Raw genomic sequence first — 54825 nt, forward strand, 5'->3', positions numbered from 1 at the left:
GATGGCGGCGTTGCGGTCCAGCACCCGGTGCATGAATTCGACGCCGCCCGGGCTGCGGGCGATCTCGCCGGTATTGGCCCGCATCAGCACCGTGCTGACCGCGCTGGTGCCGAGATGCACCAGCTTCTCCCACATCCGCTGGCGGATGTCGGGGACGGCGGTGGCGACCATGCCCTCGGCGCGTGCGGCGAGCTCGGCGAAGGCCCGGACCCGCGGGCTCATGCTGCCGTCCAGCTCGCCGAAGGTCAGCCAGCGCCAGTCGTTGAGCTGCCTGACCACGCCGTCGGCGCCCATCGTCGCCTGGATCTTGGCCAGGCCCCCAAGCACCGCTGCCTCGCCGAAGGCCGCCTGCAGGGTGGCGATGTGCGACAGGCCGTTCAGCACCGGCAGGATGGCGGTGCCGGCATCGACCGCCGGGCGGATGGTGGCGATGGCATCGGCCAGGTCGTAGGCCTTGCAGGTCAGCAGGATCAGGTCCCAGCCGGGCCCGGCCTCGGTCGCCGCGACGGTGCGGGCCGGCAGCCGCGCGGCGCCGAAGGGGCTCTCGATGACCAGCCCGTCCTGCGCCAGCTGCGCCTGGCGGCGCGGCCGCACCAGATAGGCGACCTCCGCCCCCGCCTGCTGCAGCCGCCCGCCGAAATAGCCGCCGAGCGCGCCGGCGCCGAGGACCAGGATGCGCATTCTTGTCTTCTCCCTTTTCGGCCGCGAGCCTGCCCTATCGCCAGCGGCGATGCATCCACAACCACTGGCCGGGATGCTCGCGCACCCAGCCCTCGACGATGCGGTTCATCAGCGCGGTCGCCGCCGCCACGTCGATGCGGCCCTTCGGGTCGCGCGGCAATTCCACCGCCTCGGTCAGTTCCAGCCGGAAGCCGCCATCGGCCTCGCGGATGGCGCGGGCGCCATGTACCGGGCAGTCGAAGCGGCGGGCGAGGTGGGCGACCAGCGGGTTGGAGAAAGCAGGCCGACCCAGGAAGGGCACCTGTGGGCCGCGGCCGAAGCGCTGGTCGATCAGCATGCCCACATGCAGGCCCTGATCGAGTGCCTCCATCATGCGGATCGGCGCCTCGATCCCGGCCGGGATCAGCCGGCCCATGCTCTCGGTCCGCAGCGCCACGATGTCGCGCGCCACATGCGGGTTGTTCGGCGTGCGATACAGCACCGCGGCCGGCAGCCCATGCCTGGCGGCCGCGATCGCCGGCAGCTCCCAATTCGCCAGGTGCGCGGCGAAGAACAGCGCGGGCTTGCCGTCGTCGCGCAGCGCCATGAAGCGGTCGATCACCTCGGGCGCGATGCGGATGCGGCCCTGCCGCGGCGCCTCGGGGTCGAAATCCCACAGCCGATCGAGATGCACGTATTCCGACGCGGTGCGCCCGAGGTTGTCCCAGGCGTCGCGGGCGATCCGCGCATGCTCGGCGGCCGGCATTTCGGGGAAGGCGTGGCGGATGTTGTCCAGCGTGGTCCGCTGCACCGGCAACAGCGGGCCGATGCCGCGGGCAAGGAGCGCCCCCAGCGCGGCCGCCCGGTCCGGTCCCAGCAGCCGCACCAGCGCGAAGAGCCCACGCACCACCCCTGCGACGGCGCGATCCGCCGCCCGCCGCAGCAGGGCCCGCATGGCTAGAGGGTGACGACCAGCTTGCCGAAGACCTGCCGGCTTTCCAGCCGCTGCAGCGCCGCGGCGAAGCCTTCCAGCGGCGTCACCGTATCCAGCACCGGTGTCAGCCCGCCGGCCATCTTCGCCAGCCCGTCGGCGATGTTGCGCATCGATGCGCCGAAGCTGCCGAAGATGTGGAGCTGGCGCTGGAAGATCATCATCAGGTTGGTCTCGGCCGAGACGCCCGAGGTGCTGCCGCAGGTCACCAGCCGCCCGCCCATCCGCAGCGACAGCAGGCTGCCGGCCCAGGTGGTGGCGCCGACATGCTCGAACACCACGTCGACGCCGCGCTTCTTCGTCACCTTGCGCGCCACGCTCTCGAAGCGGTCGTCGGTGTAGTTGACCACATGGTCGGCTCCGAGCGCCTTCGCCTGGGCGCATTTCTCGTCGGAGCCCGCGGTGGCGATGACCGTGCAACCCAGCGCCTTGGCCATCTTCACCGCGACGGTCCCGATCCCCGACCCCGCCGCCTGGATCAGGATGGTCTCGCCCGGCTGCAGCTTGGCGTTGTCGAACAGCATGTGCTCGACCGTGCTGAAGGTGATCGCGGCGCAGGCCGCGTCGTTGACCGAGACGCCGTCCGGCACCGGCACCAGCAGCCGCGCGCTCTGGTTCATGTATTCCTGGGCGAAGCCATCGACATGGAAGCCCTTCACCCCGGCGACGTTCTCGCAGAGGTTGTCGCGGCCTTCCCGGCAGGCCCGGCAATGGCCGCAGGTCAGCGCGCCGTAGGGCACGGCCAACTGGCCGATGCGCCAGCCGCTCACGCCCTCGCCGAGCGCCGCGACCTCGCCCACCGCCTCGGCGCCCACCGTCAGCGGCAGGGCCCGCTTGGCGAAGGCCATGCCGCGCCAGCCCCAGACGTCGATGTGGTTGAGCGCCACGGCGCGCATGCGCAGCCGCACCTCGCCGGGGCCGGGCGGCGGCGGCTCGGGGACGTCGACCAGGCGGGTGTCGCGGTCGCCGAAGAGCTGCAGGGCGCGCATCAGGGGTACTCGCTGGAAGAAGCAAGGAAGGCTGGGGAGAAGGCATTCTCCCCAGACCCCTCACCTATTTCTGGGAGTCGGCACCTGCCGCGCGGCAGGTGCCGACTCACGAAAAGCAAAGGTGGGGTCTGGGGAGGAAATGCCTTTTCCTCCCCAGCCTTGTTCTCGCTCACGGCGCCGCCCCGATCACCAGGCAGACATTCTGCCCGCCGAAGCCGAAGCTGTTCGACAGCACCCGCGCGACCTTCGCCGGCCGCGCCACGTTCGGCACCACGTCCAGGCCTAGCGTGGGGTCGGGCGTCTCGTGGTTGATGGTCGGCGGCAGCATCCCGTCGCGGATGGTCAGCAGGCTGAACACCGCCTCGATCGCCCCGGCAGCCGACAGCGTATGGCCGATCATGGATTTGTTCGACGAGATCGGCGGGCAAGCATCGCCGAATACGGCGCGCATCCCCAGTGTCTCCATCTTGTCGTTCTCCGGCGTGCCGGTGCCGTGGCCGTTGACGTAGTCGATGTCCCTGGGCTCCAGCCCGGCATCGGCGATCGCCGCCCGCATGGCGCCGATGATCGCCGCGCCATCCGGATTGGACCGGGTGCGGTGGAAGCTGTCCGCCCGTTCCCCGGCGCCGAGCAGCAGGCCGAGCACCGTGGCGCCGCGCGCCTCGGCGCTCTCGAGGCTCTCCAGCACCAGCGCCGCGGCGCCCTCGCTCATCACGAAGCCCTCGCGGGTCTTCTCGAAGGGGCGGGACGCCTTGGTCGGGTCGTCGTTGCGCGTCGACAGCGCCGAGAGCAGGGAGAAGCGGATCAGCGCCTCCGGCTGCACGCTGCCCTCGGCGCCGATGCAGAGCGCGGCGGCGCTCTCGCCGCGTTGGATCGCCTCGATGCCAAGCTGGATCGCCGAGGCGCCGGTGGCGCAGGCGGTGGTCAGCGAGACCGGCGCGCCCTCGGTGCCGAAGCGGTCGGCCAGCCTTTCGCCGACGCCGCCGAACAGCGCGCCCTCGAACAGGTCGACGCGGCCGGTGGCGGCATGGACCATCTCCGGGTAGCGAACGGTCTGGGCGCCGTTGCCGCTGCGGGCCAGTTCCAGCCGCTGCGGCCACTCGACCTCGACCGGCGGCATGCCGAGGAAGAGTGGCCCGGGGAAATGTCCATCGGTGCCGAGCCGGGCGGCGGCGATCGCCTCCGCGCCGGCCAGCGCACCCATGCTCTCGACCCGGCCGGGGGAGGTGAGGGGCGTGCCGCCGGCATCCTCGGCCAGGTCGACCTGTCCGGCGATGGTGGTGCGCAGGTGCTCGGTCGGGAAGCGGGTAATGCGCCGGATGCCCGAGCGCCCGGCCAGCAGCCCGGCCCAGCTCTCGGCGACGCCAATGCCGAGCGGCGTCACCAGGCCGATGCCGGTGACGGCCACGACGTGGCGGCCGAGATGGTCGCGTGTCCTGCTGTTCATGCGAAAGGCTCCGCCGGGGCGATGGGCTCCACCAGGGCCAGTGCCTCGCCGCGCCAGACGCCGAAGCCGGTGACCAGCGCCTGCGGCGCCGCGCCGGCGGCGACGGTCAGGGCGCCGAGCGCGATACCGGCCGGGAAGGCGGCTTCGATAGGGTGCCCGATCAGGTCGGCGGTCTGGTGCACAGGACCCTGGGCCGGGCCGGAATCGCGCAGCCCTGTCAGGAAGGCCGCCTCCCCGGCGGTCGGCTCCACGGCGCCGGTAGCACCCGAGATGACCGCATAGCCGGGCTTGAGCTCGAGCCTGCCGGCCAGCGACGCGGCGGTCGCCTCGGCGGTGTCGGCGCCGCGCCGCCGAGCGGCGCCGGTACGCACCGTGGTCAGCCGGGCGATGCCCGTGGCGCCGCGCGCCCGCGCGTGGCTCTCGGTCTCCAGCACCAGGAAGGCCGCGGCGGTGCCGGTGACCAGCCCGCCGCCGGCGGCTTGCCGCGCCGCGACCGGGGCCCAGCCCTCCCGCCAGAGCTGGCCCGAGGCGCCGTAGAGCAGCAGCATGTCCCAGCGCCCGGCGACATAGGCGCCGCCGACCAGCGCGATGCCACCACGGCCTTCGCCCAGCCGGGCGGCGGCGATCCGCACCGCATCGGCGGCGGCGCTCTCCTCGCCCATGAAGGTGCGGGAGGAGCCAGTGACGCCATGGACGATCGAGATGTTGCCGGCCAGCAGGTTGGAGAGCTGGGCGAGGAACAGCGTCGGCCGCAGGCCATTGGCCAGCCGCTCGTTCAGCAGCCGGGCGGCGTCCTCGGGCGGCAGCCGGGCGATCTCGGTGCAGACCGCCTCGTCGAGGCCCACGTCGCGCTCGCCGCCGCCGGCGGCGACGATCAGGTGCATGTCGCGCACCAGGCCGCGCGCGCCGGCATGGTCGATCGCCAGGCCCGCGGCATAGGTACCGAGCCGCTGCCAGGGTTCCATCTGCCGCTGGTCGCCCTTCTTCGGGATCTGCTTGTCCAGGTCCAGCGCCGGCATCGGGTGGATCGGGTAGGGCGCGAAGCTGGCGGAATCCACCACCGGCGCGGCGCCGGCCAGCGCGGCCCGGTGCAGCTCGGTGCCCTCGCCGAGCGAGGAGACCAGGCCGATGCCGGTAATCCAGATGGTCTCGGTCATGGTTGCGGCGGTCCACTCAAGGTCGGGCGGGCCGTGCCACGGCTATGGGCCATGCAGCCCTCCGCCGATCGGACCGCCTATTCCGATCCGCACGGCCTGGGCACGCATGGCGGCCTCGAGCTCCGGCGCGGGGAAGGGCAGGGTGCGGAAGACCAGCTCGGCATCGCAGATGCGCTTGCCGGCGACCGCGATGCTCGCCTTGGTCACCGCATAGCCGGAGCCGTCATGCTCCAGCTTCGCCGCGACCTCCAGCCGGGTCTCCGGCACGACGAAGCTGCGGAACTTGGCGTCCTTGACCGCCGACAGGAACGGCATGCGGGCGAAGCCGAAGCGGGCAAGCAGCATGTAGCCGCTGGCCTGCGCCATGGTCTCGACCAGCAGCACCCCGGGCACCAGCGGGTGGCCGGGAAAGTGCCCCTCGAAGACCGGGCTCTCGGCCGGGACGACCGCCTCGGCGGCGATGCTCTCGGGATCGACCGCCGTGACGCGGTCGATCATCTGGAAGTATTCAAGGCGCATGGCCCGCCGTTCAGGCTCCGGCCGTCTTGGCCGCCACCAACTCGTCGATGCGGGCCGCCAGGTTCTTCAGCACGAAGTACTGCTCGGCCGGGGCGGTGCCGGCATTGACTTCCTGGGTCCAGGCCTCGACCGGGACCTTGATGCCGAAAGCTTTGTCGATGGCGAAGACGATGTCGAGGAAGTCCAGGCTGTCGATGCCGAGATCATTGATCACATGGCTATCGGGCGTGATCTGCTCGCGGGGGACGTCGGACGTCTCCGCGATGATGTCGGCGATGCGGTCGAGCGCCGAAGCCATGGCGAATCTCCGGATGGTCTGTGAAGGAGGGGGTCTTTCGCGCGATCCGGCGCGCTTGTCCAGCGCCGGCACAAACGCCGGCGTGAACGGCCGCGTGCCGTGACCGGAGTCAGGTCTGGTGCCCCCGGGGAGATTCGAACTCCCACACCCTCTCGGGCGAGCGATTTTGAGTCGCCTGCGTCTACCGTTCCGCCACAGGGGCCGCCTGCGCCATCTAGCCCGTGACCCGGCGGCGGTCCAGCGTCAGGCTACTCCCCGGCATGGGTCTCGAAATCGGCTGGCGCCGTGATCTCGACCAGTTCCAGGTCGTCGGAATGCTCGATCTCCCGGTGGCGGACCCGTGGCGCCTGATAGACGCAGTCGCCGGGGCGCAGCATGACCTCGCCGACATCCTCGTACTCGAAGCGCACCCAGCCCTTCAGGATGAAGACCATCTGGAAGGTGACGTCGTGCCAGTGCCAGTGCGGCTGAGCATGCGTCCCCGGCACCGCACGGACGACATTGGCGCCGAAGGCGCCGCCCGAGGCGTCCTTCATCCCCAGGTCGCGATAGGCGAAGAAGGCGCGCAGCCCGGCGTCGAATTCGGCGCCTTCGGCATGGCGGACGGTGGTGCGGCCGCTGCCGGCCTGCCCAGGGGGATACAGCGGTGCGTCATCAGGCATAGTTCGGCTCCCTTTTTCGTGTGCGTTCTTCACGGATGCGTGTATTGTCTGCGCATGGCCGACGGATCGGACGGCCAGTTCGCCAGCTTGAAGGGATGCCGCGCATGCGGGAAGCCTCCCGACCGCAGGCGCGCGCCGAGCAGCGCGCCCTGACCGTCGCCGTCGTCTGGATGCTGCTGGTGCAGCTCGGCTGCGTCCTGCTTTGGGATGCCGGCTGGCTGTCCCGCCAGGCGGCGCTGATCCACTGGCTGATCGTCGGTGTGCTGCCGCCGGCCTTGGCTCTCTGGGGCATGCGCCAGCCCGACCCTGAGATCGTCCGCCGGCCGAACTGAGGCGGCCGTCGCGCGTTCCTCGCGCGCCCCGCGCCGTCGCGCCTTCCCGGCAAGCCTCGCGTCGTCGCGCCCTTTTGGGTGGCCTCGCGGCGTCGCGACGCAACTGTCACGACGCCACGGCCTTTCCCAGCCTAATGGCTGGATCTTTCTTCCTGCCGCCACCGCCAGGTGTGCCCGGGTTGGGCCCCATCGGTCGCGCGGCATTGCTCCTTGATTTCGATGGCACCCTGGTGGAGATCGCCGCCCGGCCCGATGCCGTGCGCGTGCCGCCAGAGCTGCCCGGTCTGCTGCGCCGCCTGGCGGGGGAGCTTTCCGGCGCGCTCGCCGTGGTCAGCGGCCGGCCGCTGCGCGACCTCGACGTCTTCCTGCCGGTGCCGATCGCCATGGCCGGCGACCACGGCGCCTCGCTGCGTCCCGATCCGGGCCAGCCGCCGCTGCGCCAGGACCTGCCGCATGCCCCCGCCGCATGGCGTGCCCGCGCCGCGCAGTTCCTCGCCGAGCATCCCGCGGCGCTGATCGAGGACAAGGAGCACGGCTTCGTCATCCATTACCGCCAGGCGCCCGAGCTCGGCCCGGCGGCCGAAGCGCTGCTCGCCTCCCTGGTCGCCGAGGATCCGGCGGCCTTCACCCTGCTGGAAGCCCGCATGGCCTGGGAGCTGCGCCCACGCGGCGCCTCCAAGGGCACCGCGGTGCAGGCGCTGATGTCGCGCCCGCCCTTCGCCGGCCGTGTCCCGGTCTTCATCGGCGACGACGTGACCGACGAGGAGGGGATGGAAGTGGCCCGCGGCTTCGGTGGCATGGGGCTGCGCCTGCAGGACGCCTTCGGCAGCCCCGCCGCGCTGCGCGACTGGCTGGCGCTCGCCGCCGCACCCCCCGGTCCCGCCGGCACCGACCCGTGAACCGCCTCGTCATCGTCGCCAACCGCGTTCCCAATCCCCGGGAACGCGGCGCCACGGCGGGCGGCCTGGCCGTTGCGCTGAAGGATGCCCTGGCGCGGCGGGAGGCGATGTGGTTCGGCTGGTCCGGCCAGATCGCCGAGCAGACCGCCACCGACCCCACCGAGTTCAAGGCCGGCCGGATCACCTACGCCACGCTCGACCTGGGGCGGGAGGACTACCGCCGCTTCTACCAGGGCTTCGCCAATGGCTCGCTCTGGCCGACGCTGCACTACCGGCTGGGCCTTTCGCAATTCTCGCGCGAGGACCATGCCGGCTACGGCCGGGTGAACGCCGCCTTCGCCACCGCCCTGGCGCCGCTGCTGCGCCCCGACGACAGCATCTGGGCGCACGACTTCCACCTGTTCCCCTTCGGCGCCGAGCTGCGCCGGCTGGGCTGCAAGCAGCGCATCGGCTTCTTCCTGCACGTGCCCTTCCCACCGGGCGGGCTGTTCTGCGCCCTGCCGCGGGCCGAGGAACTGCTCGCCGACCTGGCCGCCTACGACGTCATCGGGGTGCAGACCGAGGACGACGCCGCCAACCTGCGCGGCGCCCTGATCGCGGCCGGGCAGGCCGAGGCTGCCGCCCGGGTGCATGCCTTCCCGATCGGCATCGAGGCCGAGCCTTTCACCATCCTGGCCGAGAAGGCGCTGACCAAGCGGGAGACCGAGCGGTTCCGCACCTCCCTGGTCGACCGCGCGCTGATCATCGGCGTCGACCGGCTGGACTATACCAAGGGCCTGCCGCAGCGCTTCTGCGGCTACGGCCAGTTGCTGGCGCGGTTCAAGGGGCACCGGTCGAAGGTCACCTACCTGCAGGTCGCCCCGGTCTCCCGCGGCGACGTGGCGCAGTACCGGGCGCTGCGGCGCGAGCTCGACGAATGGGTCGGCCGCATCAACGGCGCCTATGCCGAGCCCGACTGGGCGCCGCTGCGCTACATGACCCGCGCGGTGGCGCGGCCGGTCCTGGCCGGCTTCATGCGCATGGCGCGCGTCGGGCTGGTGACGCCGTTGCGCGACGGGATGAACCTGGTGGCCAAGGAATACATCGCCGCGCAGAACCCGGACGACCCCGGCGTGCTGGTGCTGTCCCGCTTCGCCGGCGCCGTGGCGCAACTGCCGGGCGCCCTGCTGGTCAACCCGCTGGACCCCGACGAGATCGCCGAGGCGCTCGACCAGGCGCTGACCATGAACCGAGGCGAGCGCCGGTCGCGCTTCGAGGACTGCGCGGTGTCGGTGCGGCGGGACGGCGCGAAGGCCTGGTGCCGCGACTTCCTCGGCGTGCTCGAAGGCGCCAACGACGCCTGAGCGGCCCGGCCGCAACGGTCAGGGCCGGCCCGCCCCGCCGAGCCGCCGCGCCGCGGCCGGCCGGTGCACCCCGGGGGCCAGCACCCGGTCGATCGCCGCCGCCAGCTCATCCTGCCGGTAGGGCTTGGTCAGCCGCGGCAGGTCGGAAGGCGTGGCGCCGCTGGCCAGGTCGACCAAGCCGCTCGCCAGCACGACCGGCAGCCCGGGGCGAAGCCGCCGCGCCGCCAGCGCGACCTCGAGCCCGGTCATGCCCGGCATGGCGTAGTCGGTCAGCAGCAGGTCCACCGGCGTGCCCTGCGCCAGGATCGCCAGCGCCCTGGGGCCGCAATCCGCCTCCAGCACGCTGTGGCCCAGATCCTCCAGCATGTCGGCGGTGCTGCGGATGATCAGCGGGTCGTCGTCGACCAGCAGGATGTGCGACGGCGGCGCCACCGCCGCCGCCGATCCGGGCTGGGCGACGACCTCCGCGCCCGCGGCGGTGGCGGCGGCAGTGGCGGCCGGCAGCAGCAGCTCGGCGGTGGTGCCCTCGCCGGGCAGGCTGCGCAGCCGCAGGTCGCCGCCGAGCTGCCGCGCCACGCCATGCACCATCGACAGCCCGAGCCCGGTGCCCTGGCCGATCGGCTTGGTGGAGAAGAAGGGCTCCACCGCCCGGGCCAGGGTGGCGGCATCCATCCCGCTGCCGGTATCCGTGACCTGCAGCCGCAGGTAGCAGGTCGCGTCGCCCGGCAGGTCCGCCCCGGTCCCCGGCACCGCCGCATCGAGGCAGACGGTCAGCCGGCCGCCCTCCGGCATCGCGTCGCGCGCGTTGACCGCCAGGTTCAGCACGGCGAGTTCCAGCTGATTGGGGTCGGCCATGGCCCTGGGCAGGTCCGCCGCCACCTCGACCACCAGCTCGACCCGTGGCCCGAGCGAGCGGCGCAGCAGGTCGCCCATCCCGACCAGCAAGGCGGCCAAGTCCACCGGCTCGGGCCGCAGGTCCTGGCGGCGGGCGAAGGCCAGCAGCCGCTGGGTCAGCGCCGCGCCGCGCTGGGCGCCCTGGGTCGCGCCCTCGATCAGCCGCTGGATGCGGGCATCGTCGGCGGGCAGCCGCTTGCGCAGCAGCGCCAGGTTGCCGAGCACCGCCATCAGCAGGTTGTTGAAGTCGTGCGCCACGCCGCCGGTGAGCTGGCCGATCGCCTCCACCTTCTGCGACTGGCGCAGCTGCGCCTCGACCCGTTCGCGCTCGGCCATCTGCTCGGTCAGCCGTTCGTTGGCCTCGCGCAGCGCCCGGGTCCGCTCGGCGACGCGGTCCTCCAGCAGGGCGTTGGCGCGCTGCAGCGCCTCCTCGGCGCGGCGCACCTCCTCCAGCCGGGCGCGCGCCTCGTATTGCCGGCGGCGGCCGCGCAGCGCCGCGCGCACCACGCTGACCAGCGTGGTCGGGTGGAACGGGCGTTCGAGGAAGGACACGTTGCCGAGCACCCCCCAGAGCCGCACGGCGGCCGGGTTGCGTTCCGGCCCGCCGCCGCGGCCGGTGAGCAGCACGAACGGGAAATCGGACCAGGCCGGCTGCTGCGCCAGCAGCGCCGCGACCGGGCCGAGATCGGCGTCGCGGAAGGCTTCCTCGGCCACCACCGCGAGGCCGGCGCCCGCCTGCATCGCCGCGAGCAGCGCCGGCACGCCGCCGACCGGCGTCGCGCCGATTCCGGCTTCCTGCAGCAGCGCCGCGGCCAGGGGCGCGTCGCGGCCGCGCGGCGCCAGGACCAGGGCGCGTTCGGACAGCGAGGTGCTGGTCGGGGTCACGCGCGGTCTTCGTCGAGCAGCGGCCCGTCGCCGCCGACATAGACCGGCACGCCGCGCAGCACCCCCTGGAAGGACGCGACCGGTGCGCCGATGGTCAGGCCGCGGCCGTCGATGCGGAACTCGCGGATCGTGTCCTCGTGCGCGCCGCCGCGCTTCTTGATGACCGAGATGGCACGGCGGACCCGGCCCATGGCCTCGAAGTAGCGCAGCAGGATGACGGTATCGGCCAGGTAGGTGACGTCCACCGATACCGTCATGCTGCCGACCAGCCCGTGCTGCGCGACCGGCAGGAAGGTCGTGGCGCCCTGCCGGTTCAGGTATTGCAGCAATTCGTGGATGTGCAGGATGAGGTCGCGCGCATCCGGCATCGCCGCATTGTAGCCATTCAGGCTGTCGATCACGACGGTGCGGATGCCGGCGGCATCCACCGCTCGGCGGACCCGGTGGGCGAATTCGCCGGGAGAGAGTTCGGCCGCGTCCACCTGTTCCAGCAACAGGCTGCCGCTGGCCCGCATCGCCATCAGGTCGAAACCCATCCCCTTCGCCCGGTCGATCAGCAGGCCTATCTCCTCGTCGAAGACGAAGAACGCCGCCTTCTCCCCGCGCGCCACGCTGGCGGCGACGAATTGCAGGCAGATCAGCGACTTGCCCGCCCCGGCGGGGCCGAGCAGCAAGATGCTCGAGCCGCGTTCCACCCCGCCGCCGAGGATCTGGTCCAGCTCGGCGATGCCGCTGCTTTGCTTCTCGCGGACGAAATCGACGCGGTGCTCAGCGGCGACGAGCCGGGGGAAGACGCGCACGCCGCCGGTCTCGATGGCGAAGTCGTGGAAGCCGCCGCGATAGGCCTGGCCGCGATACTTGATGACCCGCAGCCGCCGGCGCTCGGCGCCGTAGGTGGGCGACAGCTCCTCCAGCCGGATCACCCCGTGCGCCAGGCTGTGCACGGTCTTGTCCTGGGTGTCGGTAGTCAGGTCGTCGAGCATCAGGACGGTGGCGCCGAGCCGGGTGAACTGGTGCTTCATCGCCAGGATCTGCCGGCGGTAGCGCAGCGAGCTCTGCGCCAGCAGGCGGATCTCGGACAGGCTGTCGAGCACGACGCGGGTCGGCCGGCCGCGCTCCACCGCCTCGAAGACCAGCCGCGTGGTCTCGCCGAGCTCGAGGTCGGAGGAATAGAGCAGGCTCTGCTGCTGGTCGGCGTCGAGCAGGCTCTCGGGCGGCACCAGCTCGAAGACCTCGACCTCGGGCCGCAGCGTCCAGCCATGCGAGGCGGCGCCGTCGCGCAGCTCGGCGTCGGTCTCGGACAGGGTGATGTAGAGCCCGCGCTCGCCCTGCGCCGCGCCTTCCTGCAGGAAGCGCAGGGCGATGGTGGTCTTGCCGGTGCCGGGACTGCCTTCCAGCAGGTAGACATGGCCCTGCGTCAGGCCGCCGGCCAGGACATCGTCCAGCCCGGCGATGCCGAAGCGGGCCTTGGTGCGGGGGGGGGGTGGGGGCGGACATCATCGCGGCATTCCTTGGGCAGGAGCTGCGTCCGGCAGCCCGCGGCAGCGACCGGCCGCGGCACGGTGCGGCGGCGTGCCGGCGGCGGCGTGGCCGTCCTGACGGTCGAAACCTGGGACGGCGGCGAGGCGCTGCCAAGCAGAAGCATGGGGCAACCGACGATCCATCGAAGTCGTGCGCATCCGGCCGGGCCGGTGGCCATGACCGGCCGGCCCGTGAGCGGCGCCGCGGGGCGCGCGACGCACGGATTCGGACAAAGCGGCGGGGCCGATCATGCGCGCCGCGCCGCCCTGGCCCCGACGGCTTTCCGGCATCCCGGAGGCGCCGTGGCGACCGGCCGCGGGATTTTGGAATTGAGCCGGCTCAAGCCGGCAAACGGGCTCAAGCCGGTTGAAGCGACGGCGGGGTGGACCCGGGGGAAAGCCGCGGGCGGCAAGGCGCCGTGCGGCGGGCGGCCTTTGGCCTTGAGGAATTGAGCGTCCGAAGCGGGGTTCCGCGGGCGTGCCGGCGGACAAAGCGACGATGTGGCCTGCGCTGGGCCAGGGCCGCGGCGACGGGCGGGTGCGGGAATGATCATGCGCCGGCCTCCTGCTCAAACGCGCCAGGATAGCAGGAAAATAATCTCATACGCAAGTCCTGTGTCAAGGCCGGCCGCCCGACCATCGGTTGGCGCAAACCCAGGATGATCCGATAATGTAACATATCCTAACGCTGCGTTCGGCCGCTGGCCAGCCTTGCCGGGATGCCGCGAGCGTTGTCCCGCGCGCGCCGGCTGCCGCCCTGCGCGGATCGCGCCCCAGGCGCGCCTGCCGCGCTCGTCGCGTCTCCAGCCGGCCGGCACGGCATGCGTCGTCCGCACGATGGACGGCCGCGGCCAGCGGCGCATGGTCCTCGCCACCGCCTGCCCGAGCCCAGGCTGCGTCGCCGGCGACGGCGGGCCGCCAGCTCGGAGGCTCCGGTGGAGTGTCATCGCCATCGCCTGCCCCCTTGGACCCTGCGAAACCTGCGGCCAGGCGCGCGGCGGTCCTGGCGGCTAACGCCACTTTATCGTCGTGCGTTCCGAAGGGCAGGCCGCTATCGCCGCCGGCGATCCGGGCCTGCGCTCAGCTCAGCGGCACCGCCACATGCTTGGCATAGGCCGGCCGCGCCAGCAGCCGCTCGTACCAGCCGCGCAGCCGGGGCAGTTCCGCCCGCGCGATCGGCAGCGCGTACCAGCGGTGCAGGAAGCCGCCGATCGCCATGTCGGCGATGCTGAACTCGCCGGCGAGGAAGTCCCGCCCCTCGAGCTGCGCCTCGACGATCCGCCACAGCCGCTCCGCCGCGTCGCGCGCCTTCGCCACCGCCGCCATGTCGCGCTCGGCCTCGGGGGTACGGACCAGCGCCCAGAACACCACCCGCATCGGCTCGTTCATCGAGGCCAGCGTCCAGTCCATCCAGCGCTCGACGTCGGCGCGGGCTTCCGGGGCTTCGCAGTAGAAGGCATTGCCGCCGGGCTGGGTGCGGCAGAGATAGCGCAGGATCGAATGGCTCTCCCACAGCGAATAGCCATGCGGCATCACCAGGGTCGGCACCGTGGCGTTGGGGTTCATCGCCGCGTAGTCGGGATCGCGGGTGCGGCCGAAGGCGCCGCCGGCCTCGATCCGCTCGAACGGGATGGCCAGCTCGTCCAGCAGCCAGAGCACCTTCATGACGTTGACCGAACTCGCCCGGCCCCAGACCGTGAGGATCCGCGCCATGGTCAGGTCATCGCCACGGCGACATGCGCCACGAAGCCGGGATGCTCGGCCTGCAGCCGGGCATAGTAGGCCTCCAGGTTCGGCATCGGCGCGCGGGCGATCGGCAGGGCGAACCAGCGGTGCAGGTAGGGGCCGAGCGCGATGTCGGCCAGCGAGAAGCCGCCGGCCAGGTAGTCGCGCCCCTGCAACTGGCGGTCGACGATCCGCCACAGCGCCTCGGCCTCGTCGCGCGCGCGGGCCGTCGCCGCCATGTCGCGCTTCGCCTCGGGGGTGCGGACATAGGTGAAGAAGATCGTGGTCATCGGCCCGGAGAGCGTCGCCAGCTGCCAGTCCATCCAGCGCTCCACGTCGCCGCGGCCTTTCGGCGCGGTCGGGTGGATCGGGTCGCCCGGGGTCCGGGTGGCGACCAGGTAGCGGAGGATCGAGTTGCTCTCCCAGAGGCTGTAGCCGTCCGGCTCCTCGATGGTGGGGACGCGGGCGTTGGGGTTCATCGCCAGGTAGGCAGGCTCGGTGGTGCGGCCGAATTCGCCGCCGGCGTCGATCCGTTCGTAGGGGATCGACAATTCCTCGCAGAGCCAGAGCACCTTCATGACGTTGCTCGAGCTGGTGCGGCCCCAGATCTTCAGCATGACGCATCCCCTTGCCGGTTGGCGCCGAGCCTAACACCGGGTCGCCGCCGTCCCCAAACCGCGGCGGGTTGCAAGGGCCGGGGGGGCAGGGGAGAAGGGCGGGATGTTCCCGATGCTGCTTGTCGCGGCCCTGGCCGCCGCCGCGCCGATCTTCGCCCGCGCCAGCGAGGGGATCTGGGGCATCGCCCCCTGCGCGCTCTGCCTGTGGCAGCGCTGGCCCTACTGGGTGGCGGCGGCGCTGGCCCTGGCCGCGGCGGCCTGGCCGCGCGGGCGGCGGCTGCTGGGCGGGCTGGCCCTGGTCGCCGTGCTGGCCTCGGGCGCCGTCGGCGGCTTCCACGTGGGCGTCGAGCAGGGCTGGTGGCCTTCCCCGCTGCCGGGCTGCCAGGCGCCGCGCGCGGGTTCGGGCGGCAGCGTCGAGGACATGCTGCGCGCCCTGTCGGCGGCGCCGTCCAAGCCCTGCGACGCGCCGACCTACCTTGTCCCCGGCCTGCCGGTCTCGATGGCGGCGATGAATGTCCTGTATGCGCTTGGCCTTTCGGGGCTCGGCCTCATCTTGTGGCGGAGAGGAGCCAAAGCATGACCCGCAAGACCGCCGAGGGCCGCCTGCCCGGCGACCCCACCGCCCGCCAGTACGTGGAACGGGTGATCCGCGTCGACCATGCCGGGGAATACGGCGCCAAGCGCATCTACCAGGGCCAGCTGGCGGTGCTGCGCGGCACCAAGTGGGAGCCCATCATCCGGCACATGCAGGCCCAGGAGCAGGTGCATCTCGACACCTTCTCCGGCCTGATCGCCAAGCGCCGGGTTCGGCCGACCGCGCTGCTGCCGGTCTGGCACGTCGCCGGCTTCGCCCTGGGGGCGGCAACGGCGCTGCTCGGCCACCGCGCGGCGATGGCTTGCACGGTGGCGGTCGAAGAGGCGATCGACGAGCACTACCAGGCGCAGGAGGCGGCGCTCGGCGACGACGAGGCGGCGCTGCGCGGCCATGTCGAGCAGTTCCGCGCCGAGGAACTGGAGCACCGCGACACCGGCCTGGCGCACGAGGCCGAGCTGACCCCCGGCTACCGGCTGCTGAGCGCGGCGATCAAGGCGGGCTGCAAGGTGGCGATCAAGGTCAGCGAGCGGGTCTGATGCAGACCCTGCCCCTGCCGGAAGCCGATGCCGCGACGAAGGCCACCATCAAGGACTGGCTGGCCCGCTTCGCCGCCTGCGTGCGGGAGGTGGACTACGCCAGCGCCTACCCCTTCTGGCACGACGCCATCGTCATCTTCGGCACCTTCCAGGAGCTGGTCCGCAGCCGGCAGGCCTGGACGGATACCCAGTGGGACAATGTCTGGCCGCGCACCGAGGACTTCGCCTTCGACCTGGCGAACACCGAGGTGCTGGCCTCGCCCGACGGCGCCATGGCGGTGGCCGTCACCCCCTGGACGAGCACCGGCTTCCACGAGGACGGCACCAGCTTCCCGAGGCCGGGGCGCGCCACCATCGTGCTGGCGCGGCAGCCGGACGGGCGCTGGGTCGGGGTGCACAGCCACATGTCGCTGGGGAAGGGCGTGCCGCAGGACAGCCATGGGAGCCGCCCGGTCAAGGCACGGTAGTTGTCGCCCGCCGCCGGCTGGGCCACGCTCCGGCGAAAGACGCCGGAGAGACCGCCATGCCCGTGGACCCGCAGATTCAGGCGCTGCTCGATGCCGGGCGGCACCTGCCGCGCACCGAGAGCCTGACGCCGGCCGCAGCCCGCGCCCAGTACGCGGCGCGCGTCGCCGTCATGGCGCCGCCGGCCAAGGTGGCGCGGGTCGAGGAGCGGGAGATCGCCGGGCCTGACGGCGCGCCGCTCAAGCTGCGGGTGTACACGCCGCCAGGGCAGGGGCCTTTCCCGCTGCTGGTCTTCTACCATGGCAGCGGCTTCGTGCTCTGCAGCCTCGACACGCATGACGGCATCTGCCGCAACCTCTCCGCCGGGGCGGGCTGCGTCGTCGTCTCGGTGGACTACCGGCTGGCGCCGGAGCACCGCTTCCCGGCAGGGCTGGAGGACTGCCTTTCGGCCACCCGCTGGTGCGCGGAGAATGCCGCGGCGCTCGGCGCCGACGCGGCGCGGCTGGTGGTCGGCGGCGACAGCGCCGGCGGCAACCTGGCGGCCGTCGTGGCACTCCGGCTGCGCGACGAGGGCGGGCCGCGGCCGGTCGGGCAGATGCTGCTCTACCCCGTCACCGACTGGCACACGCCCGGCTGGCCCTCCTATGCCGAGAATGCCGAGGGCTACGGCCTCACCCGGGCGACGATGGAGTGGTTCTGGGGCCATTATTTGGCCGACCCGGCGCGCGAGGCCGCCCACCCGCATGCCGCGCCGATCCGCGCCGCAAGCCTCGCCGGCCTGCCGCCAGCCCTGGTCACCACCGCGGAGTACGACCCGCTGCGCGACGAGGGCGAGGCCTATGCGGCGAAGCTGGCCGAAGCCGGCGTGCCGGTCGCCTGCACCCGCTGGCTCGGGCTGAACCACGGCTTCTATTTCTGGGCGGGGAAGGTGGACCGCGCCTCCGCCGCGCTGGCCGAGGCGGCCGGCTGGTTGCGCGAGGTCTTCGCGGGGCGCCCGCCGGGGTGGGCGAAGACGGAACGCTGATGAAGCAAGATTGCGGAGGGAAAAGTATTCCCTCCCCAAGCCCCACCCTTCCTTTTCGTGAGTCTGGCATTCGCCGCGCGGCAAGTGCCGAATCCCAGAAATAGATGAGGGGTCCGGGGAGAATACCTTGTCCCCGGCCTTGCCTCAGCTCTCCAGCTCGGAATCCCAGTACAGGTAGTCCCGCCAGCTCTCATGCAGGTAGTTCGGCGGGAAGGCCCTCCCGTTCTCCTGCAGCTCCCAGCTGGTCGGCTGCCTTGGCGTCTGCCGCGGCAGCATGTTGCACTCGCGCGGCAGCTTGTTGCCCTTGCGCAGGTTGCAGGGCCCGCAGGCGGTGCAGACATTCTCCCAGGTCGTGCGGCCGCCGCGGCTGCGCGGGATCACGTGGTCGAAGGTCAGGTCGTGCGTCGGCCGGTGGTCGCCGCAATACTGGCAGGCGAAGTGGTCGCGCAGGAAGACGTTGAACCGGGTGAAGGCCGGCCGCCGGGCCGAGGGGATGTATTCCTTCAGCGCGATCACGCTGGGCAGCCGCATGGTCAGCGTCGGCGAATGGACCTCGGCCTCGTACTCGTTCAGCACCGAGACGCGATCGAGGAACACGGCCTTCACCGCATCCTGCCAGGACCAGATCGACAACGGGAAATAGGAGAGCGGGCGGAAATCCGCGTTCAGCACGAGGGCCGGGAAGGACTGGCCACCGATGAAGCTACCGCCGTCAGGCAATCGCCGCTCCTATGCAGGGCGGGGCCGACTACAACTAGGGGCCGTGACAACGAGTGAGCCCCATATGCTGTGGCGCCGCCGTGTACTGCGGCATTCTTGCCAGTCCGTGGCCGAGTCCGCAAGGCGCGCGGTCCGCGCCGCGCGGCCTTTCATGCTTTCGTCACGCAGCCGTGGGCCGGGCGAAGGCTGCTTCCAGCCAGCGCTGGCCTGCCGTGAGGCCGGCGTCGTCGATGCCATGCGCGAGGCCGGGGCGATACAGCGCCTCGACCGGGATGCCGGCCCGGCGCAGCGCCTGCTCGGCGGCACGGGTCGCCTGGACCGGGACGATGTCGTCCGCCTCGCCATGCACCAGCAGCACCGGCGGGCGGCTGACGACCTCGGCGGCCAGCTGCTCCGGCGCCAGCAGCGCGCCGGAATAGCCGAGGATGGCGGCCGGCGGCACCGCGCGGCGCAGCCCGGCATACAGCGCCATCATGCAGCCCTGGCTGAACCCGGCCAGCGCCAGGGCGGTGCCGGGCAGGCCGAGGCGCGCCAATTCGGCGTCGAGGAAGGCGTCCAGCGCGCTGCGCGCCGCCATGGCGCCGGTGGCCATGACCACCGGGTGGCGGTCCTGCAGGCTGAACCACTGCCGCCCATAGGGGCCCATGTCGCAGGCCTCCGGCGCGTCGGGGGCGACGAAGGCGGCGTGCGGGAGCGCATCCGCCCATCGCGTGCCGAGGTCGATCAGGTCCTGCCCGTCGGCGCCGAGGCCGTGCAGCAGCACCACCAGCTGCTGCGCCGGACCGCCGGCGGCCGGCCCCATCCGCGGTCCATCGAGGGTGGCCATGCATCTTGCTCCCATGCCTGCCGCCCCGCTACGCGCATCGGGCGATGCCAGCAACCGCAAGCCTGCGTCACCTGTTGCCCGACCTGCCGCGCGGCGCGGTGACGCGCTTCGCGCCGAGCCCGACCGGCCTGCTGCATCTTGGCCATGCGCATGCGGCGATCTTCGCGGCGAGGCTGGCCGAGGCGGCGGGCGGGCGCTTCCTGCTGCGGCTGGAGGATATCGACCCCGGTCGCTGCCGGCCGGAATACGCCGCGGCGACCGGGCAGGACCTGGCCTGGCTGGGGCTCGACTGGGAAGGCCCGGTGCGGGTGCAGTCGGCGCATCTGCCGGAGTACCGCGCGGCGCTGGACCGGCTGGCCGGGCAGGGGCTGCTCTATCCCTGCTTCTGCACGCGCGCCGACATCCAGCGGGAGATCGCCGCGGCGGGGCAGGCGCCGCATGGTCCGGACGGCGCGCTCTACCCCGGCACCTGCCGGCGGCTGGCACCGGCCGAGCGCACCGCGCGGATCGCCGGCGGCGAGGCCCATGCGCTGCGGCTCGACATGGCGGTGGCGCTGGCCGTGGCGCCGGCGGATCTCTCCTTCCACGAACTGGGCGAGGGGTGGCTGCGCTGCGACCCGGGGCCCTTCGGCGACGTGGTGCTGGCGCGGAAGGAGGTGCCGGCAAGCTACCATCTCTGCGTCACGCATGACGACGCGCTGCAGGGGGTGACGCTGGTGACGCGCGGGGTGGACCTGAAGCCGGCGACGCATCTGCACCGGCTGCTGCAGGCGCTGCTCGGCTGGCCGGAGCCGGCCTATGCGCATCATGGGCTGCTGCTGGGGGCGGATGGGAAACGGCTGGCGAAGCGGGACGGGGCGCCGACGCTGCGGGCGCTGCGCGAGGCGGGGCGGAGCGCGGCGGCGGTGCGGGCGATGGCCGGCTGGTAGCGGGGACCCTCGACCGCCGCAGCCTTTCCATCCGGCTGGCCGGCATGGACGCCGCCCCCGCTTCCCGCACCCGCTGGCAGGGCCTCGGCGCCTTGGTGCCGGCGGTGCGCGGGCAGGCACCGCCCCGGGAACCTGCCGACACCCTTCTCGCTGGATGAGCCGAGCCGGGGCACGCGGCGGAGGGCGTTCGGATGGGTGGGACGATCTGGCACTGTCACGTCGCCGTTTCCCTGGACGGTCGGATCGCCCGCCCGGACGGCTCCGTCGACGACTGGCTCGCGGCGGACTACCCGGCCGAGGATTTCGGCTTCGACGCCTTCCTCGCCGGCGTCGACGCCATCCTGATGGGCCGCGCGACCTACGACACGGTCCGCCGCTTCGGCGACTGGCCCTATCCCGGCAAGCCCACGACCGTGCTGACCACGCGGCCGCTGGACGATCCGCCCCCGGCCGGCGTGGAGGCCCGCTCCGGCGACCTCGCCACGATCGTCGCCGAACTCGAGGCCCGTGGCCATGGCCGCATCTGGATCGAGGGCGGCGGCCAGGTCGTGCGGTCCATGCTGGCGATCGGCAAGCTCGACGTGCTGGAGTTGGCGGTGATCCCCATCATCCTGGGCGACGGCATCCCGCTCTTCCCGCCCGGCACCGGCGAGGCGAAGCTCCGGCTCACCCGCTGCGAGACCAAGGCGAAGGGCGCGCTGCACCTCGTCTACGAGCGCCTGGGCTGACCGCGCGAACGCCGCCCGGTCTTCAAGCCGCGATGTTGTCCAGCAGCCGCACGCTGCCCAGCCGCGCCGCGACGATCAGCCTTCCCGGCAGCATGGCGGTCTCCCGCAATGTCTCCGGCTCGACCAGCGCCAGGTAGTCCACCACGAAGCCCGCCCCGCCCAGCCCGGCCCGCGCATCGCCCAGCGCCGCCGCGGCCGGCTGGCCCGCGGCCAGGCCCCGCGCCGCCTCCTGCAGCGCCGCATGGACCCTTGGCGCGAGCGCGCGTTCCGCCGGCGCCAGGAAGCGGTTGCGGGAGGACATGGCCAGCCCGTCCGCCTCCCGCACCGTCGGGCAGCCGATGATCCGCGTCGGGATGTCGAGGTCGGCGACCATCCGCCGCACCACCTGCAACTGCTGCCAGTCCTTCTCGCCGAACAGCGCGACGCGCGCCCCGGTCTGCAGGAACAGCTTGGCGCAGACCGTGGCGACGCCACGGAAATGCCCCGGCCGCGCGGCGCCCTCCCAGCCGGCGGAGGGCCCCTCGACCTCGATCGTCGTCGCGCGGCCGGGCGGGTACATCGCCTCGACCCCCGGCAGCCAGGCCAGGTCGCAGCCGGCCGCCTCCAGCGCCGCCAGGTCGCCCGCCTCGTCGCGCGGGTAGCGCGAGAGGTCCTCGTTCGGGCCGAATTGCAGCGGGTTGACGAAGATCGAGGCGGCGACCGCGCCGCCCGGCCCTACCGCCCGCCGCGCGGCGGCAACCAGCGAGACATGCCCCGCATGCAGCGCTCCCATGGTCGGGACGAGGGCCAGCGGGCCGAGCCGTTCGGCCTCGGCGCGCAGGGTCGGCAGGTCGCGGGCGATACGCATGCCCGCGCATGTGGCGCAGTCGGTGCCGCTCGGCAAGCCTAGCCGGCCTCGCCGAGGAAGCCGCGCAGCGCGGCGATGGTCGCCGCCGGCTGCCCCTCCATCAGCCAGTGGCCAAACTCCGGGATCACCACCTCCCGCACGTCCTCGGCCGCGGCGCGCATCACCGCGGCCATGGTCGGCCCGAAGGAGGCCGCTCCGCCGATCGCCAGCACCGGCATGCGGAGCTTGCCGCGGGCGAGGAAGGCCTGATTGTCCAGGGCGTCCTGCCCGAAGGCGGCGAATGGCTCGAACCCCGCATGCATGGCGCCGGGCAGGGCGTAGAGCGCGGCGTCGTGCGCCCGCGCCGCCTCGCCGAAGCGGGCGGGATCGGCGGAGAACTCGTTCCAGAAGCGGTCGAGGGAGATCCGCCCCCGTCCCGCCACCAGGCGTCCGGCATCCGGCCTGCGGAAGGAGGAATGCCACAGCGCCGGGCTGCGGAGGATCGCCTCCCACGGCCCGATCCCGGGCAGCGGCACGTCCAGGAGGGCGGATCGGGCGATGCGGTCCGGATGCTGCGCGGCCAGCGCATAGCCGACCATGTTGCCGATGTCGTGGGTGACCAGCGCCGCCCGTTCGACGCCCAGCGCATCGGGCAGCCCGGCCATGTCCTGGCCCTGCGTCTTCTTGTCGTAGCCGACATCGGGCCGCTCGGAGAGGCCCATGCCGCGCAGGTCGGGCACGATGACGCGGCGCCTGGGCGCGAGCTCGGCCGCGAGCGGCGCCCACATGTCGCCGGTCTCGCCGTGGCCGTGCAGCAGCAGCGCGGCGGGGCCGCGGCCGCCGGTCCGCACAGGCAGCGTGGTGCCGTTGGTGGGGATGCGGTGGGTCTCGAAATCCTCGGGGAAGCGGGAGGGGCCGGCTGACATCGGCATGCGGATGCCTCGCCGGGGCAGGAAGCGCCGGCGGCGCCTCTGCTGGCCCGGTGGGCGCATGATGCGGCGTCCCGGCGCCTGCGCCGGCGCCGCGCGCATTGCACCGCGGCACGGCCCGCCGTATCGCCGCCGCATGACCCAGCCCGCCATGCCCCACCCGCTGCTCCGCCTGCTGCCGCGCCACGACCAGCGGGTGAAGGCCGGCCACCCCTGGGCCTTCTCCAACGAGATCGCCATGACCCCGGCGGCGAAGGCGCTGCCGCCCGGCGGCGCAATTCGGCTGGAAGGCGATGACGGCTGGCACCACGGCACCTGGAGCTTCAACCCGCACAGCCTGATCGCCGCCCGCCGGCTGGACCGCGACCCGGGCGCCGTGCTCGACCTGGACTGGGCGAAGCGCCGGCTGGGCACCGCGCTGGCGCTGCGGGAGAAGCTCTACGACACGCCCTACTACCGGCTGGTCCATGCCGAGGCCGATGGCCTGCCCGGCCTCGTCATCGACCGCTACGGCGACGCCCTGGCGCTGCAGGCCAACACCGCGGGGATGGAGGCGCTGACGCCGCTGCTGGTGGCGGCGCTGCGCGACCTGGTCTCGCCGCGCCTGATCGTCGGCCGCAACGACGCCGCCGTCCGCACGCTGGAGGGGCTGGCGGAAAGCGTCGCACCGCTGCTCGGCACGGATACCGAGGCGCATGTCGAGGAGGGGGGCCTGGGCTTCTCCGTCGACCTGCTGGGCGGGCAGAAGACCGGCTGGTTCTACGACCAGCGGGAGAACCGCGACCGCGTCGCGCGGCTGGCCCGCGGCGCCACGGTGCTGGACGCCTTCTGCCACACCGGCGGCTTCGGCCTGCGCTGCGCCGCTTCGGGGGCCGCGCGGGTGACGCTGCTGGACCGCAGCGCGCATGCGCTGGAGCTGGCGATGCGGACGGCGGCGGCGAATGGCCTCGCCGACCGCGTCGAGGCGCGGAAGGCCGAGGCCCTGGAGGCCCTGGAGGCGATGGGTGCAGCCGGCACCCGCTTCGACATCGTCGTCGCCGACCCGCCGGCCTTCGCCAAGGCGCGCAAGGACCAGCCCCAGGCATTGCGCGGCTACGGCAAGCTGGCGCGGCTGGCGGCCACGCTGGTGGCGCCGGGTGGGTTCCTCTTCATCGCTTCCTGCAGCCACCACGTGGCGCCAGGCGATTTCGCCGATGCGGTGATCTGGGGCCTTGGCCGGGCCAGGCGGGATGCGAAATTGCTGTTCCAGGGCGGCGCCGGGCCGGACCACCCGGTGCATCCGCAGCTGCCGGAAAGCGCCTACCTGAAGGGCCTGCTGTTCCAGCTGGGATGAGCGCGCGGCTGCAGGCGGCCTACCGGCGCAGCGCCTACGAGGCGGCCGGCGCGGTCGCGCGGATCGGCCGGCGCAGCCGCGACGTCGATGCGCTGCTGCGCCGCCTCGGCGCCCGGCAGGGCGGCTTCGTCGGCGCCTGGAACCCGTTGAGCCGGCGCATGCCGCGCGGCTGGAACGACCGCATGCTGGCGCGGCTGCGGCTGGCCGCGCGGCGGCTGCCGCAGGCCGAGGGCAGCGGCGGCGACCGGCGCTGGCGCGAGCGGCACCTGCTGCTCGCCGGCGATCCGCGCCGCCTCGCCGCCCTGGGCCGCCGCTTCCGCCAGGCCGCCATCGTGATCGTGCGGCAGGGCGCGCCGGCGCGGCTGGTGGTCCTGCGCCCCGCGCCATAGCCTCCCCCGACCACCAACGGGGGAAACGCCATGCCGAAGCTCGACCGCATCGAGGCCGGCCATTACCGCATCCCGCTGCCTGTGGTGCTGACCGACAGCACCCATGGCGAGATGGCCGCCTTCGAGCTGATCACCTGCCGCGTCACCGATGCCGACGGCGCCGAGGGCGTGGGCTACACCTACACGGTCGGCCGCAACGGCGGCGCGGTGCACCACATCCTGGCGCGCGAGATCGGCGAACTCGCCGCCGGGCACGACGCCGACCGGATCGAGGCGCTGTGGCAGCATGTGTGGTGGGGCCTGCATTACGGCGGCCGCGGCGGGCCGGCGGTGCTCGCACAATCCGCCTTCGACATCGCCCTTTGGGACCTCAAGGCGAAGCGGGCCGGGGTCGCGCTGTGGCGGCTGCTCGGCGGGCACGACCCGCGCGTGCCCTGCTATGCCGGCGGCATCGACCTCGAGCTCTCGGCGGCCGAGCTGATCGCGCAGACCGACGGCAACCTCGAACGCGGCTTCCGCGCCATCAAGATGAAAGTCGGCAGGCCGCGGCTGTCGGAGGACGTCGCCAAGCTCGCCGCCATGCGGACGCATCTGGGCGAGGGCCTCCCGCTGATGGTCGATGCCAACATGCGCTGGACGGCGGATGCCGCCATCCGCGCCGCCCGCGCCTTCGCCCCGCACGATCCCTATTGGCTGGAGGAGCCGGTGCAGCCCGAGGACGTCGCCGGCCATGCCCGCGTAATGCGCGAGGGCGGCGTGCCGGTGGCGTCGGGGGAGAACCTGCGCAGCCTCTGGGATTTCCAGGCGCTGATCGCCGCCGGCGGGGTGAGCTTCCCCGAGCCCGACGTGACCAATTGCGGCGGCGTCACCGCCTTCATGAAGATCGCCCACCTGGCCGAGGCCTTCCATCTGCCGGTCACCAGCCATGGCGCGCATGACGTGACGGTGCAGCTATTGGCCGCCTGCCCGAACCGCTCCTACCTGGAGGCGCACGGCTTCGGCCTCGACCGCTACATCGCCGAGCCCTTGCGGATCGAGGAGGGCATGGCGGTGGCGCCGGACCGGCCGGGCCATGGCATCGGCTTCGACTGGGCGGGGCTGGAGAAGGTCCGCGCCTGAGGCATGATGCGGTGCAGCCCGGGGAGCACCGCATGACCGACGACCTGATCCGCCTGACCGCGACGGAGGCCGTGGCGCGCTTGAAGCGCCGCGAGGTCTCGCCGCTGGACCTGGTGGAGGCCGCCGCGGCGCGCATCGCCGCGGTGGAGCCGGCGGTGAACGCGCTGCCGACCCTCTGCCTCGACCGCGCCCGCGACCATGCGCGGCGGATCATGGCGGGGGAGGGGGCGGAGCGCGCCGGCGAGCCGGGCTGGCTCGGCGGCCTGCCGGTGACGATCAAGGACCTGACGGACGTCGCCGGGGTGCGCACGACCTATGGCTCGCCGATCTTCCGGGACCACGTGCCCACCACCTCGCACCCGGTGGTGCGGCGGATCGAGGCGCTCGGCGGCATCGTCATCGGCAAGTCCAACACGCCCGAATTCGGCGCCGGCGGCTCCACCTTCAACGAGGTCTTCGGCCGCACCCGCAACCCCTGGAACACGTCGCTGACCTGCGGCGGCAGCACCGGCGGCGGCGCGGTCAGCCTGGCGACCGGCGAGGCCTGGCTGGCCCAGGGCACCGACCATGCCGGCAGCCTGCGCCGGCCCGGCACCTATTGCAGCGTGGTCGGCATCCGGCCGAGCCCCGGGCGGGTCACGCGCGGAACGGTGAACAACCTGTTCTCGCCGCTCTCGGTCCAAGGCCCGATGGCGCGCAACATCCCCGACCTGGCGCTGTTCCTCGACACCATGGCGGGCTGGGACCCGGCCGACCCGCTGACCTACGACGCGCCGGCGGTCAGCTACGCGCAGGCCGTCGCCGGCACCGGCGCCTGGCGCCCCCGCGTCGCCTTCACGCTGGACTACGACGGCGCCCTGGCGGTGGACCGCGAGACCCGGGCGATCTGCGAGGCGGCGATCCGCCGCTTCGCCGAGCTCGGCTGCGTGGTCGAGGAGGTCTCGCCGGACCTCGGCGACCTGACCGAGGCGCTGCTGGTGCTGCGCAGCCAGCATTTCGTGGTGGACCGCGAGATCCAGCTGCGCGAGAAGCGCGACCTGCTGAAGCCCGACATCGTCTGGAACACCGAGCGTGGCCTCGCCGCGACGCCGAGCCAGCTCGCCTGGGCCGACCGCGAACGCGCCCGCTTCTATCGCGGGATGGGGCGGATCTTCGGCCGCTGCGACGTCTTCGTCACGCCCTCGGCGCCGACGCCCGCCTTCGACGTCATGCTGCGCGCGCCCGACAGCATCGCCGGCCGCAAGCTCGACAACTACATGGGCGGCTCGATGCTGAACGCCACCATGACCCTGGCCGGCAGCCCGGCCGTGGCCGTCCCCTGCGGCTTCGACCAGTATGGCCGTCCCGTGGGGCTGCAGGTCGCAGCACCTTCGCGGCGGGAGGATGCGGCCTTGCGCGCTGCGGCGCTGTTCGAGCAGGCGAGCGGTCTCGACCGGCTGCTGCCGATCGACCCAAGGCCGGGGGTGGTGCCGCCGCCGGAGACGTGAGCCGCCGCCCCGGTGCAGCCCGGGCCGCACGGCCCCACATGCCCGGCGGAAACGGGAAGGACCCCGACATGGCCAGGATCCACTACAAGGTCGTCGCGCATGACGGCGGCTGGGCCTACAAGCTGGGCGACGTCTTCTCCGAGCCCTTCGCCACGCACGCCGCGGCGCTGGCCGCGGCCCGCCGCGTCGCCCGCGAGCAGCACGTGCCCGGCGACCCGGCGATGATCGAATTCGAGGACGAATCCGGCCGATGGCACACCGAATACTCGGCCGGGAACGATCGGCCGGACGCCGATGTGGTGAGCTGAACCCGGCTCACGCCGCCTTCAGGTGTTCCTTCAGCCGCGGCATCAACTCGACCAGGTTGCAGGGCCGGTGCCGCGCATCGAGCTGGAACAGCAGGATGTCGTCCCAGGCATCCTTGCAGGCGCCGGTGCTGCCCGGCAGCGCGAACAGGTAGGTCCCGTCGGCGACGCCGCCCAGCGCGCGCGACTGCATCGTGCTGGTGCCGATCTTCTGGTAGCTCAGCATGCGGAACAGCTCGCCGAAGCCCTCGATCTCCTTCTCAAGCACCCGCTTGAAGGCCTCCGGCGTCACGTCGCGGCCGGTGATGCCGGTCCCTCCCGTGGTGATGGCGCAATCGATCGCCGGGTCGACGATCCAGCGGCGCAGCACCGCCTCGATCGCATCGGCCTCGTCGCGGACGATCTCGCGCGCCACGCAGCGGTGGCCGGCCGCCTCGATCCGGTCCTGCAGGGTCTGCCCGGACCGGTCTGAGGCCAGGTCGCGGGTGTCGGAGACGGTCAGCACGGCGATGTTGACCGCGACGAAGGGCAGGCTTGGGTCGATCGGCATGGCGTGGCTCCGGCGGCGAGGCCCCCCTATGTCGACCCTCCGGGCGGCGGAATCCACCCCCCCGGCTGCATCGGACGACAAGGCCTCGCCGTTCGGCGCGCATATCCTCTACAAGGATGACAAACCACAGGATCAGGTCGATGACCGAGGCAACGGACGCCGTCTGGGTGAAGCCGATGATCGGGGAGCCTGCGCTCGTCGAGCCGCCCGAGGCTGCCGAAGGTCCCGGCGTGCTGGAAGGCCATATCCTCACCCTGCGCGACGGCCTGGCGGCGACCGCTGCCGCCGCGGCCGAGGCGCGCCGGCTGGCCGAGGAGCGGGCCGAGGCGCTGGCGGCGCTGGCACCACGGGTCGATGCGGCCGAGGCGGAGCGCGACGCGGCCCGGGCCGAGGCAACCGCGGCCACCGCGGCGCTGCATGCGGCCCGGTCCGACCTGCTGGCCCTGGCCAACCGGCGGCGCTGGGAGACCGTCGCGCATGCGGCGCAACGGGCCGAGGCCGCGGCCATGGCGCAGGCGGCGCGCGAGGCGCTGGCCGCGGCGACGGTGCGCTTCCAGACGGCCTCCCAGGCCATCGTGGCGCAGGCCGAATCCGAGGCGTCGGCGCTGCGCGGGCAGGTCGAGGCGGCGAATGCGGCGCGCGATGCCGCGCAGCGCGACCTGGCCCGCTGGCGGCGAGGCGGGCGACTGGCGCGGATGCTGCGGGCCTGGGGGTAAGGCCAGGAAGGAAGTACCCTCCCTGTTGGACGCCTGCGTCCGGCGGAGAGGGAATGCTTTCCCCTCCCCGACCTTGTCTGCCTCAGTGCAGGGTGCGGCCCCGGCTGCGCAGCATCGACAAGACCTCCCTGGTCTCGCTGAACCTGGGAAAGCCGCCCGCCGCAAGCTGGTCGAGGCTCGGCGCCGGCAGCCCCAGCCGCGAGGCGTAGATCCAGGAATAGGTCAGCACCTGCTGGACGAAGCCGCGGGTCTCATCGAAAGGGATGGCCTCGACGAAGAGGAAGGGGTCGTCCCTGTGGCCATGCGCCGGCAGCCATTTCAGCAGGCTGCCCGGCCCGGCATTGTAGGCCGCCAGCAGCCGGATCAGGTTGCCGTCCACGCCGTCGTGCCGCGCCAGGTAGTGCACGTAGCGCTGGCCGAGCTCGAGCGAATAGCCCGGGTCGTGCAGCCGCTGGGCGCCGTCGCCCTGCAGCGAGGGGTCGCGGGCGAGGTAGCTGGCGGTCGCCGGCATGATCTGCATCAGCCCGCGCGCCCCGGCCGGCGACACGGCGGCGGCGTTGAAGCGGCTCTCCTGCAGCGCCAGGGCATAGAGCAGCGCCGGGTCCACCCGGTAGCCGCCCTGCGGCACCAGCTTCGGCATGGGGAAGCGGGCGAAGTCGCGCGGCCTGCCATCCTCGGCCTGGGAGGCGGCGGCGAGCTGCGCCGTCAACCCGGTGAGATTGGCCTGGGAGGCCACGACCAGCATCGCCCGCACCAGCCCGGGATTGCGCCGCGCCTGGCCCCAGAGCTGGCGCAGCTCGGCCTCGGCCCGGGCGATCTGGCCGATCTGTAGCAGGGCCAGCGCCCGCCAGCCGCCGGCGGTCTCGGCGATAGCGGCGGCTTCGGCCTCGCCGGCCACCTCGCCTTCCCAGGCGAAGCCGGCGCCGAGCCCGAGGGTGCGGCGGGCGACCAGGCCGTAGAAGGTCCGCGGCTCCTGCGCTGCCTGCATCATCCAGGCGACATAGAGCTGTGGCTTGCGGGCCCTGACTGCGGCGCGGGCGGTCCAGAAGGCGGCCGCGGCGCGCAGGGCAGGGGCCGCCTGGTCGTTGCGCGCGGCGCGCTCGAAATAGGGCAGGGCGGTATCGTACTGGCCGAGCCCCCAGGCCGATAGGCCGGCGGCGAAGGCGGCGAGGCCGCTGGCCTCCCCGGCACGGGCGGCGTCGGCGGCGATGCGCAGCGCCTCCTCGTCCTGCCCGGCACGGAACAGGCCGATGGCGAGGTCGGCGCGCAGCAGGCCGGCATAGGCCGGGTTGATCGATTTCGACCGGGTGATCAGGGCCAGGCCGGCGGTGGCATTGCCCTCCCGCGCCCGGTCGCGCACGGCGCGGTCGAGGCCGGGGTTGCGGGCGACGCTGGCGAGAATGGGGGCGCGGTCCTCCGGCGCCAGGGCGGCTTCGGGCGACAGCGGCTCGGCGGCGGTCGGCGGGGCGGGCAGGGCGGCGCCGCGCGGCAACAGCCGGCCCAGCAAATCGTGCAGCCGCAGCGCTTCCGGATGGTCGGCATACTGCGCCAGCCAGGACTGCACCTCGGGCGCGGTGGCCGAAGGCTCGGCCCGCAGGTAGCGATCGGCCAGGACATGGCCCATCAGGCGCCTGTCGTCCAGGCGGTCGGCCTCGCGCGCCGCCGCGGCCAGATCGCCGCGCGACTGCAGTTCGAAGACGCGTCTCAACCGGGCGGCATCGGACGGAACCAACACCTGGGGCAGGCCGGGAACCCCGCCAGAGGTGGCGGGCCGGGGGACGCTCATGGCGGTTTGGTCGTTGGCCCTCTGCGCGGCGGCCGGGCCTGGGGACCCGGTCATCAGCGCCGTTCCCCACAGGACCCCGGCAATCAGGGGGCGAAGGGAGCTTCGGGCCATGGGTCCGAGCGCGGTCATGGCCCGCTCCCGTTAGCGGTCGGGACGGGGTGCATGCAACCCTTAAAATGTCCGACGTGGCAGAAAGAACCCCGCCGCAGCGTAATCCCAGTCGCTTACGGTTTGTTGATAGATAGAGGAACCGGCCAACTTCCCGCTATTGGCTGGCCAGGTGGCGCTGCAGGGACAGGAGATCGGCCCAGGCGTCTCGCTTCGCCGCGGGGTTCCGCAAAAGGTAGGCTGGATGGAGGGTCGCCAGGGCAGGAAGTGACTGATCGTCGGATATCGTTACTTGATGCCAACGTCCGCGCAGCCGGGTGATCCCCTCCTTCGAGCGCAGCAGCGCCTTGGCCGCGACCCCGCCGAGCAGCACGAGGTGGCGCGGCTTCGCCAGCACGATGTGGCGCAGCATGAAGGGCAGGAAGAGCGCGACCTCGGCATCGGTCGGCGTCCGGTTGCCCGGCGGGCGGAAGGGCAGGATGTTGGTGATGTAGAAATCCTTGGCGCGATCGAGCCCGATCGAGCCCAGCATCCGGTCCAGCAACTGGCCGGAGACGCCGACGAAGGGGCGGCCGAGCCGGTCCTCGTCGCCGCCCGGCGCCTCGCCGACCAGCATCAGGCCGCTCTCCGTCACGCCGTCGGCGAAGACCAGGTTGGTCGCGGTCTCGCGCAGCGGGCTGGCGTCGAATTCCGCCATGGCGGCGCGGAGCGCGGGCAGGCTGTCGGCCTGCGCGGCGAGGGCCGCGGCGCGGGTCGCGCCCGGCGTCGGGGCGCGGGACGGGATGAGGACGGCCGGCGCTTCCTGCCCCCCTGGGCGCCCGCCGGGGCGGGCCGCCGCCGGCGGGGTGACCTCGGCCGGCGCGGCCGCCGCGGCGACGCGGGCCACCGTCCGGTCGATCGGCGCATCCTCCAGCGCGTCGTCCGCCCCCCAGTCGAGTTGCAGCCGGAGCGCCGCCAGCAGCGCCTCCTGCGTCATGGCCTCCAGCATCGCATGTGCTCCCGCTGCGGCTGGTATCGGCCGGCCGCGGGGTTCCGCGCAAGCAGGAGCGACGCTACATGCCGGGATAGATCAGGAGGAGCCAGGCATGTCCGGCGCTGAAGAACGCGAGGCGATGGAATTCGATGTGCTCATCGTCGGAGGCGGGCCCGCGGGCCTCGCCGCGGCGATCCGCCTCAAACAGGTTGCGCCCGACGCCACGGTCTGCCTGGTGGAGAAGGGCAGCGAGATCGGGGCGCATATCCTTTCGGGCGCGGTGCTCGAGCCGCGCGCGCTGGACGAGCTGATCCCCGACTGGCGCGACGACCCGCCGGCGCTGGCGACGCCGGCCGGCGAGGACAAGTTCATGCTGCTGACGGCGACCAAGGCCTACAAGCTGCCGACCCCGCCGCAGATGAACAATCATGGCAACTATATCGTCAGCCTGGGCAATGTCTGCCGCTGGCTCGGCGGCAAGGCCGAGGCGCTGGGGGTCGAGATCTACCCGGGCTTCGCGGCTTCCGAGACCATCGTCGAGGACGGCCAGGTGAAGGGCGTCGTCGCCGGCGTCGCCGGCATCTTGAAGGACGGCACCAAGGGCCCGGGCTACGAGCCGGGCATGGAGCTGCGCGCCACCTACACGCTGTTCGCCGAGGGCTGCCGCGGCTCGCTGACCAAGCAGCTGCAGGACCGCTACAACCTGCGCGACGGCGTCGCCCCGCAGACCTATGCGCTCGGGATGAAGGAGCTTTGGGAGATTCCGAAGGAGCGCCACACGCCGGGCCTGGTGTGGCATTCCACCGGCTGGCCGGTGCCGTCCGACACCTATGGCGGCTCCTGGCTGTACATGCTGGGCGAGAACCTGGTGAGCATCGGCTTCGTCGTCGGCCTCGACTACCCGAACCCGTGGCTCTCGCCCTTCGACGAGTTCCAGCGCTTCAAGACCCATCCCGAGGTGGCGAAGATGCTGGAGGGCGGCAAGCGCATCGCCTATGGCGCCCGCGCCTTGAACGAGGGCGGCATCCAGGCCATCCCCAAACTGGTCTTCCCGGGCGGGATGCTGATCGGCGACACCGCCGGCTTCCTCAACGTCCCCAAGATCAAGGGCACGCACACCTCGATGAAGTCCGGCATGGTGGCGGCCGAGGCGGTCGCCGCGGCGCTGGCGGACGAGGCGCGTCCCGCGGTGCTCGACAGCTACCCCGCGGCGCTCAAGGCGAGCTGGGTCTGGACCGAGCTGCAGGGCGTCCGCAACATCCGCCCGGGCTTCGCCAAGTTCGGCCTGTGGGGCGGGCTGATCAATGCCGGGCTCGACACCTACCTGTTCCGCGGCAAGGCGCCCTGGACCTGGGGCCATCACGCGGACCACGAGACGCTGAAGCCGGCCGCCGAGTCCAAGCGGATCGTCTACCCGAAGCCGGACGGCAAGCTGAGCTTCGACCGGCTCTCCTCGGTGTTCCTGTCGAACACCAACCATGAGGAGGACCAGCCGGCGCATCTGAAGCTGCGCGACCCGGGCGCCTGGAAGGGCGTCAACTGGGACCAGTTCCGCAGCCCGGAAAGCCGCTACTGCCCGGCCGCGGTCTACGAGGCGGTGGGGCCCGATGCCGAGCGCGAACTGCGCGGCACGCCGGACGCCGAGGCGACCGGGGCGGGTGCCTCGGTCGAGGCCGGCGACGCCGGCGCGCGGCTGGTGATCAACGCGCAGAACTGCGTGCACTGCAAGACCTGCGACATCAAGGACCCTGGCCAGAACATCGACTGGACCACGCCACAGGGCGGCGGCGGGCCGAACTACATCGGCGGGATGTGACCGGCGGCGTGGCGCGGCCCTTCCGCGCCACGCATCGCTCCTTTGTGCGTGATCGGCACAGTGACGATCGTTTAACGAAGTCGTGTTGATCGTTTACCTTTTCGTGGAAAGACTGAACCCGTTGTTCACGTCATCTCTCGCCTGACCGGCGCGCCGCCAGTGCTGCGGCCCGCGCCCCGGGGAGAGAGTCGACGTGAATCTAAATATTTTGCTGCGTGGGCAATCGAACTCCATCATCCTCGGCCAGCTGGCCGGCGCCGACGCCGTCGCGGCCGAAGTGCAGAAGCTGCTTGGCTTCGACGGAGTCACCGACAAGGTCACCCTGCTTTTCAAGGAGTTCGACGGCACAGGCAGCTCCACTGCCGCCTCCGGCACCGCACTGATCGGTGATTGGCTCACGCCCACCACGGTGAACGGCCAGGCGGGCTGGACGCCGAACACCTACGAACAGGGGCTGCTCAACTATGTCGGCGGGCTCTCGGCGACGACCAAGGCGGATCCGACCGTCGTGCTTTGGCTGCACAGCGAGTACGACAGCGCCGACTCCACACTGACCGCGGACACCTGGATGAGCGCGGTGCGCTACGACGCCGCGCAGTTGCGGGCCGCCTTCACCGGTGTGCTGCCCTATGTCTTCGTCGAGCCCATCCCGCTGGACGCCGGCAAGGATGCGGGCACGCAGGCGATCCGAATGGGCATGGAGGCGCTCGTCGCCGACAGCGCCTTCAACGCCCGGCTGACGGCATCGAGCGACGACCTCGCGATGAACGGCGTCTTCCGCGGGGCCGCCGGCCATATGAGCGACGCGGACGCGGCGCTGGTCGCCGACCGTGCCGCGCGCAGCATCGCCGAGGCCTTCGCAGCCTTCGCCAAGCCGGGCTCGGCGCTTGCCTCGGGCAACATCGACGATACCGGCCCGACCGCGGTGCAGGCGCAGCAGATCGGGGCGCGCGAGGTGTCCGTGTCCCTGCTGTTCGATGGCGCGACCACCCTGCAGGCGCTCGACCCCGACGCCGCCACCGGCATCGGCTGGAAGGCGATCGCGGGATCGACGGTGCTGGAGGCGACGGGCGTCTCGCTCGGCGCGAACAACACCTTGCTCGTCGGCTTCGGCGCCGACCTGCCGGCCGGCGCCCGGCTCTATTACGGCTACGGCGACAGCCATCTCCGAGGGGCGACCGCCGACGCCAGCGGCAACGCGATCTACGACGATCAGGGCATGCCGTTGCGCTCCCCCGCCGTCGGCCTGGTCATCGGCGCGTCGGCGGTGCAGCCCGGCGTGACCCAGGCGGGCACCGACAACGTCGACACCCTGCTGGCCGGGCCGAACGGCGACACCCTCATCGGCGGCAAGGGCGACGACTTCCTGGTCGGCGGTGCGGGTGCCGACACCTTCGCCTTCGGCCTGGGCGACGGCAATGACTGGGTGGACGGCTTCACGCCGGGCAAGGACCACATCCGGTTCGGCGCCGGCATCACCGCCAAGGACGTCCTGATCACTCCGCTGAACCTCGGCGTCGATGGGCTCGGCGTGATCTACGGCCCGAACGGGGACGGCATCTTCCTCGCCGGCGTCACCGCGCTGCAGGCGGGGGACCTGCTCTACGCCGTGCCGCCGGTGCCGCCGGGCCAGCTCGTCCTGGGCACCCAGAACGACGACTCCTTCGGCGCCGGCAACGGCGGCGACACCATCGTCGGTGGCCAGGGCAACGACTACATGGTCAGCGGCGACGGCAAGGACGTCTTCGGCTTCATGCCGGGCGACGGGCCCGACTGGGTCGCCAACTTCGACTCCGGCAGCGACACCCTGCGGTTCGGCGGCGGGCTGACCCTGGCGGACATCAGCACCGAGGCGACGACGCTGGCCGGCGTCGGCGGTCTCGCCGTGCGGTACGGCCCGGGCGTGGCGGACGTGGTCTTCCTCGAGGCCATCACCAGCCTCGCGGCGGGCGACATCACCTTCGGCACGGTGCCTGCGGTGGCGGTCGACCAGCCGCGCTTCCTGACCGGCACCGCCGGGCCGGATTTGCTGGCGGGCGGCGGGGCCTCCGACACCCTGCTCGGCCTCGGCGGGCAGGACACGCTGCTGGGCGGCGGCAGCGACGACGTGATCTACGCCTATGCCAACGACAGCATCAGCGGCGGCGCCGGTCGTGACGTGCTCTACATGGTGGACGACACCCCGGCGGCGCTGGCGATCGACGTCGCCCAGATCGAGTATGTCGCCGCCGGCTTCGGCAGCGACACCATCAGCGGCACCGGCCAGACCCAGGCGATCGAGGTCTATGCCAGCGGCGGCGACGACAGCGTCACCGGCGGCAGCGGCAATGACTGGCTCTGGGGCAGCGTCGGCAACGACACCCTCATCGGCAATGGCGGCGACGACGTCATCGTCGGCGACCTCGGCGCCGACAGCCTCGCGGGCGGCGCCGGCAACGACCGGATCTATGTCGACGCCGGCGACACCATCGACGGCGGCGCCGGGTTCGATGCCGCCTACATCGTCGGCGGCGCCGGGATGGCGATCAACCTGGCCGCCACCGGGCTGGAATGGGTGACCGACTTCGTCGCCGGCGCCGACACGCTGGACGCCTCCGGCACCACCACCGGCATCGAGCTCTATGCCGGCGGCGGCAACGACCTGCTCACGGGCGGCAGCGGCGCCGACCTGATCTTCGCCGGCGAGGGTGCCGACACCCTGATCGGCGGCGAGGGCGACGACGGGCTGATCGGCGAGGCCGGTGCCGACAGCATCTCCGGCGGCCTGGGCAACGACCGCATCTATGCCGATGCGACCGACACGGTCGACGGCGGCGACGGCTACGACATCATGTACATGGGCACCGACGCCGCCTTCACCGTCGATCTCGGCGCCATCCGGGTCGAATGGCTGTTCGCCGGGGCGGGCAACGACAGCGTCTCGTCCTCCACCGCGACGCCGATCCAGGTCTATGCCAATGCCGGCGCCGACACGCTCTCGGGCGGCGGCGGCAATGACACGCTCTGGGGCGGCGAGGGCGCCGACAGCATCGCCGGCAATGCCGGCGCCGACACGCTGGTCGGCGAGGCGGGCGCCGACACGATCGCCGGCGGCGCCGGGGACGACGGGCTGTTCGGCGGCGACGGCGCGGATGTCTTCGTGTTCGGTGCCGCCTGGGGCAACGACACCATCTTCGACTGGCAGGATGGCAGCGACCTGATCGATGTCCGGGCGCTGGCGCCGCTCGGCGTGCAGGACATCGGCGGCCTCACCATCGCGGCGAGCGGCACCAACGCGGTGGTCGGCTATGACGGCAACACGTTGACCATCATCGGCGCGGCGGGGCTGATCGTCGCGGCGGACTTCCTGTTCGCCTAAGATGGGGCAGGGCCAGGGCGGCAGTATCCTCCCTGGCCCCTCCGCTATCTCTGTGGGCTTGGCACCTGCCGCGCGGCAGGTGCCAAGCCCAGAAAAACGAAGGGTAGGGTTGGGGGGGGAAAGCATTTCCCTCCCCAACCTTGCTTACTCCACCGTGGCGCCGGAAATCCGCACCAGCTCCGCCGTCCGGCTGATCTCCGACTGCTGGAAGGTGGAGAATTCCTCCGCCGTGCTGCCGACCGCATCGTAGCCCAGCTCCGCCATGCGGTCCCGCATCGCCGGGACCCGCATCGCCGCCTGGGTCGCCTCGGACAGCCGCGCCACCGCCGGCGGCGGCGTGCCGGCCGGGGCGAAGACGCCGAGCCAGCTGGTGAAGACGAAGCCCGGCACCTGCTCGGTGATCGCCGGGACGTCCGCCAGCTGCGGGGCGCGTTCCTTCCGGGTGATGCCAAGGGCCCGGACCTGGCCGGCGCGGACCTGCTGGATGCTCTCGACCACCGGGGCGAAGATCAGGTCGACGCGGCCGGAGACGAGGTCCGCCATCGCCGGCGCGCCGCCGCGGTAATGCACCTGGGTGAAGCGCACGCCGGTCTGGTGCTCGAACAGCACCGCCGAGAAATGCTGCGAGCTGCCGAGCCCGCCGGTGCCGGCATTCAGCCCGCCCGGCTTCGCGCGGGCGAGGGCGATCAGCTCCGTCACGCTGCGCGCCGGCACGCTGGGATGCACCACCAGCAGCCCATGGCTCATCGCCACCAGGGACACCGCGGAGAAATCCTTCGCCACGTGGAAGGGCAGGGTGCGGTAGAGCGACTGGTTCACCGCATGGGTGCCCATCGAGCCCATGACCAGCGTATAGCCGTCCGGCGTGGCGCGGGCCGCGGCTTCCGTCGCCACGTTGCCGCCGGCCCCGGTGCGGTTCTCCACCACGACCTGCTGGCCGAGCGCCGGGGTGATCGCCTGCGCCACGATCCGGGCGGTGGTGTCGGTGCTGCCGCCGGCGGCGAAGCCGACCAGCATGCGGATCGGCCGGTCCGGCATCCAGCTCTGTGCCCGAGCGGCGTGGGGCAGCAGGGGCAATCCGGCCAGGGCCGGCAGCAGGGTTCTGCGGTGCATGTCGTCTCCTCCGGGCCGGGTCTTGTTGCCCCGCCTGGCTGCAGCCTAGCGGAGTCGCGCAACGGATTTCGCCCCTTGTCGTGCGGCCGCGGCGCCCGGATGCTGGCCCGGCCACGGGAGGGATGAGCATGACCGATGAAGCCGCCTTCGAGGCCGCGCTGCGGGCCGACGGGTTCGACGAGGTGCTGCGCCGCGCCGCGCCGCCCGGCCAGTCGCTGCCGGACCACGACCATGGCTGGGATGTCCGCGGCCTGGTGCTGACCGGCCGCTTCACCGTCTCGGCCGAGGGCGAATTGCAGGATTGCGGCCCGGGCGAGGTCTTCACCCTCGCCGCCGGCCGTCGCCATACCGAGGCCGCGGGCCCCGAGGGCGCCGAATTGCTGGTCGGCCGCCGCCACAAGGCGGGCTGAATGACCGCGGCGGCGGCGCTGATCGAGGCGGCGCGGGCGCTGGATGCGCTCGGCTTCATGCCGTCGAAATCCGGCAACCTCTCGGTCCGCACCGGGCGCGGCTACCTGATAACCCCGGCCGCGCTGCCCTATGCCGAAACCACCGCGGCCGACCTGGTCGAGGTCGACCTGGGCGGCGCGGTCCTCGCCGGGCATCGCCGGCCGTCCTCCGAATGGCGGATGCATGCGGCGATCTATGCGGCGCGACCCGAGGCCGGGGCGGTGGTCCATACCCACAGCCCCTGCGCCACCGCACTCGCCTGCGCCCGGCAGGGGCTGCCGCCCTTCCACTACATGATCGCGGTCGGCGGCGGCGGCGACATCCGCTGCTCCGGCTACGCCACCTTCGGTACCGAGGCGCTGGCCGAGGCCTGCGTCGCGGCGCTGGAGGGGCGGCGCGCGGCGCTGCTGGCCAACCATGGCGCGGTCGCCATCGGCCGCACGCTGGCCGGCGCCCGGACCCTGGCGATGGAGGTCGAGAACCTCGCCCGGCAATACCTCGCGCTGCGTGCCGCCGGCCTCGCGCCGGTGCTGCTGGACGAAGCGGAACTGGCGGCGGTCTTCGAGCAATTCGACGGCTACGGCCGGCTCGGCTGAAGGAAAGCCGGGGAGGAAGGATCCTCCCGTTGGAGCAGGGCGCCCAGACCTCCTCCATTTCTCCGGGTCGGTACCCGCCGCGCGGCAGGTGGCAGGCCCAGGGAAACGGAGGGTGGGGTTCGGGGAGGAAATGCCGCTTTCTCCCCGGTTTTCCTTCCCGCCCCGCCCACACACCGCGCCGTGTCACACTGTTGCCGGAAAGCCCAGCCTAACCGTGGCGCTGGCAAGATCCGGCTGCTAGCCTGCCTCCATGCAGTTTCCCGGACCCTCGCCGCGGCTTGCCCTTCTCGCCGCCGCGCTCCTGTCCGCCTGCGCCGCGGGCGGGGCACCTGGGGACCGGGGGCCGCGCAGCGCCACCGGCATCCCCGTCACCGGCGCCTTCGGGGCCTACCTGACCGGCCGCTTCGCCGCCGCCGAGACGGACACCGGAACCGCCGCCGACGCCCTGCTGACGGCGCTGAAGGCCGACCCCGACCAGCCGGAGGTGCTCAACCGCGCCTTCCTCGCCGCCCTGCTGGACGGCCGCGCGGAGGCCCAGCGCCTGGCCCGGCGGTTGCCGGACAACCCCGCCGCCAACCTGCTGCTGGCCGGCACCGACATCCAGGCCGGCCGCTGGGACAAGGCCGACCAGCGGGTCCGCGCGCTCGGCCGCAACGGCCCGGTGCAGGTGCTGCAGCCCACCTTGCTGGCCTGGATCCAGCTCGGCCGCGGCCAGCCGGACCAGGCCATGGCGGTGCTGCGGCCGCTGGCGGACCAGAACCGGCTGCGCGCGCTGAACGCCCTGCATGCCGCGCTGATCGCCGACATCGCCAACCGGCCGAAGGAGGCCGAGCGCTTCGCCCGCATGGCCGTGGCCGACCAGCCGCAGCCTTCCTGGCGGCTGGCGGTGCTCTCGGCCGGCATCCTGCAGCGCGCCGGCAAGCCGCAGGAGGCCCAGCGCCTGCTCGACCAGCTGCTGGCCAGCGGCGACGACGCCGCCCTGGCGGCGACCGAATCGAACCGCCGCGTGCTGCTCGCTGGCCGCGGCGTCGCCTCCCCGGCGGAGGGCTGGGCGGAGGCCTATACCGCGCTCGCCTCGGCGCTGCGGGCGCAGGGCTCGGCGGATTTCGCTTTGGTCCTGGCCCAGCTCGCGGTGCGGTTGCGGCCGGGCTTCGCCCCGGCCCTGGCGCTGACCGCCGATGCGCTGGCCGACCAGGGGCATGACGAGCAGGCGCTGGCGACGCTGGGCCGCATCGCCGCCGACGACCCGCTCGCCCCGGTGATCGGCCTGCGCCGCGCCATGCTGCTCGACAAGCTGGACCGGACCGAGGAGGCGGTGGCGCTGCTGCGCCGCCTGGCCGAGAGCTATCCCTCGATGCCGCAGGCCTCCGCCCGGCTGGGCGACATGCTGCGCCGGCGCAACCGCTTCGCCGAGGCCGCGGTCGCCTATGACCAGGCACTGTCGCGCACCGCGGCGGGGGACCGCGACTGGGCGTTGCTGTACGCGCGCGGCATCGCCCGCGAACGCTCCGGCGACGGGGCGCGGGCGGAGGCCGACTTCCTCCGCGCGCTCGAAATCGCGCCCGAGCAGCCCTATGTCCTCAACTACCTCGGTTATACCTGGGCCGAGCAGGGCAAGAACCTCGACCGCGCGAAGGCCATGCTGCTGCGCGCGACCGAGCTCCGCCCGCAGGACGGCAACATCGCCGACAGCCTGGGCTGGGTGCTGTTCCGCCTGGGCGACCTGCCCGGCGCGGTCACCTGGCTGGAGAAGGCGGTCGAGCTGGAATCGCGCAACTCCGTCATCAACGACCATCTGGGCGACGCCTATTGGGCGATCGGCCGGCAGCGCGAGGCGCGCTTCCAATGGAGCCGCGCGGCGACCATGGAGCCGGAGCCGGAGGAGCTGGTGAAGATCGCCGCCAAGCTGAAGGACGGCCTGCCCGGCTACCCCGCCAGCACCGCGCAGCGCTGATGCTGTCCGAGTCGGCGCCGGCCAAGGTCAACCTGTACCTGCACGTGACCGGCCGGCGGGCGGATGGCTACCATCTGCTGGACAGCCTGGCGGTCTTCGGCCCGGCGGCCGACGAACTGGCACTGGCACTGGCGCCGGCCGGGTCGCTGTCCCTCGCGCTCGACGGCCGGTTCGGCGCGGCGCTGCGGGCCGAGCCGGACAACCTGGTGCTGCGCGCCGCGCGCGCCCTGGCCGCGGCGGCCGGGGTGCCGGCGCAGGCGGCGCTGGTGCTGACCAAGCGTCTGCCGGTCGCCTCCGGCATCGGCGGCGGCTCGGCCGATGCGGCCGCGGCGCTGCGCGGGTTGGACCGGCTGTGGGGGCTGGATCTGGGGGAGGCGCGGCTGGCGGCGGTCGCCGCGCCGCTCGGCGCCGATATCCCGGTCTGCGTCGCCTCCCGCCCCGCCCGCATGGCGGGCATTGGCGAGGTGCTCTCGGCCGCCCCCGCGCTGCCGGATTGCGGCCTGCTACTGGTCAATCCCGGCGTGGCGCTGCCGACGCCGGCCGTCTTCAAGGCCCGCGCCGGCGGCTTCACCCCGCCCGCCGTGCTGCCCGCATCCTGGCCGGATGCCGCCGCCATGGCGCGGGACCTGGCAGCGCTGCGCAACGACCTGGAGGCGCCGGCGATCGGCCTGTGCCCGGCGATCGCCGAGGTGCTGGCAGCGCTGCGCGCGCTGCCCGGCTGCCTGCTGGCACGGATGAGCGGATCGGGCGCGACCTGCTTCGGCATCTTCGCCGATGCCGCCGCGGCGCGGGCAGCGGCGGTGCTGCTGCCCGGGCACTGGTGGAACGCGGCGGGGGGGCTTTACGGCAGGGCCACCTGACCTCTATTCACCGGGCCCGCGACGGATGGGGCGTCGCCAAGTGGTAAGGCAGCGGTTTTTGGTACCGCCATTCCCAGGTTCGAATCCTGGCGCCCCAGCCAACCTTCGATCCTTCAGGCCGGCTTGCCGAGCCGACGGCGCCCGCCGACCCAGGCTTCCTGGGCGCTCGGGAAGGTCTGCGGCGATTGCTGCACGACGATCTGCGTGGTCTCCTCGACGATCATCCACATCCAGCGGCCGGGCGGCAGCATCTGACGCTGCACCTTGACCTCGTAGCTGCGGGGGTTGCTGGGGGCGATGGCGGGGCCGTTCTTGCCGATGACGCTGGCTGACATTCGTCCATGGCTGCGGTTTGAGGGGAAGGAACCGGCTGCACCCTGCGGCGCGGCAGACCGAAATAGTATCACGCACATGCGAGTCTTCGAAGGCATCCTGCCAGGTTGTTGCGCGGGCGTTTGCGCTTCGGATCATATTCGACGCCTCCCGGCCGGCTTTGCCAACCGCGCATTGGCGCGAGGTCGCGCTGCAAACCCAAATGCGATGAGGAAAACATGCCTGTGCCTGCATAGTCGGGCGCCTGGCGCACTGGTCTGCCCGCGCTTCCGGGATCCCCGGCGCTGCCCGCCGCCAGGCGGCGGCGGTGGTGACGGCAGGGTGGCGCGCCCTCCCGGCGGCGGCCACCGCAACGGCGCGGCCCGCAGCGCCGCCCCCTCCGTGCCCGCTGACGCGGCCGGCATGAGCCGGACGCCGGTTTGCCTGGCCAAGGCCATGCTGCTTGGATGCGACGGTGGATGACAGGATGCCGATGACCAGCCCGCCGACCCAGCCGCGCCGGATCGAGGCGCTGGCCCTGGCCCGCGCGGCGCAGGGCCCCGACCTGGTCATCGCCGTGGTCGGCGCGGTCGGCTCCGGCACCTCCTCGGTCGCCCGGGTGCTCGGCCGGCTGCTGGCCCGCAGCGGGACGGACGCCGTCGCCATCCGCGCCCGCGACGTGCTGCAGCGCGCCGCGCCGGGCGACTGGGCCGCGGCCGGGGCGGAGCCGCCGATCCGCCGCTTCACCGCGTTGCAGGCGATCGGCAGCCGGTTGCGGCATGAGAACGACAACGCCTTCGTCGCCGCCGGCATGATCGCGCAGATCCACGCCGCCCGGGCCCGGAATTCCGGCCCGGTCGTCGCCATCTGCGACGCGCTGCGCCACCCGGCCGAGGTGCAGCTGCTCCGATCCGTCTATGGCGAGGCCTTCTGGCTGCTCGGCGTGGTCTGCGACGAGCGCACCCGGCACGCCCGGCTGATGCGGAAATACGGCTTCGCGGCCGATGACCCCGACGCTGCCCGGGCGGTGCAGGACTTCATGGGGCGGGACGAGAATGCCGGCATGGAGCACGGCCAGAAGGTGGCCGAGGCCTTCCGCTTCGCCGATTTCCACTGCGACAGCTCGGCCTCCCTGCCGCGGGCCGATGTGCCGGATACGGTGCTGGATGCCTGGCCGGTCACCGCCGACCTCGGCCGCTTCCTCGCGCTGGTGCGCAACGAGGGCGCGAAGGCGGGGCCGATGCTTCGGCCGACCGAGGCGGAGCAGGCGATGTACCACGCCTATGCCGCGCGGCTCGGCAGCGCCTGCCTGTCGCGCCAGGTGGGCGCGGTGCTGCTGGGGCAGGACGGGCAGCTGCTGGCGACCGGCTGCAACGAGGTCCCGCGCGCCGGCGGTGGCCTGTATGGGGAGGGGACGGACGACCCGGCCGAGGTCGAGCGCGGCCGCTGCCACGCCTATGGCGGCTTCTGCCGCAACACCGACGAGCGCAACAAGCTGGTCGACCACGTGATGGAGCTGCTGGAGGAGCAGGGGGTGGAGCTCGGCACCGGGCCGCGCCGCACGCTGCTGGCGCGCCGGCTGCGGCGCTCGCGGCTCGGCCACCTGGTGGAATTCAGCCGGTCCGTGCATGCCGAGATGGATGCGCTGATCTCGGCGGCGCGGCGTGGCGTCTCGACCACCGGCACGCGGCTGTTCGTCACCACCTTCCCCTGCCACAATTGCGCGCGGCACATCGTCGCCGCCGGGGTGGACGAGGTGCAGTTCATCGAGCCCTACCTGAAGAGCAAGGCGCTGGCGCTGCACGACGACAGCATCACCTTGCCGCAGCCCGGCTGGGTGGCGCCGAGCGTGGCGCGCCGGCTTGGCCTGCCCGGGCCGCAGCGGGTCTGCTTCCGCCCCTATGTCGGCGCCGCGCCGCGGCTGTTCCGCCGCGCCTTCCTCAAGGACGGCGAGGTGAAGGACGGCATGACCGGCCGGCTGCTCGACACGCCAGCGGACGCCTTCGAGAACCGCCGGCCGCTGGCCGAGGGCTACCGTACGCTCGAGGCCCGTATCGCCGCGCGCTTCGCCGGAACCGGCTGAGGCGTGGTTGGCATGGCGTGCCGCCCGTCCTAGCCTCCGCCGTCCACAAGAACGGGGAACGTCCGACCATGATCCATGTACTTGCCATGATCACTGCCAAGCCCGGCATGCGGGAGCAGATCCTGGAGCATTTCCGTGCCAACATGCCGGCCGTCCATGCCGAGCAGGGCTGCATCGAATACGGCCCGGCGATCGACGCCGAGGGCATGGGCAAGATCCAGACGCCGCTCGGCGGCGACACCTTCGTGGTGATCGAGAAGTGGGAGAGCCTCGACGCGCTGAAGGCGCATGGCGCGGCGCCGCACATGGCAGCCTATGCGGCGAAGACGCGGGAGATGATCGCCAGCCGGGTGATCCATGTGCTGACGCCGGCGGGCTGAACGAGGCCAGGGAGGAGGTATCCTCCCTGGCCCCTCCTCTATGTCTGTGAGTCGGCACCTGCCGCGCGGCAGGTGCCCACCTACGAAAAGGAAGGGTGGGGTTCGGGGAGGGAACACTTTTCCGTCCCCAGCCTTGCTTGCCTCACCCCGCCAGATGCTCGCGGATGAAGCTCCCCGCCTTGGCGATCGCCCTGCGCCCCGCGGCAAGCTGCGGGTGGAACAGGTGCCAGACATGGATCATGTCCGGCCAGATCTCCAAGGTCACCGCCACCTCCGCCGCGCCCGCCTTGCCGGCGAAGGCCACGCCCTCGTCCAGCAGCGTCTCGGCCGAGCCGACCTGCACCAGCAGCGGCGGCAGGCCGTGCAGGTCGCCGTATAGCGGCGAGACCAGCGGCGCCCGTGCCCCGGCCGTGCCGTGGTACATCGCGGCGATCTCCAGCAAATAGGGCTTCTGCACCATCGGGTCGGTCGCCGCCTTGCTGTCCATGCTGGCCGAGGCGCTTTCGAGATCGACCCAGGGGCTGACCAGCCAGGCGCAGCCCGGCATCGGCAGCCCCTGATCGCGCAGCGCCAGCAGGGTCGCTGCCGCCAGCCCGCCGCCGGCGCTGTCGCCGCCGATGGCGATGCGGCCGGGCGCGAAGCCGGTCTCCAGCAGGTGCCGGTACCCGGCGACGGCATCCTCCACGGCGGCGGGGAAGGGGTGCTCCGGCGCCAAGCGGTAGTCCAGCGCCAGCGTCCGCATCCCCGCCTGCCGCCCGGCCTCCGCCACCATCGGCCGGTGGCTGTCGAGCGAGCCGGCGACATAGCCGCCGCCATGCAAATAGAGCAGCACGCGCGACGGATCGGCGCCCGGTGCCTCGGTCCATTCGGCGGGCACGCCGCCGGCGCGCGTCGGTTCCACCCGGACATCGGCGGGCAGCGGATAGCTGCCGCCCAACGCGTCCAGCCTGCGCCGCCGCTCGGCGAGCTCCGCCGGACGCGGGCGGGCGGCGAGCAGGTCGCGGATCACCTGCACCTCGGGGTCGATGGGGCGTGCGGTCATGCTGTCCTCCCGTGCCGCGCCTCGGCGTGGTCGGCGGCATCCTCCACCCGGGTCGCCGGCCTCGGCAAGCGCGGCTAGGATCGGCGCGGCATCGCAGGGGACCTCCGCATGTACGACGTGATCGTGGTCGGCGCCGGCTCGGCCGGGGCGCCCCTTGCGGCGCGGCTGAGCGAGGACCCCGGGCGCCGCGTGCTGCTGCTGGAGGCCGGCCGCGACTGGCGCTCGGCCGAGGCGCCGCATGCCCTGCGCAGCGCCAACATCATCCCCTTCATGCACGACCCGGCGCACCAGGCGGCCTGGCAATGGCCCGGGCTGATGACCCGGCGCACCGCGGCGCAGGCGCCGAAATTCTACTGGCGCGGCAAGGCGCTCGGCGGCTCCTCGGCGGTCAATGCGCAGATCGCCATCCGCGGCGTGCCCGCCGCCTTCGATGCCTGGGCCGAGGCCGGCTGCGAGGGCTGGTCCGCCCACGACGTCCTGCCGATCTTCGACGCCATCGAGGACGATGCCGAGACCGGCACCGCCCCCGGCATCCGCCGCGGCGGCCCGCTGCCGGTGCATCGCGCGCCGCTGGGCGAATGGGGCGCGGTGGACCTCGCGCTGCGCGACGCGGCGCTGGCCGCGGGCTATGCCTGGAAGGCCGACCTCAACGCGCCGGCGGGGGAGGGCATCTCCTGCAACCCGATCAACAGCCGCGACGGGCTGCGCGTGACGACCAACGACGGCTACCTGGAACCCGCGCGCGGCCGGCCCAACCTGACGATCCGCGGCGGCGCGCTGGTCGACCGCGTGGTCTTCGACGGCAGCCGCGCCCGCGGCGTGCGTGTCCGCTTCGGCGAGGTCTGGGAGGAGATCGCGGCGCGCGAGGTGGTGCTCTGCGCCGGCGCGATCCACAGTCCCGGCATCCTGATGCGGTCGGGCATCGGGCCGGCGGCGGCGCTGGCCGCGCTCGGCATCCCCGTGCTGCACGACCTGCCGGCGGTCGGCCAGCATTTCATGGACCACCCGATCCTGCGCGCGACACTGGCGCTGAAGCCGGCGCATGTCGCGCAGGGGCCGGATGCGCGCCACACCAATTGCTGCCTGACCTACAGCAGCGGCCTCGGCGGCGGCGGTGAGCGGGACATGATCATGATCGCCTACAACCACCGCGGCCTGGTCGGCGACCGGCCGGCCGCCTCGGGCGCGATCGGCGTCGCGCTCTACGACGCCTTCTCGCGCGGCGAGGTGCGGCTCGCCTCGGCCGACCCGGAGGCGCAGCCCGTCGTCGAGGAGAACATGCTGGCCGACCCGCGCGACCGGCTGCGGCTGCGCGACGGCGTGCGCCGGCTGGCCGCGCTCTGCGCCCGGCCGCAGGTCGCCGGCCTGGCCGATTCCATCACCTTCGGCGACAGCCCGCTGACCATGGACGACGCCGCGGCGCTGCCGGACGACGCGCTGGACGCGCTGATGCTGGCCGAGGCCGGCGACATCCAGCACGCCGCCGGCACCTGCCGCATGACGGCGTACGAGGACCCGCGCGGCGTGGTGGACCCGGACCTCGCCGTCCGCGGCGTCGCCGGGCTGCGCGTCGCCGATGCCTCCATCATGCCGACCGACTGCCGCGCCAACCTGCACTTCACCTGCGTCATGATCGGCGAGAACCTGGCGCGGCGGATGCGCCGCGACGCGTGCACGACGCGTGCGGCCTTGCCCACGCATCGTGCACCAGGCTTTACCTGATCGCGGGAGTCAGCGCTTTCGGCGATGACGCCCCAATGCATCCTGGCCTAATCGTCGGCGGCCAGGCTATGGCCCGAGCGCTGCTCCGCCGGCTTCACCGCCCGCGCCAGGTTGCCGGCGGTGCTGACCAGCGCGACATGCGAGAAGGCCTGCGGGAAATTGCCCACCTGCCGGCCGGCCTGCGGGTCGTATTCCTCGGCCAGCAGACCGACGTCGTTGCGCAGCGCCAGCAGCCGCTCGAACAGCGCGCGGGCCTCGTCGCGCCGGCCGAGCATGACGTAGTTGTCGGCCAGCCAGAAGCTGCAGGCGAGGAAGGCGCCTTCGCCGGGCGGCAGCCCGTCCGCCACCGTGGCGGTGTCGTAGCGGCGGACCAGCCCGTCTCGCAGCAGCTCGCGCTCGATCGCCGCGACGGTCCCGGCGACGCGGGGATCCTCCGGCGGCAGGAAGCCGACCAGCGGGATCATCAGCAGGCTGGCATCGAGCTGCGGCGCGCCGTAGGACTGCACGAAGGTGCCGCGCGCCGCGTCGAAGCCGTGGCGGCAGACATCGGCATGGATGCGGTCGCGCACCGCGCGCCATTGCGCCAGCGGCCCGCGCAGGCCGAATTCCTCGATCCCCCGCACCGCGCGGTCCAGCGCCACCCAGGCCATCACCTTGGAATAGGTGAAGTGCCGGCGCGGCCCGCGCACCTCCCAGATTCCCTCGTCGGGCTGGTCCCACAGATCGACGAGCCGGTTGGTCAGGGTGCGTTCCAGCCCCCAGGCATCGTCGCTCGGCGGGATGCCGGCGCGGCGCGCATGGTGCATGGCGTCCATCAGCTCGCCATAGACATCCAGCTGCAACTGCCCCGCGGCGGCATTGCCGATGCGCACCGGCTTGGCCCCCTGGTAGCCGGACAGGAAGTCCAGTTCATGCTCCTCCAGCCGCCGCTCGCCAGCCAGGCCATACATGATCTGCAGCTTGTCCGGGCTGCCGGCGACCGCGCGCAGCAGCCATTCGCGCCAGGCCGCGGCCTCCTCGACATAGCCGCCATCCATCAGCGCCAGCAGGGTCAGCGTCGCGTCGCGCAGCCAGCAGAAGCGGTAGTCCCAGTTGCGCGTGCCGCGCAGCTGTTCGGGCAGGGAGGTCGTGGCGGCGGCGACGATGCCCCCGGTTTCGTGGTGTGCCAGGCCGCGCAGGGTGATGAGGGAGCGGTTCACCGCCTCGGCCCACTCGCCGCCCTGCCGGCCGCGCGCCGACCAGGCCTGCCATTCGCCGGTCTCGGCGGCCAGCACCGCCTCGGCCGTCACCCGCGGCGGCAGCGGCCGGAAGGATGGCGTCCAGGTCAGCACGAAGGGCACCGTCTCGCCGGCGGCGACCGCGAACTCGGCCACCGTCGTCATGCGTTCGCCATGCAGCGGCACGGTGGTGTCCAGCAGCAGCCGGTCCGGCCCGGCGATGGCGCGCAGCCGCCCGTCCTCCAGCCGCGAGACCCAGGGGGTGTCGCGGCCATAGTCGAAGCGCATGGCGAGATCCGTCCGCATCGCCAGCCGCCCCCGTTCGCCGCGGACCAGCCGGACGATGTCGGTCGCGCCGTCGCGCCGGTGCATGCAGTCGATCAGCGTCACCGCGCCGTCCGCGGTCTCGAAGCGCGTCTCCAGCACCATGGTGCCGGGGCGGTAGCGGCGGGTGACCCGGGCCGCCGGGTGGCAGGGAGCGATCCGCCAGCGGCCGTTCTCCGCCGTGCCCAGCAGGGCGGCGAAGCAGGCCGGGCTGTCGAAGCGCGGCAGGCAGAGCCAGTCGATGCTGCCGTCGCGGCCGACCATCGCCATGGTTTCGCGGTTGCCGATGACCGCGTAGTCCTCGATGCGGAGCGCCATGTCAGAGCGTGAAGTCGATGATGGTCTTGATGTCGTCCGGCTGCCGCGCCACCGCGGCGCGCCAGTTCTCCAGCGGCTCCCGCCGCGTCACCAGCCGGCCGAGCCAGGCGCGGTCCGCCTTGGCCAGCGCCGCGGCCGCGGCGTGGTAGTGCCGCAGGTTGGCGTTGACCGTGCCGAACAGCACCTGGTTGCCCAGCACCATCCGGCGTTCCAGCGTGCCGGCATCGACGCAGATGCGCTTCTCCCCGGCGGAGACTCCGGCCTGGCAGCAGATGCCTCCGGGCGCCAGCTGCAGCGTCGCCTCCATCACCAGCGCCGGCACGCCGGTGCATTCCAGCACCACGTCCGGGTGGAAGGGCAGGTCGGCGATGCGGCCGGTGTAGTAGGTGGCGCCGAGGGCGCGGGCCAGCTCCGCCTGGGCGCCTTCGCGCCGCGCCAGCACATGCACCTCCAGCCCGCGCTGGGCGCCCATCATGGCCGCCAGCAGGCCGATCGGCCCGGCCCCGGTGACCAGCACGCTGCGCGGCGCCCAGCGGGCGCGCAGGCCGATGCGGTCGATATGCTCCCAGGCCTTGGCCAGGATGCTGGCGGGTTCCAGCAGCACGCCGAGCGCGCCCAGTCTGCGGTCGACCGGCACCAGGAATTCGGCCTCGATCCGGAAGCGCTCGGCGGCATAGCCGTGCCGCTGCTTGATGCCGCGCTCGGTGTAGCGGCCGTTGCGGCACATGTCCCATTCGCCGGCGCCGCAGGCGAGGCACGGCACCGGGTCGGGCCGCCGGACCACGCCGGCGACCAGGTCGCCGCGGCGGAAATCGCTGCCGGCGGGCGCCTCCAGCACCTCGCCCAGCGATTCGTGGCCGATGATCAGCCGTTCCTCGCCGTCGGGCGCCCAGCCGTAGTCGCCGGCCAGGATTTCCGTGTCCGTGCCGCAGACGCCGACCGCCAGGGTGCGGACCAGGATGGGGCCGTCGGCCGCCGGCGGCTCCGGCATCTCGACCACCGCACCCGAATCCGCCCGTCCTGGGATCACCGTGAGTGCCCGCAATGTCCTGTTCCCTTGCCGCGACCGGCGACAACGCAGCGCAACCGGCACACGTTCGCCGCAGTGCCGGCTTGTTCACATCCGGTTCATGAACCGCAGCGCAGAACACGCCTGCGCGTGACCGGCGCCCGGCGGGTTCCCACCCGCGCGCCTGCCGTCTACCAGGATAGCCATGCGACGTCGGACCCTGCTGCTCGCGGCCTCTGCCGCGTTCCCCCTGCCTGCGCTCGCCGCGCCCCGACGGCCCGTGTTGCGGCGGCTGGCGATCCGCCATGCCGCCACCGGCGACCGCTTCGCCGGCCCCTGGCACGACGGCCGCACCGCCGACCCGGCCGCGATGGCGGAGCTTTCGCAGGTCCTGGCGGATACCCGCACCGGCGCCATCCTGCCTTTCGACCCGGCCGCGATCGAGGTGCTGTGGGAGGTTGCGCGGCGCGCCAACCTGGCCGGCGAGCTCACCATCCTCTCGGGCTACCGCACGCCGCAGACCAACACCGCGGTGCACGGCGCCGGGGACAGCCAGCACCTGCGGGCCGGGGCGGTCGACGTGATGCTGGCATCGGACCGGCTCGGCGCCTTCGCCGAGCAGGCCGTCCTGCTCGGCCGTGGCGGGGTCGGGGTCTACCAGGCGCGCGGCTTCGTCCATGTCGACAGCGGCCCGGTGCGGCGCTGGGGCGACATGCCCGGCGCGCTGGCCGGCTTGCCGGTCACGGCCGGCGGGCAGCCACGGCGGCTCAACCTGACCTTCGACCCGCTGGCCAGCATGGCGGAAGCCTGGGGCAAGACCCGGATCAGATAGGCCGCTCCGCCGTCCATTCCTGCCAGAGCAGCGCCAGCGCCGCCATGACCGCCGGGCCGAGGAAGAGCCCCAGCAGCCCCCAGGTCTCCACCCCGCCGAGGATGCCCAGCAGCACCAGCAGGAAGGGCAGCCGGGTGGCCCCGCCGATCAGCGCCGGGCGGAAGACGTGGTCGGCGACGAACACCACCACCAGGCCGAAGCCGAACACCGCCGCCCCGGCGGTCGCCGCGCCCTGCGCCGCCAGCGCCAAGGCGGCGATGCCGAAGACCAGCGGCGCGGCGAAGGGGATCATCGCCGCCAGCGCGGTCACCGCGCCCAGCAGGGTGGGGTGCGGCACGCCCGCCATGGCATAGGCGATGCCGAGCAGCACGCCCTCCGCCAGCCCGACCAGCACCAGCCCGTCCACCGTGCCGTGCACCGAGGCCACCATCTGCCGCGCCACCCGTTCCCCGGCCGGGCCCAGCAGCCGGGCGCTGGCGCGCAGGCTCTGCGCCACCAGCGCCTCGCCGTCGCGGAACAGGAAGAACAGGGTCAGGATGGTGAAGCCGAACAGCACCGCCCGATGCGCCAGGTTGGCGCCGAGCTGGCGGCCGACATCCAGCACCTCCGGCGTGTTGAGGCGCGCCAGGATCTCCCGCGCGCCGCCGGGGCCGGCCAGGTTGTCCTGCCACCAGGCGGCGGCCTGGGCGCCGAGCACGGGCAGGCCGGCGAGCCAGCCGGGCGGGGCCAGGCCGTCCCGTTCGGCTGCCTGCAGCCAGTGCAGCAGCGCGCCGGCCTCGCGCCCCGCCTGGATCGCCAGCAGGCCGAGCGGCAGCAGGAACAACAGCGCGATGCCGATGGCGAAGGCTGCCGGCAGCAGGATGCCGTGGCCCCGCACCGGGATGCGCCGCCGGGCGCGGCGATAGAGCGGCCAGGTGGCGACCGCGAGGATCACCGCCCAGACCAGCGCCGGCAGGAAGGCATGCAGGGTCCAGAGCCCCAGCAGCACCAGGCCGCAGGCGAGGGCGATGCGGGCCGCCATGGGATAGCGGCCGGTCGGCGGCGGTGGCGGCAAGGCGGCCGGATCGGGGCGCATGCGGGGTCCTGTCAGGAGAATCGGCGGGCGGGATGCGGCCGGGCGGGGCCGAGTCGCGGCCCCTGCGATGCGCGTCGCCGGGCCGTGCCGGCCACGCCGCCGGATGTGGCCGCGACCGCGCGGGCCTGTCCAGTCCAGCAAATTCCGCGAGTCGCGCCGCCTGCGGCCGATTTCGCGCACATTCCTACGCACCGGATGCCACGAGACGACTGACGCCGCGCGATCTTCTCGCTATGAGGCGAGGACTCGCAGGGAGTCATGCCTATGTCGAAGAAGTTCCTCACCGACGTCATCGTCCAGTCCACCGAGATGCCGGCGATCGCCGCCAACCGCCTGGCCGCCGACCTGATCGCGGCGATCAAGACCGAGATCACCGGCACGGGGCGCTTCACGCTGCCCGATTTCGGCTCCTTCGTGGTCAAGGAGACGCCGAAGCGCACCGCGATGAACCCGCGCACCGGCGAGAAGGTGGCGGTGAAGGCCGGCGCGACCGTGCGCTTCAAGGCCAGCCCGGCGCTGAAGGATGCCGCGCTCGCCAGCATGAAGAAGGCGAAGAAGAAGGCGAAGGCCTGAGAGTTTGTGAAGGAATGCCCCTGAGCCGCGAAGTGGTCGGGAAAGGCCCAATGCCGCCGAAGGGGATTCCTTCGCAAGTTCGGTTTCTGCACGGGCGCTGAGCCTGCCGGCCGGCCCCGCCGCGGGGTCGGCCTGGCTGCGGAAACCCCTGTGGGCGGCCCCGGTCGGGGCCGCCCCGCCGGGGTCAGATCCGGTAGGCCTGGCGCGCCAGCAACCGCCAATTGCCGCCATCCTTGCTCCAGACCTGCAGCACGCCGATCCGCACCGGCGTGACCTTGCCGGCCGGGTCCACGGTCTCGCCGGTCAGCAGGTGCCGGACGATCGCCTCGTCCGAGCTGATGCCGATCGTCTGCTCGGTCAGCTCGATCTTGCGGAAGGCGCTGGCCTTGCTCTCGAGATAGGCGATGAACTGCGCCTTGGTCTCGATCCGCCCCGCGGAATGGCCGTAGCTCAGCGCGGGCGAGGTCAGGGCTTCGAGCTGCGCCCGGTCGACGGCGATCATCGCCTTGTTCAGCGCCTCGACCGCGGCGGCGACCTGGGCCTGGTCGCCCGACTGGGCACGGGCGAGGCCTGGTGCGAGGAGCAACGCGGCGGCGGCGCCGAGGCCGGCCATCTGGCGGCGTGCGAAGGTCATGGCAGTCTCTCCCTTGTGTGTTGGGTTCTTGTAGCAGGCGAAGCCTAGGCGCCGGCTTTTGCCGCGTCCATCGCCTGGCCGCGGCAGCGCCGGGCTTCCGCCGGCCGCCGCCGCGCGGCATGGTCGGGCGGTGGCACCGATCCTTCCCCTGGACGCGCTTTCCGACCGGCAGGCGGCGATCCTTGCCGTGGCGCGCGGCGCCGGGCGCGTCGCGGTGGAGGAATTGGCCGCCCGCTTCGGCGTCAGCCCGCAGACCATCCGCAAGGACCTCAACACGCTGTGCGACCGCCGGCTGCTGGCGCGGCAGCATGGCGGGGCGATGCTGGCCTCGGGGGTCGAGAACCTGGGCTATGCCGCCCGCCGCGCCCTGGCGCAGGCCGAGAAGCGCCGCATCGCCGCCCGCTGCGCCGCGCTGATCCCGGACGGGTCCAGCCTGTTCCTCAACATCGGCACGACGACCGAGGAAGTGGCGCGCGCCCTGCTGCACCATCGCAACCTGCTGGTGGTGACCAACAACATCCACGTCGTCTCCATCCTGCTGCCCTGCGAGGGGGTCGAGGTGGTGGTCGCCGGCGGGCCGGTGCGGCGCGCCGATGGCGGCATCGTCGGCGAGGCGACGGTCGACCTCGTCGCCCAGTTCAAGCTGGATTTCGCGGTGATCGGTGCCTCGGCGCTCGACGAGGCGGGCGGGCTGCTGGACTACGACTACCGCGAGGTGCGGGTGGCGCGCGCCATCCTGGGCAATGCGCGGCGCGCGATCCTGGTGGCGGATGCGGGGAAGTTCGAACGCTCGGCGCCGGTGCGGATCGGCCATGTCTCCCAGCTGCACTGCGTGGTGATGGACCGTGCCCCGCCGGCGGGCTTCGCCGCGGCCTGCCGGGCGGCAGGGACGCAGCTGGAACTGGCCGGGCCGGGGGAAAGCGCGGCATTCGATGAAACCGCAACCCGCTGACGCGCGATTGGGCTTCGTATTTTTCACTTGAGCTTGCGTTTCGGCCTCGGGCAGGATGCGGGCGGCCAGCGGGGAAGCCAGCGTGTCGGGAGCGGGCCAGGGCCAGGTGCGGGATCTCCTCGTCGTCGGCGGCGGGGTGAACGGCTGCGGCATCGCGCGCGACGCCGCGGGGCGCGGATTGTCCGTGACGCTGGTCGAGCAGGGCGACCTGGCCGGCGCCACCTCCTCCGCCTCCACCAAGCTGATCCATGGCGGGCTGCGCTACCTGGAGCACTACGAGTTCCGCCTGGTGCGGGAAGCGCTGATCGAGCGCGAGGTGCTGCTGCGCGCCGCGCCGCATATCGTCTGGCCGCTGCGCTTCGTGCTGCCGCACCACCGCGGGCTGCGGCCCTGGCCGGTGCTGCGGCTGGGCCTGTTCCTCTACGACCACCTCGGTGGGCGGCGGATCCTGCCGCCGACCCGGGGGCTCGACCTGCGGCGCGACCCGGCCGGGACGGCGCTGCAGCCGGGCTACAGCCGTGGCTTCGAATATTCCGACTGCTGGGTCGAGGATGCCCGGCTGGTGGTGCTGAACGCCCGCGACGCGGCGGACCGCGGCGCGACGGTGCGGACCCGCACCCGCTGCATCGCCGCCCGGCGGGAGGCCGGGCTATGGCGGGCGACCCTGCGGGACGCGGAGACCGGCGCCATGGAGGAGGTCGCGGCGCGCGGCCTGGTCAATGCCGCCGGCCCCTGGGTGGCCGAGGTCCTGGGCGGCGTCGCCGGACAGAACGCCCCGGCCCGGGTGCGGCTGGTCAAGGGCAGCCACATCGTCACCCGCAGGCTGTACGACCACGACCGCTGCTACATCTTCCAGAATGCCGATGGCCGGATCTGCTTCGCCATCCCCTATGAGGAGGACTTCACCCTCATCGGCACGACGG

General features: G+C 72.8%; 54 protein-coding genes and 2 tRNA genes (2 of these 56 running past the window's edge). 29 read left to right on the top strand and 27 right to left on the bottom strand.

Annotated elements, in window-relative coordinates:
* From ACFQS7_RS08790 to ACFQS7_RS08830, 9 genes are all read right to left on the bottom strand, one after another.
* Positions 1-681 carry the 5' portion of a ketopantoate reductase family protein gene (locus ACFQS7_RS08790; RefSeq protein ID WP_380066666.1) on the bottom strand. 261 nt of this gene lie to the left of the window's left edge, so only the first 681 of its 942 coding nucleotides appear in the window; its start codon is at positions 679-681; the stop codon falls past the left edge of the window.
* A 34-nt stretch (positions 682-715) separates the two neighbouring features.
* Positions 716-1615 (bottom strand): lipid A biosynthesis lauroyl acyltransferase, encoded by a 900-nt coding sequence (locus tag ACFQS7_RS08795; RefSeq protein ID WP_380066667.1) that lies wholly within the window; start codon positions 1613-1615, stop codon positions 716-718.
* A 2-nt stretch (positions 1616-1617) separates the two neighbouring features.
* Positions 1618-2640 (bottom strand): zinc-binding dehydrogenase, encoded by a 1023-nt coding sequence (locus ACFQS7_RS08800; protein ID WP_380066668.1) that lies wholly within the window; start codon positions 2638-2640, stop codon positions 1618-1620.
* A 169-nt stretch (positions 2641-2809) separates the two neighbouring features.
* Entirely contained in the window at positions 2810-4087 is a 1278-nt protein-coding gene (locus ACFQS7_RS08805) for a beta-ketoacyl-ACP synthase (RefSeq protein WP_380066669.1), read from the bottom strand.
* On the bottom strand, positions 4084-5244 hold the full coding sequence (locus ACFQS7_RS08810) for a beta-ketoacyl-ACP synthase (RefSeq protein WP_380066670.1): 1161 nt from the start codon (positions 5242-5244) through the stop codon (positions 4084-4086). Before ACFQS7_RS08810 ends, ACFQS7_RS08805 begins: the two co-directional genes overlap by 4 nt.
* 42 nt (positions 5245-5286) lie before the next feature.
* The gene (locus ACFQS7_RS08815) at positions 5287-5763 is read right to left on the bottom strand and encodes a 3-hydroxyacyl-ACP dehydratase FabZ family protein (protein WP_380066671.1); all 477 of its coding nucleotides are present in this window, start codon (positions 5761-5763) and stop codon (positions 5287-5289) included.
* 10 nt (positions 5764-5773) lie between these two features.
* Complete coding sequence (locus tag ACFQS7_RS08820; RefSeq protein WP_380066672.1) at positions 5774-6061, bottom strand: acyl carrier protein; 288 nt, start codon at positions 6059-6061, stop codon at positions 5774-5776.
* Positions 6062-6177: 116 nt separating this feature from the next.
* Positions 6178-6263 (bottom strand) — tRNA-Leu (locus ACFQS7_RS08825).
* 46 nt (positions 6264-6309) lie between these two features.
* Positions 6310-6723: a cupin domain-containing protein gene (locus ACFQS7_RS08830; protein WP_380066673.1), complete on the bottom strand. Its 414-nt coding sequence runs from the start codon at positions 6721-6723 to the stop codon at positions 6310-6312.
* Positions 6724-6827: 104 nt separating this feature from the next.
* On the opposite strand from ACFQS7_RS08830, the gene ACFQS7_RS08835 reads away from it, so the two are divergent.
* From ACFQS7_RS08835 to ACFQS7_RS08845, 3 genes are all read left to right on the top strand, one after another.
* Entirely contained in the window at positions 6828-7055 is a 228-nt protein-coding gene (locus ACFQS7_RS08835; RefSeq protein WP_380066674.1) for a hypothetical protein, read from the top strand.
* Between the two features lie 203 nt (positions 7056-7258).
* Entirely contained in the window at positions 7259-7954 is a 696-nt protein-coding gene (gene otsB, locus ACFQS7_RS08840; RefSeq protein WP_380066675.1) for a trehalose-phosphatase, read from the top strand.
* Positions 7951-9297 carry a trehalose-6-phosphate synthase gene (locus tag ACFQS7_RS08845; protein ID WP_380066676.1) on the top strand — a complete coding sequence of 449 codons (1347 nt, stop codon included), beginning with the start codon at positions 7951-7953 and terminating at the stop codon, positions 9295-9297. Before otsB ends, ACFQS7_RS08845 begins: the two co-directional genes overlap by 4 nt.
* Positions 9298-9315: 18 nt before the next feature.
* On the opposite strand, the gene ACFQS7_RS08850 is transcribed toward ACFQS7_RS08845, so the two are convergent.
* The 4 genes from ACFQS7_RS08850 to ACFQS7_RS08865 all read right to left on the bottom strand — a co-directional run bounded on the left by ACFQS7_RS08850 (position 9316) and on the right by ACFQS7_RS08865 (position 14938).
* A complete protein-coding gene (locus ACFQS7_RS08850; RefSeq protein ID WP_380066677.1) occupies positions 9316-11076 on the bottom strand; it encodes an ATP-binding protein in 1761 nt (586 codons plus the stop codon).
* Positions 11073-12530: an ATPase domain-containing protein gene (locus tag ACFQS7_RS08855; protein WP_380067234.1), complete on the bottom strand. Its 1458-nt coding sequence runs from the start codon at positions 12528-12530 to the stop codon at positions 11073-11075. The genes ACFQS7_RS08850 and ACFQS7_RS08855 overlap by 4 nt, the downstream gene beginning before the upstream one ends.
* A gap of 1146 nt (positions 12531-13676) precedes the next feature.
* Positions 13677-14309 (bottom strand): glutathione S-transferase family protein, encoded by a 633-nt coding sequence (locus ACFQS7_RS08860; protein WP_380066678.1) that lies wholly within the window; start codon positions 14307-14309, stop codon positions 13677-13679.
* A gap of 2 nt (positions 14310-14311) precedes the next feature.
* Complete coding sequence (locus tag ACFQS7_RS08865) at positions 14312-14938, bottom strand: glutathione S-transferase family protein (RefSeq protein WP_380066679.1); 627 nt, start codon at positions 14936-14938, stop codon at positions 14312-14314.
* Positions 14939-15041: 103 nt separating this feature from the next.
* On the opposite strand from ACFQS7_RS08865, the gene ACFQS7_RS08870 reads away from it, so the two are divergent.
* From ACFQS7_RS08870 to ACFQS7_RS08885, 4 genes are read left to right on the top strand one after another with little or no spacing between them, the layout of a single operon-like run.
* A complete protein-coding gene (locus tag ACFQS7_RS08870) occupies positions 15042-15518 on the top strand; it encodes a disulfide bond formation protein B (protein WP_380066680.1) in 477 nt (158 codons plus the stop codon).
* Positions 15515-16069, top strand: coding sequence for a demethoxyubiquinone hydroxylase family protein (locus ACFQS7_RS08875; protein WP_380066681.1), 555 nt, complete (start codon positions 15515-15517; stop codon positions 16067-16069). Before ACFQS7_RS08870 ends, ACFQS7_RS08875 begins: the two co-directional genes overlap by 4 nt.
* Positions 16069-16536 carry a YybH family protein gene (locus tag ACFQS7_RS08880; protein ID WP_380066682.1) on the top strand — a complete coding sequence of 156 codons (468 nt, stop codon included), beginning with the start codon at positions 16069-16071 and terminating at the stop codon, positions 16534-16536. Before ACFQS7_RS08875 ends, ACFQS7_RS08880 begins: the two co-directional genes overlap by 1 nt.
* Positions 16537-16592: 56 nt before the next feature.
* A complete protein-coding gene (locus ACFQS7_RS08885) occupies positions 16593-17558 on the top strand; it encodes an alpha/beta hydrolase (protein ID WP_380066683.1) in 966 nt (321 codons plus the stop codon).
* 144 nt (positions 17559-17702) lie between these two features.
* Here the strand turns inward: ACFQS7_RS08885 and ACFQS7_RS08890 are convergent, their stop codons facing one another.
* Positions 17703-18278, bottom strand: coding sequence for an HNH endonuclease (locus ACFQS7_RS08890; protein WP_380066684.1), 576 nt, complete (start codon positions 18276-18278; stop codon positions 17703-17705).
* Positions 18279-18438: 160 nt separating this feature from the next.
* Positions 18439-19104: an alpha/beta hydrolase gene (locus ACFQS7_RS08895; RefSeq protein WP_380066685.1), complete on the bottom strand. Its 666-nt coding sequence runs from the start codon at positions 19102-19104 to the stop codon at positions 18439-18441.
* Positions 19105-19187: 83 nt separating this feature from the next.
* On the opposite strand from ACFQS7_RS08895, the gene gluQRS reads away from it, so the two are divergent.
* Together gluQRS and ACFQS7_RS08905 are read left to right on the top strand one after the other, a co-directional pair.
* On the top strand, positions 19188-20033 hold the full coding sequence (gene gluQRS / locus ACFQS7_RS08900; RefSeq protein ID WP_380067235.1) for a tRNA glutamyl-Q(34) synthetase GluQRS: 846 nt from the start codon (positions 19188-19190) through the stop codon (positions 20031-20033).
* A 191-nt stretch (positions 20034-20224) separates the two neighbouring features.
* Complete coding sequence (locus tag ACFQS7_RS08905; protein WP_380066686.1) at positions 20225-20761, top strand: dihydrofolate reductase family protein; 537 nt, start codon at positions 20225-20227, stop codon at positions 20759-20761.
* Between the two features lie 22 nt (positions 20762-20783).
* Here the strand turns inward: ACFQS7_RS08905 and panC are convergent, their stop codons facing one another.
* Together panC and ACFQS7_RS08915 are read right to left on the bottom strand one after the other, a co-directional pair.
* Entirely contained in the window at positions 20784-21608 is an 825-nt protein-coding gene (panC, locus tag ACFQS7_RS08910) for a pantoate--beta-alanine ligase (protein ID WP_380066687.1), read from the bottom strand.
* A gap of 38 nt (positions 21609-21646) precedes the next feature.
* Entirely contained in the window at positions 21647-22519 is an 873-nt protein-coding gene (locus ACFQS7_RS08915; RefSeq protein ID WP_380066688.1) for an alpha/beta fold hydrolase, read from the bottom strand.
* 133 nt (positions 22520-22652) lie between these two features.
* Here ACFQS7_RS08915 and ACFQS7_RS08920 point away from each other — a divergent pair, with 133 nt between their 5' ends.
* From ACFQS7_RS08920 to ACFQS7_RS08940, 5 genes are all read left to right on the top strand, one after another.
* A complete protein-coding gene (locus ACFQS7_RS08920; protein ID WP_380066689.1) occupies positions 22653-23849 on the top strand; it encodes a class I SAM-dependent rRNA methyltransferase in 1197 nt (398 codons plus the stop codon).
* On the top strand, positions 23846-24238 hold the full coding sequence (locus tag ACFQS7_RS08925) for a DUF3293 domain-containing protein (RefSeq protein ID WP_380066690.1): 393 nt from the start codon (positions 23846-23848) through the stop codon (positions 24236-24238). The genes ACFQS7_RS08920 and ACFQS7_RS08925 overlap by 4 nt, the downstream gene beginning before the upstream one ends.
* Before the next feature lie 30 nt (positions 24239-24268).
* Complete coding sequence (locus tag ACFQS7_RS08930) at positions 24269-25357, top strand: mandelate racemase/muconate lactonizing enzyme family protein (RefSeq protein WP_380066691.1); 1089 nt, start codon at positions 24269-24271, stop codon at positions 25355-25357.
* 32 nt (positions 25358-25389) lie between these two features.
* Positions 25390-26844 (top strand): amidase, encoded by a 1455-nt coding sequence (locus tag ACFQS7_RS08935; RefSeq protein ID WP_380066692.1) that lies wholly within the window; start codon positions 25390-25392, stop codon positions 26842-26844.
* 68 nt (positions 26845-26912) lie between these two features.
* On the top strand, positions 26913-27152 hold the full coding sequence (locus tag ACFQS7_RS08940) for a DUF2188 domain-containing protein (RefSeq protein ID WP_380066693.1): 240 nt from the start codon (positions 26913-26915) through the stop codon (positions 27150-27152).
* A 7-nt stretch (positions 27153-27159) separates the two neighbouring features.
* Here the strand turns inward: ACFQS7_RS08940 and moaB are convergent, their stop codons facing one another.
* Positions 27160-27699 carry a molybdenum cofactor biosynthesis protein B gene (gene moaB, locus ACFQS7_RS08945; RefSeq protein WP_380066694.1) on the bottom strand — a complete coding sequence of 180 codons (540 nt, stop codon included), beginning with the start codon at positions 27697-27699 and terminating at the stop codon, positions 27160-27162.
* Between the two features lie 140 nt (positions 27700-27839).
* On the opposite strand from moaB, the gene ACFQS7_RS08950 reads away from it, so the two are divergent.
* Positions 27840-28415 carry a hypothetical protein gene (locus ACFQS7_RS08950; RefSeq protein WP_380066695.1) on the top strand — a complete coding sequence of 192 codons (576 nt, stop codon included), beginning with the start codon at positions 27840-27842 and terminating at the stop codon, positions 28413-28415.
* 82 nt (positions 28416-28497) lie between these two features.
* On the opposite strand, the gene ACFQS7_RS08955 is transcribed toward ACFQS7_RS08950, so the two are convergent.
* Entirely contained in the window at positions 28498-30150 is a 1653-nt protein-coding gene (locus ACFQS7_RS08955) for a lytic transglycosylase domain-containing protein (RefSeq protein ID WP_380066696.1), read from the bottom strand.
* A 316-nt stretch (positions 30151-30466) separates the two neighbouring features.
* Positions 30467-31297, bottom strand: coding sequence for a uracil-DNA glycosylase family protein (locus ACFQS7_RS08960; RefSeq protein ID WP_380066697.1), 831 nt, complete (start codon positions 31295-31297; stop codon positions 30467-30469).
* 97 nt (positions 31298-31394) lie between these two features.
* Here ACFQS7_RS08960 and ACFQS7_RS08965 point away from each other — a divergent pair, with 97 nt between their 5' ends.
* Both ACFQS7_RS08965 and ACFQS7_RS08970 read left to right on the top strand, forming a co-directional pair.
* Positions 31395-33098, top strand: coding sequence for a 4Fe-4S dicluster domain-containing protein (locus ACFQS7_RS08965; RefSeq protein ID WP_380066698.1), 1704 nt, complete (start codon positions 31395-31397; stop codon positions 33096-33098).
* 193 nt (positions 33099-33291) lie between these two features.
* A complete protein-coding gene (locus ACFQS7_RS08970) occupies positions 33292-36456 on the top strand; it encodes a calcium-binding protein (RefSeq protein ID WP_380066699.1) in 3165 nt (1054 codons plus the stop codon).
* Positions 36457-36600: 144 nt separating this feature from the next.
* On the opposite strand, the gene ACFQS7_RS08975 is transcribed toward ACFQS7_RS08970, so the two are convergent.
* Positions 36601-37569 carry a Bug family tripartite tricarboxylate transporter substrate binding protein gene (locus tag ACFQS7_RS08975; RefSeq protein WP_380066700.1) on the bottom strand — a complete coding sequence of 323 codons (969 nt, stop codon included), beginning with the start codon at positions 37567-37569 and terminating at the stop codon, positions 36601-36603.
* A 128-nt stretch (positions 37570-37697) separates the two neighbouring features.
* Here ACFQS7_RS08975 and ACFQS7_RS08980 point away from each other — a divergent pair, with 128 nt between their 5' ends.
* From ACFQS7_RS08980 to ACFQS7_RS09000, 5 genes are all read left to right on the top strand, one after another.
* Positions 37698-37979 carry a cupin domain-containing protein gene (locus tag ACFQS7_RS08980; RefSeq protein ID WP_380066701.1) on the top strand — a complete coding sequence of 94 codons (282 nt, stop codon included), beginning with the start codon at positions 37698-37700 and terminating at the stop codon, positions 37977-37979.
* Entirely contained in the window at positions 37980-38615 is a 636-nt protein-coding gene (locus tag ACFQS7_RS08985; protein WP_380066702.1) for a class II aldolase/adducin family protein, read from the top strand. It begins immediately after the preceding gene.
* Positions 38616-38865: 250 nt separating this feature from the next.
* Complete coding sequence (locus tag ACFQS7_RS08990; RefSeq protein WP_380066703.1) at positions 38866-40569, top strand: tetratricopeptide repeat protein; 1704 nt, start codon at positions 38866-38868, stop codon at positions 40567-40569.
* The gene (locus ACFQS7_RS08995) at positions 40569-41429 is read left to right on the top strand and encodes a 4-(cytidine 5'-diphospho)-2-C-methyl-D-erythritol kinase (protein WP_380066704.1); all 861 of its coding nucleotides are present in this window, start codon (positions 40569-40571) and stop codon (positions 41427-41429) included. Before ACFQS7_RS08990 ends, ACFQS7_RS08995 begins: the two co-directional genes overlap by 1 nt.
* Positions 41430-41455: 26 nt before the next feature.
* A tRNA-Gln gene (locus ACFQS7_RS09000) sits at positions 41456-41530 on the top strand.
* Between the two features lie 12 nt (positions 41531-41542).
* Here the strand turns inward: ACFQS7_RS09000 and ACFQS7_RS09005 are convergent.
* Positions 41543-41764, bottom strand: coding sequence for a hypothetical protein (locus ACFQS7_RS09005; protein ID WP_380066705.1), 222 nt, complete (start codon positions 41762-41764; stop codon positions 41543-41545).
* A 464-nt stretch (positions 41765-42228) separates the two neighbouring features.
* Between ACFQS7_RS09005 and ACFQS7_RS09010 the strand changes: the two genes are divergently transcribed.
* Together ACFQS7_RS09010 and ACFQS7_RS09015 are read left to right on the top strand one after the other, a co-directional pair.
* Positions 42229-43824, top strand: a complete 1596-nt coding sequence (locus ACFQS7_RS09010) for a deaminase (RefSeq protein WP_380066706.1) — start codon at positions 42229-42231, stop codon at positions 43822-43824.
* Positions 43825-43892: 68 nt separating this feature from the next.
* A complete protein-coding gene (locus ACFQS7_RS09015; protein ID WP_380066707.1) occupies positions 43893-44204 on the top strand; it encodes a putative quinol monooxygenase in 312 nt (103 codons plus the stop codon).
* A 142-nt stretch (positions 44205-44346) separates the two neighbouring features.
* Here the strand turns inward: ACFQS7_RS09015 and ACFQS7_RS09020 are convergent, their stop codons facing one another.
* Positions 44347-45246 (bottom strand): alpha/beta hydrolase, encoded by a 900-nt coding sequence (locus tag ACFQS7_RS09020; protein WP_380066708.1) that lies wholly within the window; start codon positions 45244-45246, stop codon positions 44347-44349.
* Between the two features lie 108 nt (positions 45247-45354).
* Here ACFQS7_RS09020 and ACFQS7_RS09025 point away from each other — a divergent pair, with 108 nt between their 5' ends.
* Positions 45355-46968, top strand: coding sequence for a GMC family oxidoreductase (locus ACFQS7_RS09025; protein WP_380066709.1), 1614 nt, complete (start codon positions 45355-45357; stop codon positions 46966-46968).
* 47 nt (positions 46969-47015) lie between these two features.
* Here ACFQS7_RS09025 and ACFQS7_RS09030 read toward each other — a convergent pair whose 3' ends face one another.
* Both ACFQS7_RS09030 and ACFQS7_RS09035 read right to left on the bottom strand, forming a co-directional pair.
* A complete protein-coding gene (locus tag ACFQS7_RS09030; protein ID WP_380066710.1) occupies positions 47016-48827 on the bottom strand; it encodes a glycoside hydrolase family 15 protein in 1812 nt (603 codons plus the stop codon).
* A gap of 1 nt (position 48828) precedes the next feature.
* Entirely contained in the window at positions 48829-49872 is a 1044-nt protein-coding gene (locus ACFQS7_RS09035) for a glucose 1-dehydrogenase (protein WP_380066711.1), read from the bottom strand.
* A 169-nt stretch (positions 49873-50041) separates the two neighbouring features.
* On the opposite strand from ACFQS7_RS09035, the gene ACFQS7_RS09040 reads away from it, so the two are divergent.
* Entirely contained in the window at positions 50042-50668 is a 627-nt protein-coding gene (locus ACFQS7_RS09040; protein ID WP_380066712.1) for a YcbK family protein, read from the top strand.
* Here the strand turns inward: ACFQS7_RS09040 and ACFQS7_RS09045 are convergent.
* Entirely contained in the window at positions 50661-51743 is a 1083-nt protein-coding gene (locus ACFQS7_RS09045; protein WP_380066713.1) for an AI-2E family transporter, read from the bottom strand. The two genes, ACFQS7_RS09040 and ACFQS7_RS09045, sit on opposite strands and share 8 nt — an antisense overlap.
* Positions 51744-52007: 264 nt before the next feature.
* Here ACFQS7_RS09045 and ACFQS7_RS09050 point away from each other — a divergent pair, with 264 nt between their 5' ends.
* A complete protein-coding gene (locus tag ACFQS7_RS09050; RefSeq protein WP_380066714.1) occupies positions 52008-52316 on the top strand; it encodes an HU family DNA-binding protein in 309 nt (102 codons plus the stop codon).
* A 184-nt stretch (positions 52317-52500) separates the two neighbouring features.
* Here ACFQS7_RS09050 and ACFQS7_RS09055 read toward each other — a convergent pair whose 3' ends face one another.
* Positions 52501-52950 carry a nuclear transport factor 2 family protein gene (locus tag ACFQS7_RS09055; RefSeq protein WP_380066715.1) on the bottom strand — a complete coding sequence of 150 codons (450 nt, stop codon included), beginning with the start codon at positions 52948-52950 and terminating at the stop codon, positions 52501-52503.
* A gap of 139 nt (positions 52951-53089) precedes the next feature.
* On the opposite strand from ACFQS7_RS09055, the gene ACFQS7_RS09060 reads away from it, so the two are divergent.
* On the top strand, positions 53090-53902 hold the full coding sequence (locus ACFQS7_RS09060) for a DeoR/GlpR family DNA-binding transcription regulator (RefSeq protein WP_380067236.1): 813 nt from the start codon (positions 53090-53092) through the stop codon (positions 53900-53902).
* A gap of 55 nt (positions 53903-53957) precedes the next feature.
* Positions 53958-54825: the 5' portion of a glycerol-3-phosphate dehydrogenase gene (glpD, locus tag ACFQS7_RS09065; RefSeq protein ID WP_380066716.1), read on the top strand. The gene runs 689 nt beyond the window's last position; only the first 868 of its 1557 coding nucleotides appear in the window; it begins with the start codon at positions 53958-53960; the stop codon falls past the right edge of the window.

It is taken from the genome of Dankookia sp. GCM10030260 (assembly GCF_042666655.1).
In the GTDB taxonomy this organism is placed as follows: domain Bacteria; phylum Pseudomonadota; class Alphaproteobacteria; order Acetobacterales; family Acetobacteraceae; genus Paracraurococcus.

Excerpts from the sequence above, each read along its gene's own strand:
- ACFQS7_RS08920 (WP_380066689.1), top strand. The coding sequence starts at position 22,653 with ATGACCCAGCCCGCCATGCCCCACCCGCTGCTCCGCCTGCTGCCGCGC.
- ACFQS7_RS08865 (WP_380066679.1), bottom strand. The coding sequence starts at position 14,938 with ATGCTGAAGATCTGGGGCCGCACCAGCTCGAGCAACGTCATGAAGGTG.
- ACFQS7_RS09040 (WP_380066712.1), top strand. The coding sequence starts at position 50,042 with ATGCGACGTCGGACCCTGCTGCTCGCGGCCTCTGCCGCGTTCCCCCTG.
- ACFQS7_RS08940 (WP_380066693.1), top strand. The coding sequence starts at position 26,913 with ATGGCCAGGATCCACTACAAGGTCGTCGCGCATGACGGCGGCTGGGCC.
- ACFQS7_RS09005 (WP_380066705.1), bottom strand. The coding sequence starts at position 41,764 with ATGTCAGCCAGCGTCATCGGCAAGAACGGCCCCGCCATCGCCCCCAGC.
- ACFQS7_RS08830 (WP_380066673.1), bottom strand. The coding sequence starts at position 6,723 with ATGCCTGATGACGCACCGCTGTATCCCCCTGGGCAGGCCGGCAGCGGC.
- ACFQS7_RS08885 (WP_380066683.1), top strand. The coding sequence starts at position 16,593 with ATGCCCGTGGACCCGCAGATTCAGGCGCTGCTCGATGCCGGGCGGCAC.
- ACFQS7_RS08875 (WP_380066681.1), top strand. The coding sequence starts at position 15,515 with ATGACCCGCAAGACCGCCGAGGGCCGCCTGCCCGGCGACCCCACCGCC.
- ACFQS7_RS08960 (WP_380066697.1), bottom strand. The coding sequence starts at position 31,297 with ATGCTGGAGGCCATGACGCAGGAGGCGCTGCTGGCGGCGCTCCGGCTG.
- ACFQS7_RS08880 (WP_380066682.1), top strand. The coding sequence starts at position 16,069 with ATGCAGACCCTGCCCCTGCCGGAAGCCGATGCCGCGACGAAGGCCACC.
- ACFQS7_RS09010 (WP_380066706.1), top strand. The coding sequence starts at position 42,229 with ATGCCGATGACCAGCCCGCCGACCCAGCCGCGCCGGATCGAGGCGCTG.
- ACFQS7_RS08870 (WP_380066680.1), top strand. The coding sequence starts at position 15,042 with ATGTTCCCGATGCTGCTTGTCGCGGCCCTGGCCGCCGCCGCGCCGATC.
- ACFQS7_RS08985 (WP_380066702.1), top strand. The coding sequence starts at position 37,980 with ATGACCGCGGCGGCGGCGCTGATCGAGGCGGCGCGGGCGCTGGATGCG.
- moaB (WP_380066694.1), bottom strand. The coding sequence starts at position 27,699 with ATGCCGATCGACCCAAGCCTGCCCTTCGTCGCGGTCAACATCGCCGTG.
- ACFQS7_RS08965 (WP_380066698.1), top strand. The coding sequence starts at position 31,395 with ATGTCCGGCGCTGAAGAACGCGAGGCGATGGAATTCGATGTGCTCATC.
- ACFQS7_RS08990 (WP_380066703.1), top strand. The coding sequence starts at position 38,866 with ATGCAGTTTCCCGGACCCTCGCCGCGGCTTGCCCTTCTCGCCGCCGCG.
- ACFQS7_RS09025 (WP_380066709.1), top strand. The coding sequence starts at position 45,355 with ATGTACGACGTGATCGTGGTCGGCGCCGGCTCGGCCGGGGCGCCCCTT.
- ACFQS7_RS08980 (WP_380066701.1), top strand. The coding sequence starts at position 37,698 with ATGACCGATGAAGCCGCCTTCGAGGCCGCGCTGCGGGCCGACGGGTTC.
- ACFQS7_RS08800 (WP_380066668.1), bottom strand. The coding sequence starts at position 2,640 with ATGCGCGCCCTGCAGCTCTTCGGCGACCGCGACACCCGCCTGGTCGAC.
- ACFQS7_RS08805 (WP_380066669.1), bottom strand. The coding sequence starts at position 4,087 with ATGAACAGCAGGACACGCGACCATCTCGGCCGCCACGTCGTGGCCGTC.
- ACFQS7_RS08820 (WP_380066672.1), bottom strand. The coding sequence starts at position 6,061 with ATGGCTTCGGCGCTCGACCGCATCGCCGACATCATCGCGGAGACGTCC.
- ACFQS7_RS08860 (WP_380066678.1), bottom strand. The coding sequence starts at position 14,309 with ATGGCGCGGATCCTCACGGTCTGGGGCCGGGCGAGTTCGGTCAACGTC.
- ACFQS7_RS08815 (WP_380066671.1), bottom strand. The coding sequence starts at position 5,763 with ATGCGCCTTGAATACTTCCAGATGATCGACCGCGTCACGGCGGTCGAT.
- ACFQS7_RS08935 (WP_380066692.1), top strand. The coding sequence starts at position 25,390 with ATGACCGACGACCTGATCCGCCTGACCGCGACGGAGGCCGTGGCGCGC.
- ACFQS7_RS09020 (WP_380066708.1), bottom strand. The coding sequence starts at position 45,246 with ATGACCGCACGCCCCATCGACCCCGAGGTGCAGGTGATCCGCGACCTG.
- ACFQS7_RS08925 (WP_380066690.1), top strand. The coding sequence starts at position 23,846 with ATGAGCGCGCGGCTGCAGGCGGCCTACCGGCGCAGCGCCTACGAGGCG.
- ACFQS7_RS09015 (WP_380066707.1), top strand. The coding sequence starts at position 43,893 with ATGATCCATGTACTTGCCATGATCACTGCCAAGCCCGGCATGCGGGAG.
- ACFQS7_RS09030 (WP_380066710.1), bottom strand. The coding sequence starts at position 48,827 with ATGGCGCTCCGCATCGAGGACTACGCGGTCATCGGCAACCGCGAAACC.
- ACFQS7_RS09055 (WP_380066715.1), bottom strand. The coding sequence starts at position 52,950 with ATGACCTTCGCACGCCGCCAGATGGCCGGCCTCGGCGCCGCCGCCGCG.
- ACFQS7_RS09045 (WP_380066713.1), bottom strand. The coding sequence starts at position 51,743 with ATGCGCCCCGATCCGGCCGCCTTGCCGCCACCGCCGCCGACCGGCCGC.
- ACFQS7_RS08795 (WP_380066667.1), bottom strand. The coding sequence starts at position 1,615 with ATGCGGGCCCTGCTGCGGCGGGCGGCGGATCGCGCCGTCGCAGGGGTG.
- ACFQS7_RS08930 (WP_380066691.1), top strand. The coding sequence starts at position 24,269 with ATGCCGAAGCTCGACCGCATCGAGGCCGGCCATTACCGCATCCCGCTG.
- ACFQS7_RS08975 (WP_380066700.1), bottom strand. The coding sequence starts at position 37,569 with ATGCACCGCAGAACCCTGCTGCCGGCCCTGGCCGGATTGCCCCTGCTG.
- ACFQS7_RS08835 (WP_380066674.1), top strand. The coding sequence starts at position 6,828 with ATGCGGGAAGCCTCCCGACCGCAGGCGCGCGCCGAGCAGCGCGCCCTG.
- ACFQS7_RS08905 (WP_380066686.1), top strand. The coding sequence starts at position 20,225 with ATGGGTGGGACGATCTGGCACTGTCACGTCGCCGTTTCCCTGGACGGT.
- ACFQS7_RS08950 (WP_380066695.1), top strand. The coding sequence starts at position 27,840 with ATGACCGAGGCAACGGACGCCGTCTGGGTGAAGCCGATGATCGGGGAG.
- panC (WP_380066687.1), bottom strand. The coding sequence starts at position 21,608 with ATGCGTATCGCCCGCGACCTGCCGACCCTGCGCGCCGAGGCCGAACGG.
- ACFQS7_RS08810 (WP_380066670.1), bottom strand. The coding sequence starts at position 5,244 with ATGACCGAGACCATCTGGATTACCGGCATCGGCCTGGTCTCCTCGCTC.
- ACFQS7_RS08915 (WP_380066688.1), bottom strand. The coding sequence starts at position 22,519 with ATGCCGATGTCAGCCGGCCCCTCCCGCTTCCCCGAGGATTTCGAGACC.
- ACFQS7_RS09050 (WP_380066714.1), top strand. The coding sequence starts at position 52,008 with ATGTCGAAGAAGTTCCTCACCGACGTCATCGTCCAGTCCACCGAGATG.
- ACFQS7_RS08895 (WP_380066685.1), bottom strand. The coding sequence starts at position 19,104 with ATGGCCACCCTCGATGGACCGCGGATGGGGCCGGCCGCCGGCGGTCCG.
- ACFQS7_RS08995 (WP_380066704.1), top strand. The coding sequence starts at position 40,569 with ATGCTGTCCGAGTCGGCGCCGGCCAAGGTCAACCTGTACCTGCACGTG.